Origin of the sequence: Streptomyces triticagri, assembly GCF_003429565.1 — a bacterium.
Lineage (GTDB): Bacteria > Actinomycetota > Actinomycetes > Streptomycetales > Streptomycetaceae > Streptomyces > Streptomyces triticagri.
Genome location: NZ_QUAK01000066.1, coordinates 1 through 57,671, shown reverse-complemented (window position 1 = coordinate 57,671; position 57,671 = coordinate 1). Strand labels below are relative to the sequence as shown.

52 protein-coding genes and 3 tRNA genes (1 of these 55 running past the window's edge) are annotated in these 57,671 nt (G+C 69.2%); 26 read left to right on the top strand and 29 right to left on the bottom strand.

Annotated elements, in window-relative coordinates:
* Nucleotides 1-180, top strand: the 3' end of a protein-coding gene (locus DY218_RS12205) for an LppU/SCO3897 family protein (RefSeq protein WP_128555992.1). 336 nt of this gene lie to the left of the window's left edge; only the last 180 of its 516 coding nucleotides appear in the window; the start codon falls outside the window, past its left edge; it ends in the stop codon at nt 178-180.
* A 116-nt stretch (nt 181-296) separates the two neighbouring features.
* On the opposite strand, the gene DY218_RS12200 is transcribed toward DY218_RS12205, so the two are convergent.
* Complete coding sequence (locus DY218_RS12200; protein ID WP_128555991.1) at nt 297-1,763, bottom strand: CCA tRNA nucleotidyltransferase; 1,467 nt, start codon at nt 1,761-1,763, stop codon at nt 297-299.
* 210 nt (nt 1,764-1,973) lie between these two features.
* On the opposite strand from DY218_RS12200, the gene DY218_RS12195 reads away from it, so the two are divergent.
* From DY218_RS12195 to trxA, 7 genes are all read left to right on the top strand, one after another.
* The gene (locus tag DY218_RS12195; protein ID WP_128555990.1) at nt 1,974-4,415 is read left to right on the top strand and encodes a DUF6049 family protein; all 2,442 of its coding nucleotides are present in this window, start codon (nt 1,974-1,976) and stop codon (nt 4,413-4,415) included.
* Between the two features lie 47 nt (nt 4,416-4,462).
* Nucleotides 4,463-6,613 carry a murein biosynthesis integral membrane protein MurJ gene (gene murJ, locus DY218_RS12190; RefSeq protein WP_128555989.1) on the top strand — a complete coding sequence of 717 codons (2,151 nt, stop codon included), beginning with the start codon at nt 4,463-4,465 and terminating at the stop codon, nt 6,611-6,613.
* 128 nt (nt 6,614-6,741) lie between these two features.
* Nucleotides 6,742-8,466: a protein kinase family protein gene (locus DY218_RS12185; protein WP_128555988.1), complete on the top strand. Its 1,725-nt coding sequence runs from the start codon at nt 6,742-6,744 to the stop codon at nt 8,464-8,466.
* Between the two features lie 28 nt (nt 8,467-8,494).
* Nucleotides 8,495-9,229, top strand: a complete 735-nt coding sequence (gene sigM, locus DY218_RS12180) for an RNA polymerase sigma factor SigM (RefSeq protein ID WP_128555987.1) — start codon at nt 8,495-8,497, stop codon at nt 9,227-9,229.
* Entirely contained in the window at nt 9,226-10,197 is a 972-nt protein-coding gene (locus DY218_RS12175) for an anti-sigma factor (RefSeq protein ID WP_128555986.1), read from the top strand. The genes sigM and DY218_RS12175 overlap by 4 nt, the downstream gene beginning before the upstream one ends.
* A 201-nt stretch (nt 10,198-10,398) precedes the next feature.
* Nucleotides 10,399-11,358, top strand: a complete 960-nt coding sequence (trxB, locus tag DY218_RS12170; RefSeq protein ID WP_128555985.1) for a thioredoxin-disulfide reductase — start codon at nt 10,399-10,401, stop codon at nt 11,356-11,358.
* Nucleotides 11,359-11,407: 49 nt separating this feature from the next.
* Nucleotides 11,408-11,740 carry a thioredoxin gene (gene trxA / locus DY218_RS12165; RefSeq protein ID WP_128555984.1) on the top strand — a complete coding sequence of 111 codons (333 nt, stop codon included), beginning with the start codon at nt 11,408-11,410 and terminating at the stop codon, nt 11,738-11,740.
* Between the two features lie 129 nt (nt 11,741-11,869).
* Here the strand turns inward: trxA and DY218_RS12160 are convergent, their stop codons facing one another.
* From DY218_RS12160 to rpmH, 9 genes are all read right to left on the bottom strand, one after another.
* The gene (locus tag DY218_RS12160) at nt 11,870-12,487 is read right to left on the bottom strand and encodes a GNAT family N-acetyltransferase (protein ID WP_128555983.1); all 618 of its coding nucleotides are present in this window, start codon (nt 12,485-12,487) and stop codon (nt 11,870-11,872) included.
* Nucleotides 12,488-12,812: 325 nt separating this feature from the next.
* The gene (locus tag DY218_RS12155) at nt 12,813-13,898 is read right to left on the bottom strand and encodes a ParB/RepB/Spo0J family partition protein (RefSeq protein WP_128555982.1); all 1,086 of its coding nucleotides are present in this window, start codon (nt 13,896-13,898) and stop codon (nt 12,813-12,815) included.
* Nucleotides 13,895-14,971, bottom strand: a complete 1,077-nt coding sequence (locus DY218_RS12150) for a ParA family protein (RefSeq protein ID WP_128555998.1) — start codon at nt 14,969-14,971, stop codon at nt 13,895-13,897. The genes DY218_RS12155 and DY218_RS12150 overlap by 4 nt, the downstream gene beginning before the upstream one ends.
* Nucleotides 14,972-15,216: 245 nt before the next feature.
* Nucleotides 15,217-15,933: a 16S rRNA (guanine(527)-N(7))-methyltransferase RsmG gene (gene rsmG, locus DY218_RS12145; RefSeq protein ID WP_128555981.1), complete on the bottom strand. Its 717-nt coding sequence runs from the start codon at nt 15,931-15,933 to the stop codon at nt 15,217-15,219.
* Nucleotides 15,934-16,091: 158 nt separating this feature from the next.
* Nucleotides 16,092-16,607 (bottom strand): Jag family protein, encoded by a 516-nt coding sequence (locus DY218_RS12140; protein ID WP_128555980.1) that lies wholly within the window; start codon nt 16,605-16,607, stop codon nt 16,092-16,094.
* 15 nt (nt 16,608-16,622) lie between these two features.
* The gene (gene yidC, locus DY218_RS12135; protein ID WP_128555979.1) at nt 16,623-17,918 is read right to left on the bottom strand and encodes a membrane protein insertase YidC; all 1,296 of its coding nucleotides are present in this window, start codon (nt 17,916-17,918) and stop codon (nt 16,623-16,625) included.
* Between the two features lie 3 nt (nt 17,919-17,921).
* A complete protein-coding gene (gene yidD, locus DY218_RS12130) occupies nt 17,922-18,230 on the bottom strand; it encodes a membrane protein insertion efficiency factor YidD (RefSeq protein WP_128555978.1) in 309 nt (102 codons plus the stop codon).
* On the bottom strand, nt 18,227-18,598 hold the full coding sequence (rnpA, locus tag DY218_RS12125) for a ribonuclease P protein component (protein ID WP_128555977.1): 372 nt from the start codon (nt 18,596-18,598) through the stop codon (nt 18,227-18,229). Before rnpA ends, yidD begins: the two co-directional genes overlap by 4 nt.
* Nucleotides 18,599-18,621: 23 nt before the next feature.
* A complete protein-coding gene (gene rpmH / locus DY218_RS12120) occupies nt 18,622-18,759 on the bottom strand; it encodes a 50S ribosomal protein L34 (RefSeq protein WP_119296106.1) in 138 nt (45 codons plus the stop codon).
* Nucleotides 18,760-19,135: 376 nt separating this feature from the next.
* Here rpmH and dnaA point away from each other — a divergent pair, with 376 nt between their 5' ends.
* The 9 genes from dnaA (at nt 19,136) to DY218_RS12070 (ending at nt 32,099) form a co-directional block, all read left to right on the top strand.
* Entirely contained in the window at nt 19,136-21,373 is a 2,238-nt protein-coding gene (dnaA, locus tag DY218_RS12115; RefSeq protein ID WP_128555976.1) for a chromosomal replication initiator protein DnaA, read from the top strand.
* Between the two features lie 915 nt (nt 21,374-22,288).
* Nucleotides 22,289-23,419, top strand: a complete 1,131-nt coding sequence (dnaN, locus tag DY218_RS12105) for a DNA polymerase III subunit beta (RefSeq protein ID WP_128555974.1) — start codon at nt 22,289-22,291, stop codon at nt 23,417-23,419.
* A 149-nt stretch (nt 23,420-23,568) separates the two neighbouring features.
* A complete protein-coding gene (gene gnd, locus DY218_RS12100; protein ID WP_128555973.1) occupies nt 23,569-24,444 on the top strand; it encodes a phosphogluconate dehydrogenase (NAD(+)-dependent, decarboxylating) in 876 nt (291 codons plus the stop codon).
* 43 nt (nt 24,445-24,487) lie between these two features.
* Nucleotides 24,488-25,651, top strand: a complete 1,164-nt coding sequence (recF, locus tag DY218_RS12095; protein WP_128555972.1) for a DNA replication/repair protein RecF — start codon at nt 24,488-24,490, stop codon at nt 25,649-25,651.
* Nucleotides 25,648-26,205 (top strand): DUF721 domain-containing protein, encoded by a 558-nt coding sequence (locus tag DY218_RS12090; protein WP_128555971.1) that lies wholly within the window; start codon nt 25,648-25,650, stop codon nt 26,203-26,205. Before recF ends, DY218_RS12090 begins: the two co-directional genes overlap by 4 nt.
* Before the next feature lie 344 nt (nt 26,206-26,549).
* Nucleotides 26,550-28,628: a DNA topoisomerase (ATP-hydrolyzing) subunit B gene (gyrB, locus tag DY218_RS12085; RefSeq protein ID WP_128555970.1), complete on the top strand. Its 2,079-nt coding sequence runs from the start codon at nt 26,550-26,552 to the stop codon at nt 28,626-28,628.
* Nucleotides 28,629-28,669: 41 nt separating this feature from the next.
* On the top strand, nt 28,670-31,279 hold the full coding sequence (gene gyrA / locus DY218_RS12080; RefSeq protein WP_128555969.1) for a DNA gyrase subunit A: 2,610 nt from the start codon (nt 28,670-28,672) through the stop codon (nt 31,277-31,279).
* A 16-nt stretch (nt 31,280-31,295) separates the two neighbouring features.
* Nucleotides 31,296-31,943, top strand: a complete 648-nt coding sequence (locus tag DY218_RS12075) for a DUF3566 domain-containing protein (RefSeq protein WP_128555968.1) — start codon at nt 31,296-31,298, stop codon at nt 31,941-31,943.
* A gap of 82 nt (nt 31,944-32,025) precedes the next feature.
* A tRNA-Ile gene (locus DY218_RS12070) sits at nt 32,026-32,099 on the top strand.
* A 13-nt stretch (nt 32,100-32,112) separates the two neighbouring features.
* On the opposite strand, the gene DY218_RS12065 is transcribed toward DY218_RS12070, so the two are convergent.
* Nucleotides 32,113-32,511 carry a DUF6344 domain-containing protein gene (locus DY218_RS12065; protein ID WP_128555967.1) on the bottom strand — a complete coding sequence of 133 codons (399 nt, stop codon included), beginning with the start codon at nt 32,509-32,511 and terminating at the stop codon, nt 32,113-32,115.
* Nucleotides 32,512-32,816: 305 nt separating this feature from the next.
* Between DY218_RS12065 and DY218_RS35045 the strand changes: the two genes are divergently transcribed.
* Together DY218_RS35045 and DY218_RS12055 are read left to right on the top strand one after the other, a co-directional pair.
* The gene (locus DY218_RS35045; protein WP_233521550.1) at nt 32,817-32,945 is read left to right on the top strand and encodes a DLW-39 family protein; all 129 of its coding nucleotides are present in this window, start codon (nt 32,817-32,819) and stop codon (nt 32,943-32,945) included.
* Between the two features lie 375 nt (nt 32,946-33,320).
* The gene (locus tag DY218_RS12055; RefSeq protein ID WP_128555966.1) at nt 33,321-34,604 is read left to right on the top strand and encodes a hypothetical protein; all 1,284 of its coding nucleotides are present in this window, start codon (nt 33,321-33,323) and stop codon (nt 34,602-34,604) included.
* Between the two features lie 56 nt (nt 34,605-34,660).
* On the opposite strand, the gene DY218_RS12050 is transcribed toward DY218_RS12055, so the two are convergent.
* A complete protein-coding gene (locus DY218_RS12050; protein ID WP_128555965.1) occupies nt 34,661-36,238 on the bottom strand; it encodes a serine/threonine protein kinase in 1,578 nt (525 codons plus the stop codon).
* Nucleotides 36,239-36,274: 36 nt separating this feature from the next.
* A complete protein-coding gene (locus DY218_RS12045) occupies nt 36,275-36,823 on the bottom strand; it encodes a helix-turn-helix domain-containing protein (protein ID WP_128555964.1) in 549 nt (182 codons plus the stop codon).
* Nucleotides 36,824-36,981: 158 nt separating this feature from the next.
* Here DY218_RS12045 and DY218_RS12040 point away from each other — a divergent pair.
* Nucleotides 36,982-37,054: transfer RNA gene (locus DY218_RS12040), tRNA-Ala, on the top strand.
* A 178-nt stretch (nt 37,055-37,232) separates the two neighbouring features.
* Nucleotides 37,233-37,895, top strand: coding sequence for a hypothetical protein (locus DY218_RS12035; protein ID WP_128555963.1), 663 nt, complete (start codon nt 37,233-37,235; stop codon nt 37,893-37,895).
* 290 nt (nt 37,896-38,185) lie between these two features.
* On the opposite strand, the gene DY218_RS12030 is transcribed toward DY218_RS12035, so the two are convergent.
* Nucleotides 38,186-38,887 (bottom strand): DUF5324 family protein, encoded by a 702-nt coding sequence (locus DY218_RS12030; RefSeq protein WP_128555962.1) that lies wholly within the window; start codon nt 38,885-38,887, stop codon nt 38,186-38,188.
* A 365-nt stretch (nt 38,888-39,252) separates the two neighbouring features.
* Here DY218_RS12030 and DY218_RS12025 point away from each other — a divergent pair, with 365 nt between their 5' ends.
* Nucleotides 39,253-39,780: a peptidylprolyl isomerase gene (locus tag DY218_RS12025; RefSeq protein ID WP_128555961.1), complete on the top strand. Its 528-nt coding sequence runs from the start codon at nt 39,253-39,255 to the stop codon at nt 39,778-39,780.
* A 111-nt stretch (nt 39,781-39,891) separates the two neighbouring features.
* Entirely contained in the window at nt 39,892-40,785 is an 894-nt protein-coding gene (locus DY218_RS12020; protein WP_128555960.1) for a rhomboid family intramembrane serine protease, read from the top strand.
* A 338-nt stretch (nt 40,786-41,123) separates the two neighbouring features.
* On the opposite strand, the gene DY218_RS12015 is transcribed toward DY218_RS12020, so the two are convergent.
* The 6 genes from DY218_RS12015 to DY218_RS11990 form a co-directional block, all read right to left on the bottom strand.
* Nucleotides 41,124-41,864, bottom strand: a complete 741-nt coding sequence (locus DY218_RS12015; RefSeq protein ID WP_233521549.1) for a class E sortase — start codon at nt 41,862-41,864, stop codon at nt 41,124-41,126.
* 105 nt (nt 41,865-41,969) lie between these two features.
* A complete protein-coding gene (locus tag DY218_RS12010; RefSeq protein WP_233521551.1) occupies nt 41,970-43,139 on the bottom strand; it encodes a class E sortase in 1,170 nt (389 codons plus the stop codon).
* A gap of 200 nt (nt 43,140-43,339) precedes the next feature.
* Nucleotides 43,340-43,981, bottom strand: a complete 642-nt coding sequence (locus DY218_RS12005) for an aminodeoxychorismate/anthranilate synthase component II (protein WP_128555957.1) — start codon at nt 43,979-43,981, stop codon at nt 43,340-43,342.
* Nucleotides 43,978-44,184, bottom strand: a complete 207-nt coding sequence (locus DY218_RS12000) for a hypothetical protein (protein WP_128555956.1) — start codon at nt 44,182-44,184, stop codon at nt 43,978-43,980. Before DY218_RS12000 ends, DY218_RS12005 begins: the two co-directional genes overlap by 4 nt.
* A gap of 171 nt (nt 44,185-44,355) precedes the next feature.
* A complete protein-coding gene (locus DY218_RS11995; protein WP_128555996.1) occupies nt 44,356-45,072 on the bottom strand; it encodes a class E sortase in 717 nt (238 codons plus the stop codon).
* Between the two features lie 30 nt (nt 45,073-45,102).
* On the bottom strand, nt 45,103-45,882 hold the full coding sequence (locus DY218_RS11990) for a DUF881 domain-containing protein (protein ID WP_128555955.1): 780 nt from the start codon (nt 45,880-45,882) through the stop codon (nt 45,103-45,105).
* 166 nt (nt 45,883-46,048) lie between these two features.
* Between DY218_RS11990 and crgA the strand changes: the two genes are divergently transcribed.
* Nucleotides 46,049-46,303: a cell division protein CrgA gene (gene crgA, locus DY218_RS11985; protein ID WP_128555954.1), complete on the top strand. Its 255-nt coding sequence runs from the start codon at nt 46,049-46,051 to the stop codon at nt 46,301-46,303.
* Nucleotides 46,304-46,385: 82 nt separating this feature from the next.
* Here crgA and pknB read toward each other — a convergent pair whose 3' ends face one another.
* The 6 genes from pknB to DY218_RS11955 form a co-directional block, all read right to left on the bottom strand.
* The gene (pknB, locus tag DY218_RS11980; RefSeq protein WP_128555953.1) at nt 46,386-48,353 is read right to left on the bottom strand and encodes a Stk1 family PASTA domain-containing Ser/Thr kinase; all 1,968 of its coding nucleotides are present in this window, start codon (nt 48,351-48,353) and stop codon (nt 46,386-46,388) included.
* 147 nt (nt 48,354-48,500) lie between these two features.
* Nucleotides 48,501-49,961, bottom strand: a complete 1,461-nt coding sequence (locus DY218_RS11975) for a peptidoglycan D,D-transpeptidase FtsI family protein (protein WP_128555952.1) — start codon at nt 49,959-49,961, stop codon at nt 48,501-48,503.
* Nucleotides 49,958-51,370, bottom strand: coding sequence for an FtsW/RodA/SpoVE family cell cycle protein (locus DY218_RS11970; protein WP_128555951.1), 1,413 nt, complete (start codon nt 51,368-51,370; stop codon nt 49,958-49,960). The genes DY218_RS11975 and DY218_RS11970 overlap by 4 nt, the downstream gene beginning before the upstream one ends.
* Nucleotides 51,371-51,391: 21 nt before the next feature.
* Nucleotides 51,392-52,909 (bottom strand): Stp1/IreP family PP2C-type Ser/Thr phosphatase, encoded by a 1,518-nt coding sequence (locus DY218_RS11965; RefSeq protein ID WP_233521548.1) that lies wholly within the window; start codon nt 52,907-52,909, stop codon nt 51,392-51,394.
* Between the two features lie 125 nt (nt 52,910-53,034).
* Nucleotides 53,035-53,544, bottom strand: coding sequence for an FHA domain-containing protein FhaB/FipA (locus DY218_RS11960; protein ID WP_128555949.1), 510 nt, complete (start codon nt 53,542-53,544; stop codon nt 53,035-53,037).
* Nucleotides 53,545-53,554: 10 nt separating this feature from the next.
* Nucleotides 53,555-54,418, bottom strand: a complete 864-nt coding sequence (locus DY218_RS11955; RefSeq protein WP_128555948.1) for an FhaA domain-containing protein — start codon at nt 54,416-54,418, stop codon at nt 53,555-53,557.
* 344 nt (nt 54,419-54,762) lie between these two features.
* Here DY218_RS11955 and DY218_RS11950 point away from each other — a divergent pair.
* Nucleotides 54,763-54,846, top strand: a tRNA-Leu gene (locus DY218_RS11950).
* Nucleotides 54,847-55,022: 176 nt separating this feature from the next.
* On the opposite strand, the gene DY218_RS11945 is transcribed toward DY218_RS11950, so the two are convergent.
* The 3 genes from DY218_RS11945 to DY218_RS35040 all read right to left on the bottom strand — a co-directional run.
* Nucleotides 55,023-55,688 carry a response regulator gene (locus DY218_RS11945; RefSeq protein WP_128555947.1) on the bottom strand — a complete coding sequence of 222 codons (666 nt, stop codon included), beginning with the start codon at nt 55,686-55,688 and terminating at the stop codon, nt 55,023-55,025.
* Nucleotides 55,672-56,400 carry a sensor histidine kinase gene (locus tag DY218_RS35820; RefSeq protein WP_407703607.1) on the bottom strand — a complete coding sequence of 243 codons (729 nt, stop codon included), beginning with the start codon at nt 56,398-56,400 and terminating at the stop codon, nt 55,672-55,674. The genes DY218_RS11945 and DY218_RS35820 overlap by 17 nt, the downstream gene beginning before the upstream one ends.
* A gap of 52 nt (nt 56,401-56,452) precedes the next feature.
* On the bottom strand, nt 56,453-56,833 hold a 381-nt coding region (locus tag DY218_RS35040; RefSeq protein WP_233521547.1), incomplete at its 3' end, for a hypothetical protein.
* A gap of 275 nt (nt 56,834-57,108) precedes the next feature.
* On the opposite strand from DY218_RS35040, the gene DY218_RS35035 reads away from it, so the two are divergent.
* The coding region (locus tag DY218_RS35035) for a response regulator transcription factor (RefSeq protein ID WP_233521546.1) at nt 57,109-57,671 on the top strand (563 nt) is incomplete at its 3' end.

Below are 57,671 nucleotides of genomic sequence, written 5' to 3'. Positions count from 1 at the left end.
AGCTCGACCAACCCGGACCTCGAAGTTGTCGACTGCGGCGACTCCAAGGCCAAGTACAAGGTCGTCGAGCGCAAGGACGGCTCGACCGGCAGCTGTGACCTCAGCAAGTACTCGAAGTACACGCAGAGCGGCGGCAAGGGCGACTCGTTCACCCTCTGCCTCGAGGAGTACAAGGGCTGAACCAGCTCAACTGACGGGTCGGGGTGCTGTGTTTCACGTGAAACACAGCACCCCGACCCGTCTGCGAACGAGAACGGGGCCATGTTTCACGTGAAACATGGCCCCGTTTCACGCGTTCAGGACTGCGTCGCCCACCACTCCTTGAGGGCGCCGGCGGCGGCGTCGCGCTCCATCGGGCCGTTCTCCAGACGGAGTTCGAGGAGGAACTGGTAGGCGCGGCCGATCACCGGGCCGGGCCCGACGCCGAGGATCTCCATGATCTCGTTGCCGTTGAGGTCCGGCCGGATGGAGTCCAGCTCCTCCTGCTCCTGGAGCCGGGCGATCCGCTCCTCCAGACCGTCGTACGCCCGCGACAGGGCATTGGCCCGCCGCTTGTTGCGCGTGGTGCAGTCGGAGCGGGTCAGCTTGTGCAGCCGGCTGAGCAGCGGCCCGGCGTCCCTGACGTAGCGGCGGACCGCGGAGTCCGTCCACTCGCCCGTCCCGTAGCCGTGGAAGCGCAGGTGCAGTTCGACGAGCCGGCAGACGTCCTTCACCAGTTCGTTGGAGTACTTGAGGGCCGTCATGCGTTTCTTCGTCAGCTTGGCGCCCACCACTTCGTGGTGGTGGAAGGAGACCCGGCCGTCCTTCTCGAAACGCCGTGTCTTCGGCTTGCCGATGTCGTGCAGCAGAGCCGCCAGACGCAGCGTGAGGTCCGGCCCGTCCTCCTCGAGAGCGATCGCCTGCTCCAGAACCGTCAGCGAGTGCTCGTAGACGTCCTTGTGGCGGTGGTGCTCGTCGCTCTCCAGACGCAGCGCCGGCAGCTCCGGAAGGACACGGGCGGCGAGACCCGTGTCGACGAGCAGGGTGAGGCCCTTGCGGGGGTGCTCGGACAGCAGCAGCTTGTTGAGCTCGTCACGGACGCGCTCGGCCGAGACGATGTCGATGCGCTCCGCCATCTCCTTCATCGCGGCGACGACGTCCTCGGACACCTCGAAGTCCAGCTGCGCCGCGAACCTCGCCGCCCGCATCATCCGCAGCGGGTCGTCCGAGAAGGACTCCTGAGGGGTGCTGGGCGTGCGCAGCACGCGCGCCGCGAGGTCGTCGAGGCCGCCGTGCGGATCGATGAAGTCCTTCTCCGGCAGCGCCACGGCCATCGCGTTGACGGTGAAGTCCCGCCGCACGAGGTCTTCCTCGATCGAGTCGCCGTAGGACACCTCGGGCTTCCGCGAGGTCCTGTCGTACGCCTCGGACCGGTAGGTCGTCACCTCGATCTGGTACGTCAGCTGATCCCCGTCGCCCTGCGCCGCCTTCTGGCAGCCGACCGTGCCGAAGGCGATGCCGACCTCCCACACCGAGTCGGCCCAGGGGCGGACGATCTTCAGTACGTCCTCGGGCCGCGCGTCGGTGGTGAAGTCCAGGTCATTGCCGAGCCGTCCCAGGAGCGCGTCCCGCACCGAGCCGCCGACCAGGGCGAGGGAGAACCCGGCCTCCTGGAAACGGCGGGCGAGATCGTCGGCGACGGGGGACACCCGCAGGAGTTCGCTCACCGCGCGGCGCTGCACCTGGCTGAGGGCACTGAGGTTGTCTTCATTGGCGTTCGGCACAACAGAAAAGGGTACGTGCCCCGCGCCACCGGCTCCGCCCTCTTTTTCGCCCCAGCGGCCCGATCTGTTTCCCTCGTAGCGGCCGTACCGTCGCTGACCTGCTTCGCGATCATGTGGAGCAGTGCGCGGCACTCGGCCACAGCTGGCCTCGTTACCATGCGGGGACGCAAATGCGACGACCACTGACGACGACTAGGGACGGGCGAGCGCGTGGCCGAGGCGGCAGACTTCCAGGGGATGACTCCCTCACCTGCCCGCCGGCGGCTGAGGCGCATCGGAGCGGCCCTCGCGGCGGCCCCGATCCTCGCCGGGCTGCTGCAGGTGACCGCGGCGCCTCCGGCCCAGGCCGATTCGCCCGCCAAGGCGGCCGCCGCTCCCACCGGCTCCCGTACGGTCGATGTGTCGCTCGACTCCCTGACGCCGGCGGCCCCGGTCGACGGGGACACCCTCACCGTCTCCGGCACCGTGACCAATGAGAGTGCGCGGACGGTCACCGATGCCACGGTCGACTTGCGCGTCGGGCCGATGATGAACGCCCGCTCCATGATCGACAGTGCCGGTGAGCGCACCGGCTTCCTGCCCGGCTCCGACGGGACGGCCGTCGACGACGACTCGTACAAGGAGACGTTCAAGAAGCTCGCTCCGGGCGTCCCGCAGGACTTCTCCCTGTCCATCCCGGTCAAGGAGCTGGACCTCGGCGCGGACGGCGTGTACCAGCTGGGCGTGGCCCTCACCGGCCGCACCACGGCCCAGCCGTACGACCAGGTCCTGGGCATCCAGCGGACGTTCCTGCCCTGGCAGTCCGAGACGGCGAGCGAGCCCACCCGGACGACCATGCTGTGGCCGCTGATCTCCTCGACGCATCTGACGGCCGAGACGGGCTCCGACGAGCAGCAGACTCCGGTGTTCTCCGACGACCGTCTCGCCGAGGAGATCACCCCCGGCGGACGACTCGAGCAGATGCTGTCGCTGGGCCGGGACCTCCCGGTCACCTGGGTCATCGATCCCGATCTGCTTGCGTCGGTCGAGGCGATGACCGAGCCGTACAGCATCCGGAACCCCGAGGGCGGCGACCCCATCCCCGGCAAGAACCAGGCCGTCGCCAAGAAGTGGCTGAACGACCTGCAGACCGCCGTCAAGGACAAGAAGGTGGTCGCCCTCCCCTTCGCCGACCCCGATCTCGCCTCGCTCGCCCATCAGGGCAAGGGCGTCTCCGGCTCGCTCAGCCACCTGCAGGACGCGACGGATGTCGCGGCCCGCACCGTGAAGTCGATCCTGCACGTGGAGCCGAGCACCGACTTCGCCTGGCCGGCCGAGGGCGCGATCGACCCCTCGATCGTCGACGTGGCCACCTCCGCCGGGGCCGACACGGTCATCGCCCGCAGCGACAGCCTCCAGGAGCGGGGCGGTCTCCCCTATACCCCGACGGCGGCACGCCCCATCGGCGGTGGGACCACTGCGGTCGTGGCGGACGCGAACCTCTCCGAGCTCTTCCAGGGCGACATGACCGGAGCGGAGTCCTCGACTCTCGCGGTCCAGGAGTTCCTGGCCCAGACCCAGATGATCAATCTGCAGGACCCGGAGCGCGCCCGCAGCATCGTCGTCGCTCCCCAGCGCACCCCCTCCGCCAGCCAGGCGCAGTCCATGGCCCGGGCCGTGCAGGCCCTCGAAGGCGGGCGCTGGTCCCAGTCCGTGGACCTCACAGACGCGGCGAAGGCGAAGCCCGATCCGCAGGCCACCAAGCAGGTGCCGGGGCGTGGCAGCTATCCGGCGTCGGTACGCAAACAGGAGCTGCCCAAGGCGGCCTTCGAGGCGCTCCGGAACACGAAGGCGACACTCGACGGATTCAAGGTGATCCTCAGTGAGCCGGACCGGGTCGTGACGCCCTTCGGACGGGCCATCGACCGGGCGATGTCCAACTCCTGGCGCGGCCGGGCCGCCGAGGGGGAGCAGTACCGGGCCGGAGTGCAGAGCTATCTCGACGGTCTCACCAAGCGGGTCTCGCTGATCCCGAAGACCGAGGCCAAGCTCTCCGGGCGCAGCGCGACGATCCCCGTGACGGTGCAGAACAACCTGGTACAGGGCGTCGAGCACATGAAGCTGCGCCTGACGTCGACCAAGCCGAGGCGCCTGACGATCGGCGACGGGCCCTACGAGGAGCAGCAGGTCAAGATCGCCGGTGGCCACAGCCAGTCGGTGAAGTTCAACACCTCCGCCAACGCCAACGGCCGGGCGGCGGTGTGGGCCCAGCTCTTCACGGAGGACGGTCAGCGCTACGGCAGTCCGATCCGCTTCGAGGTGAACGTCACCGAGATCACCCCGACGGTGATGCTGGTCCTGGCCGGCGGCTTCCTGCTGCTCGTACTCGCCGGTTTCCGCATGTACACCCAGCGCAAGCGAGCGGCGGCGCAGCAGCCCTCGCAGGACGGCGACTCGGGGTCCGAGAGCGGGAACGACGACGGCAATGACGACGGCGGGAACGGAGACGACGGGGAAGGGAGCGACGGTGGCGCGGACACGTCCGACGACGATGACGAGCCCGAGCCGGCCGACGCGGGCGGCGATGCCCCGGACCAGCCGGGTGACCCGTCCCCGGACACCGCCGCGGAAAGCACCGGCCCGTCCGGCACGGGTGAGAGAGTGGACCGTTGATTGACGACCTGGCCGGTGGGCCGTGGGACCGATGAGGTGGGGTAAGCATGAACGCGCCGTACGACGGTGACCGCGGTCAGTCCGCGGGAGGCGGCGACCCCGCGGGCGGTCAGGTCCCCCCGCAGCCACCCGCCTCGGACATGTACGTCCAGGACGCCTACGACCAGGATCCCTACCGGGACCAGGATCTCGCTGCCCAGGACCCGGTGGGTGAGGCGCTGTACGACCGCGCCGCGCACCCTCCGCCGCCCCCGGGTTCCTACCCCGACCCGCAGGCGCTGTACGCCCAGCCGGCGCCCCCGCAGCATGCGCCCGACCCCCGGGTGTGGGCCCAGACGCCCCCGCCCGAGCCGGACGGTCCGACCCGCCACCTCCCGTACGGCGACGATGCCCGCACCACCCAGTTCGTCGGCGTCGACGACCTGGTCACCCGGGCGTCCGACGACCGGCACGAGCCGGACGCCTTCGCCCACCTCTACCGCGACCAGCAGGGCAGCGGAGCTCGCCCGCCGGCCGCCGGGGAGGGAACTCCGGAGCCGCCCGCGGGTCCGGCCCCGACGCCGCCGAAGAAGGGCGGCCGGGCGTCCAGCGTGCTGAAGTCCAGTGCGGTGATGGCCGCCGGCACGATGGTTTCCCGGCTGACGGGGTTTGTGCGGTCGGCGCTGATCGTTTCCGCGCTCGGAGTCGGGCTCCTGGGTGACACCTTCCAGGTGGCCTATCAACTGCCGACGATGATCTACATCCTCACCATCGGCGGCGGTCTGAACTCCGTGTTCGTACCGCAGCTGGTGCGTTCCATGAAGGAGGACAGCGACGGCGGGCAGGCGTACGCCAACCGGTTGTTGACGCTCGTCATGGTGGCGCTGGGGGCACTCACGCTCCTCGGGATGGTGCTGGCCCCGCTGCTGATCCGGCTGCTTTCCGGCTCTGTCGCCTCGGATCCGGCGGCGAACGACGTTGGCGTCACGCTGCTCCGCTATTTCCTGCCGACGATCTTCTTCATGGGCATCCATGTCGTCATGGGGCAGATCCTCAATGCCCGCGGCCGCTTCGGCGCGATGATGTGGACGCCGGTGCTGAACAACGTCGTGATCATCGCGACGCTCGGCATGTTCCTCTGGGTCTACGGCTCGGCCGCGGACTCCCGGATGACCGTCCAGTCGCTGCCACCGGAGGGCGAGCGGCTGCTCGGATTCGGTGTTCTGCTCGGTCTCGTCGTGCAGGCTCTTGCGATGATCCCGTACCTCAAGGAGACGGGCTTCAAGCTGCGCCTGCGCTTCGACTGGCGGGGCCATGGGCTCGGCAAGGCGGCAAGGCTCGCCAAGTGGACCATGCTGTTCGTCCTCGCCAACCAGGCAGGCGCCATCGTCGTCTCCCAGCTGTCCACCGCATCCGGAAAGCAGTCGCCCGTCGACGGCACCGGATTCGCCGCGTACGCCAACGCCCAGCTGATCTGGGGGCTGCCGCAGGCCATCATCACGGTGTCCTTGATGGCCGCGCTGCTCCCACGGCTCTCGCGGTCGGCCAACGAGGGCGACACCGGCGCCGTACGCGACGACATCTCGCAAGGGCTGCGGACCACGGCGGTCGCCATCGTGCCGATCGCCTTCGCCTTCGTCGCGCTCGGCGTCCCGATGTGCACTCTGGTCTTCGGGTCCTCCGGCGGCGCCACGTCCATGGGCTACATGCTCATGGCCTTCGGCCTCGGCCTCATCCCGTACTCCGTGCAGTACGTCGTGCTCCGTGCCTTCTACGCCTACGAAGACACCCGCACGCCGTTCTACAACACGGTCATCGTCGCCATCGTCAACGCTGCCGCCGCAGGCCTCTGCTACGTACTGCTGCCCGACCGCTGGGCCGTGACCGGCATGGCCGCCGCGTACGGCATCGCGTACGCGATCGGCGTGGGCGTCGCCTGGCAGCGGCTGCGCAAGCGGCTCGGCGGCGACCTCGACGGTGCTCACGTCATCCGCACCTATGCCCGCCTGGCGCTGGCCTCGGTACCGGCCGCGGTTCTCGGCGGCGGCGCTGGGTACGCGATCACCCAAGGGCTCGGGCAGGGCGTCATCGGCTCCCTCGCCGCACTGATCGGCGGTGGCGTGGTGCTGCTCGGCATCTTCTTCGTGGCCGCGCGCCGCATGCGGATCGAAGAGCTCAACGCCCTCGTCGGCATGGTCCGCGGCCGTCTCGGCCGCTGATTCCCGCCGAACCCCCGAGGGCCGCACAACCATCGTCGGCGGCTGCGTGTCGTGCATAGCAGCCGACTGTGGGCACAATTGGCTTTGGCGCTGTACGGCGCGCAACGGATGGGGAGGCAGGAACGACGGTGGCGGAACGGAGCACAGCTGCCGTCGATGTGGCAGCAGACGGTGACGAGGAGTCGCCGACCGCCGAGGCGGACCAGGCCACAGCCGACGGAGCGGCCCAGAGCCAGGACACAACGGCGGGCGACGACGACAAGGACCGGCCCGACGAGGCGGCGATCACCGACCCGCCGGATGTCGCGCCACCGGAACTGCACAGCGGCCACAAGCTCGCGAGGCGCTACCGCCTCGAGGAGTGCGTCACCCGTTTGGACGGATTCAGCAGCTGGCGAGCGGTGGACGAGAAGCTGCGCAGGGCGGTCGGCGTCCATGTGCTTCCCGCCGAGCACCCGCGGGCCCGCTCCGTCCTTGCGGCTGCCCGCTCCTCCGCGCTCCTCGGCGACCCCCGCTTCGTCCAGGTCCTCGACGCCGTCGAGGAGGACGATCTCGTCTATGTGGTGCACGAATGGCTGCCCGACGGGGTCGAGCTGAGCGCCCTTCTCGCCACGGGCCCGCTGGAGCCGCACGACGCCTATCAGCTCGTCGCCCAGGTCTCGCAGGCGATGGCGGCCGCGCACCGGGAGGGCCTCGCTCATCTGCGGCTCACACCGAGCGCCGTACTGCGGACCTCCAGCGGCCAGTACCGCATCCGCGGCCTTGCGGTGAATGCGGCCCTGCGCGGCATCAGCTCCGACACCCCGCAGCTCACCGACACCGAAGCCATCGGCGCGCTCCTGTACGCCTCGCTGACCCAGCGCTGGCCGTACGAGGAGGACGCCTACGGGATGACGGGGCTGCCCAAGGGCATCGGCCTGATCCCACCGGATCAGGTACGGGCCGGCGTGCACCGCGGGCTGTCCGAACTGTCGATGCGCGCCCTGGTGCACGAGGGCGCCACGGCCTCCCGTCTCGATCAGCCCTGCACGACTCCCGAGGAACTCGCACAGGCCGTCGGCGAGATGCCGCGCATCCGCCCGCCGGAGCCGTCCTTCACCGCGCCCCCGGAGTACCAGCGCACGACGTACCAGCAGGGCGTGTACGGCAGGCCGTCCGCGACACCAGCGGCCGGCCGGGGTCAGGCCCTGCCGGCCAAGCCCCCGCCGCCGTTGAACGGAAGGACCGGGAAGGCGCTCAAGTGGGCCGTGTCCGCACTCCTGATCGCCGCACTCGGCCTCGGCAGCTGGCAGCTGGCGGACGCGCTGATGGAGCGGGAGAAGCCGTCGGACCCGGGGAACTCCGACACCCGCAGCGGCAACGACGGCGACAAGCAGTCCCAGGCGAAGCCACTGCAGATCAAGGACGCCCAGGAGTACGCGCCGGACGGCTCGCCACAGAGCGCGGCCAGCGTCTCCGGGACGTACGACAACGACAGTGACACCTTCTGGCGTACGAAGAGCTACCGCGACGGCCCGACTCTCGCCCCGTACAAGCAGGGCGTGGGCATCGTCTTCGACCTCGGCGCGAAGCACGACGTGTCCGCCGCGTCCATAGCTCTCCGGTACGGCGGTGACCACACAACGGCCTCGCTGTACGCGGCGGACTCCCTGTCGCCGTCGTCGTCCCTGAGCTCCATGGACAAGATCGGCACAGGCCGGACCAGCGCCACCAAGCTGAGCATCAAGGCCAAGGACGCCACCGCCACCCGCTATGTTCTCCTCTGGATCACCGATGTGCCGATGTCACCCCAGGATCAGTTCAGCGGCAGTGGGTACAAGCAAGCCATCACGGACGTGAAGTTCTCGGGCTGAGCGGATTACCGGGGGGAGGGGCTCGACGGTGGACGACCCGTACGTCGAGGTGAACGACCAGGAGCTCCTGGCACGGCATGTGGACGGCGACGAGCGCGCCTTCGGCGAGCTGGTGCGGCGGCATCGGGACCGGCTGTGGGCTGTGGCTCTGCGTACGCTCGGAGACCGGGAAGAGGCCGCGGACGCCGTCCAGGATGCGCTGATGTCGGCGTATCGGGCCGCGCACACCTTCCGCGGCCAGTCCGCCGTCACCACCTGGCTGCACCGGATCACGGTCAACGCCTGCCTCGACCGCGCTCGCAAGGCGGCCTCCAGGAAGACATCTCCCGTCGACGATGCTGAGCGCCTGGATCAGCTCCTCGAGCCACATGAATCCGCCGAGGCGCCGGCCGAGCGACAGGATCTGTATCGACAGGTGATCGCCGCTCTCGCCACCCTGCCTGCCGACCAGCGCGCTGCGCTCGTCCTCGTGGACATGCAGGGCTACCCGGTCGCCGAGGCGGCCGAGGTCCTCGATGTGCCGACGGGCACGGTGAAGAGCCGCTGCGCGCGGGGACGAGCCCGCCTGTTGCCGCTCGTGCGTCATCTGAGAGCGGGCCAGGCGGACCGGGCGGACACGACCGACAGCGGCGCGCGAGACGTCGACACGGGAGGGAACCGGACTCGTGGGGCATCCGTCCCACCCGCAGCAGGACCCAGAGACCGAGGACCAGGCAACCCGAGCAATCCGACTGTCGTGAAGGGCGGAGGTGGGCGAGCGTGACATCCACGACCGACACGGCCGAGCATCCGGACGTATCAGAGATCTCCGACCTCACCGAGGGATTGCTCGCCCAGCCCCGAGCCGATGAGCTCAAGCAGCATCTGGCCGGCTGTGAACTCTGCGCGGACGTGCACGCGTCCCTGACGGAGATCCGCGGTCTCCTGGGGGAGCTGCCAGGACCCTCGCGTATGCCGGCCGATGTCGCGGAGCGCATCGATGCAGCGCTCGCCGCTGAGGCTCTGTTGAGTGCGACGGCGCCTGATGACCGCGAGCCCACTGCAGAGCACGCGGATGAGGATCCGTCTCCCGTCGATGTTTCACGTGAAACCGGGCCGCGTGTTTCACGTGAAACATCGACTGGCCCTGCCCCGCATGCACCCGGCGGCCGTCCTTCAGGGCGCCCGCGGGGAGCGACCGGTCCAGGGCGATCCGGCGCTCCTCGGCGGCGCCGGCGCAGTGTCGCTTCCCTCGCGATCGGCGCCCTGGCCACCGTCGCCGCCATCGGTCTGGGTGCGCTCATGCTGCAACCGGACGGTCAGTCCTCGGACTCGGCCGCAGAGGCCGCGCAGAAGGACACTGCACAAGCCTTCTCGGACGGGGCGCTCAAGGACCAGGTGGCTGCGCTCGTCGCCCGCAGCACCTCCTCACCGCGCCCCGAGAAGGTGACCCCCAAGGGATCCGTCCAGGCGGAAGGCGACGGCCAGTCCCGAGGAGCGAGTCCGAACAAGCCGCTTCGCCAGCCGGAGCCGGAGGTGCCTGTCTGCATCCAGCGCGGCATCGACCGGGACACCCCGGCCCTGGGCATCCAGCGCGGATCGTACGAGGGGACCGGTGCATACCTCGTGGTGCTGCCCCATGAATCCGACCCCAGCCTGGTTTCCGCGTATGTGGTCGACGCCTCCTGCATCGACGAGGCTTCGTCCACGAAGGGTGAAGTTCTGCTGACGCAGTCCTATCCGCGCAGCTGAGCGGGGAGCGACCGGCGCCTGTCTCTCACTTCGGGGCGGACAGCTCGGACAGCGGACGTACGGGATCGGGCTGACACGCTCGGACGCCCGGAGCCGCCGGGAATGCATGCCCCGTAGGATCCGTTGGGTGGGGTGAGAGTCCCGAGCAGAGGGCTCACCCACCAAGGCAGCAGGTAGTCCGCAGAGACGAGGAATCCACCCGTGAGCGACGTCCGTAACGTGATCATCATCGGCTCCGGGCCCGCCGGCTACACGGCCGCGCTGTACACCGCGCGTGCATCGCTGAAGCCGCTGGTGTTCGAGGGCGCCGTCACCGCCGGCGGCGCGCTGATGAACACCACCGATGTAGAGAACTTCCCTGGCTTCCAGGACGGAATCATGGGCCCCGAGCTCATGGACAACATGCGGGCGCAGTCCGAGCGCTTCGGTGCCGAACTCGTCCCGGACGATGTCGTAGCGGTGGACCTGACGGGCGACATCAAGACCGTGACCGACACCGCGGGCACGGTGCACCAGGCCAAGGCGGTCATCGTCACCACCGGCTCCCAGCACCGCAAGCTGGGCCTGCCCAACGAGGACGCGCTGTCCGGTCGCGGTGTCTCGTGGTGCGCCACCTGTGACGGGTTCTTCTTCAAGGACCAGGACATCGCCGTGGTGGGTGGCGGCGACACCGCGATGGAAGAGGCGACGTTCCTCTCCCGCTTCGCGAAGTCGGTGACGATCGTGCACCGTCGGGACAGCCTGCGCGCGTCCAAGGCCATGCAGGACCGTGCCTTCGCCGACCCGAAGATCAAGTTCGCCTGGGACAGCGAGGTCGCCGCGATCCACGGCGATCCGAAGCTCACCGGTCTCACCCTGCGCAACACCAAGACGGGCGAGACCTCCGAACTGGCCGTGACGGGCCTGTTCATCGCCGTGGGCCACGACCCGCGCACCGAGCTCTTCAAGGGACAGCTCGACTTGGACGACGAGGGCTACCTGAAGGTCGAGGCGCCCTCGACGCGCACCAACCTCACGGGCGTCTTCGCCGCGGGTGACGTCGTCGACCACACCTACCGTCAGGCGATCACGGCAGCCGGCACCGGCTGCTCCGCCGCCCTGGACGCCGAGCGTTACCTCGCGGCCCTCGCCGACAGCGAGACCGCCGCTGTCACCGTCTGATCTCCCTCTGCCCTCTCACTGCCTCACCCCGATTCAAAGGAGCCCCGCCGTGGCCGGCACCCTCAAGAACGTTACCGACGACTCCTTCGACGAGGACGTCCTCAAGAGCGACAAGCCCGTACTGGTCGACTTCTGGGCCGCTTGGTGCGGTCCGTGCCGCCAGATCGCTCCGTCGCTCGAGGCCATCGCCGCGGAGCACGGTGACAAGATCCAGGTCGTCAAGCTCAACATCGATGAGAACCCGGCGACTGCCGCCAAGTACGGCGTGATGTCGATCCCCACGCTGAACGTCTACCAGGGCGGCGAGGTGGCCAAGACGATCGTCGGAGCGAAGCCGAAGGCCGCGATCGTGCGTGACCTCGAGGACTTCATCGCCGAATAAGCAGCCACCCGGCAACAGCGCCGACGCTGTTTCACGTGAAACGGGCCCGGCACCTCACTTCGAGGTGCCGGGCCCGTTCGCATGGCCGCGGCAGCGCTCTGGCGTGATGCCTCGAAGGCCCGGACGCTCCTAGAGGGGTCGCAGCACGGGTTCTTTCTGTACGGCGCCCAGCAGGCGATCCAGCGCCAGCTCGACGTCTTCCTTCCACGACAGAGTCGTCCGCAGCTCCAACCTCAGCCGGGGATAGGTGGGATGCGGGCGTACGGTCTTGAACCCGACGGCCAGCAGATGATCCGCGGGCAGCACACAGGCCGGCTCTTTCCACCGTGCGTCGCCGAACGCCTCGATCGCCTTGAACCCTCTGCGCAGCAGATCCTTGGCCACCGTCTGCACGATCACTCGGCCCAGCCCCTGCCCTTGGTAGCCGGGGGTGATCCAAGCGGTCATCAGCTGGACGGCATCGGGCGATACAGGGCTGGTGGGAAATGCTGTCGCCCGCGGCACATAGGCCGGTGGGGCGTAGAGCACAAAGCCGACCGGAACCTCGTCGACGTACACGACCCTGCCGCACGAACCCCATTCGAGAAGCACGGCCGAGATCCAGGCCTCCTTCTCCAGGTCCGGAGTCCCCGCCTTTACCGCTGCCTGACCGCTGACCGGATCCAGTTCCCAGAAAACGCATGTCCGGCAGCGCTTGGGAAGGTCGGGGAGGTTGTCCAGCGTGAGCGGTGCGAGCCGACGCCCCATGAAGGCAGTTCCTCACTTCCTCCGTCCGCCGCAGAGCGGGCTGCGGCCAACGCGCTCCGTTCCCGAAGGAGGCCGCCGACGAACCCGCCGACAACGCCGAGGCCCAGGCCCACGCTCATCAATCCGGTGCGGCTCACCGTTCGCATGGCACCTGTCTCCCTCTCCTGAGGTCCCGCCGGGTGAATGCGCTCCAACTGCTCGCATCGTATCGACCATGCGATTCCATCGATACCGCCAGAAAGTAAAGAGCGAGCCGTGTTCCGGTACACACCGGACACTGCTCGCTCTTCACCGAGGACTTGACTCACCCTGCTTCGCAGTCGGTTCAGCCCGCCTCGTCCTCGTCATCCACGGCCCCCTGGTCGAGCACAGGTCCCTCGCCCGGAGCCATCGTCGCCAGAATGCGCTCCAGGTCGTCCATCGAGGCGAATTCGACGACGATCTTGCCCTTCTTCTGTCCGAGATCGACCTTCACTCTCGTCTCGAACTTGTCCGACAGACGCGATGCCAGATCCGTGAGCGCGGGGGAGACTCGGCCCCCGGCCCGCGGACCCTTCGGCCGCTGAGCGCTCGTGGGCCGCGATCCCATCAGCGTGACGATCTCTTCGACCGCGCGCACGGACAGCCCCTCCGCGACGATCCGGTGCGCCAGCCTGTCCTGCTCCTCGGAGTCCTCCACCGACAGCAACGCCCGCGCATGGCCCGCCGAAAGGACACCGGCCGCCACTCGACGCTGGACCGCCGGCGAGAGCTTCAACAGCCGCAAGGTGTTGGACACCTGCGGACGGGACCGGCCGATGCGGTCGGCGAGCTGATCATGCGTGCAGTTGAAGTCCTTGAGCAACTGGTCGTAGGCCGCGGCCTCTTCCAGCGGGTTCAGCTGCGCGCGGTGCAGGTTCTCAAGGAGAGCGTCGAGGAGGAGCTTCTCGTCCTCGGTCGCCCGGACAATCGCCGGGATGCGCTCGAGCCCCGCCTCCCGACAGGCCCGCCAGCGGCGCTCACCCATGATGAGCTCATAGCGGTCGTTCTCCAGCTGCCGTACGACCACCGGCTGGAGAAGGCCCACCTCCTTGATGGAGGTGACCAATTCGGCGAGGGCATCCTCGTCGAACACCTCACGAGGCTGCCGTGGGTTCGGAGTGATGCTGTCGAGAGGAACCTCAGCGAAGTGCGCACCGGCAGGAGCGGCCGGGAGCTCCACGGCCTCCTGCTTGGGCTCCGCCGTTTCACGTGAAACAGGCGTCTGCGGCAGTGATGTGACCGCCGCCGCTGCCACACCCCGGTCCTGCGACACCAGAGGCACAGCCGCAGACGTCGACGCCGCGTCCTTCGAGCCGGACTTGTCCGGCGCCGGGGCAGCGGGGATCAGCGCGCCCAGACCGCGCCCCAAACCCCTACGTCGCTCGCTCATTGGATCCCCTCTGCCAGGTTCTGCTGTTCATTCGCCCCACTCGTGTGACCGGGGTGGGGCTCATACCGGATCTGGACTCCGCGGAGTGCCATCTCCCGGGCGGCCTCGAGATAGGAGAGCGCGCCGCTGGAACCGGGATCGTACGTGAGCACGGTCTGGCCATAGCTGGGGGCCTCGGAGATACGAACGGACCGCGGGATGCTGGTCCGCAGCACCTCCTCACCGAAGTGGTTGCGCACCTCGTCCGCCACCTGCGAAGCGAGCCGGGTCCGGCCGTCGTACATGGTGAGCAGGATGGTCGAGACATGGAGCGCGGGGTTGAGGTGTCCTCGTACGAGATCCACGTTCCTCAGCAGTTGGCCCAGGCCCTCCAGGGCGTAGTACTCGCACTGGATCGGGATCAGAACCTCGGCGCCGGCCACGAGAGCGTTGACCGTCAGGAGGCCGAGGGACGGGGGGCAGTCGATGAGGACGTAGTCCAGCGGCTGCTCGTACGCCTGGATGGCGCGCTGCAAGCGGCTCTCCCGCGCAACGAGCGACACCAACTCGATCTCCGCACCGGCGAGATCGATGGTGGCCGGAGCGCAGAACAGTCCCTCGACATCAGGGACCGGCTGGACGACTTCGGAGAGAGGCTTGCTCTCGACCAAGACGTCGTAGATGGAGGGGACCTCGGAGTGGTGGTCGATGCCCAGAGCCGTCGAGGCGTTGCCCTGCGGATCCAGGTCGATCACCAGAACACGCGCACCGTGCAGTGCAAGTGAGGCGGCGAGGTTCACCGTGGTCGTGGTCTTCCCGACCCCGCCCTTCTGATTGGCCACCACCATGACCCGTGTCTGCTCAGGCCGAGGCAGGCCTTCACCGGCACGGCCCAGGGCCTCCACGGCCAGTTGGGCCGCACGACCGATGGGGGTGTCGTCCATCGGGGTCGGTGTTTCACGTGAAACATCCTCCCCCGCCGTTTCGGTACGGGGGCCGGGGACCGGATCGGTCATCGGTCCCGCGATGTTGGCGTCGGACCGCAAGGATTCACTCTCCTCGACTTCAGGCTCGCAATGAACAGAGCCTCCCATGCCATTGGGGTGGCGAACCAGCGAGGCCCGGTCTTCTGTGGATGAATCCGCCTCTGTGGACAACTCCGTCCCCCCTGCGAGGGGTTTCCGATCGCGCGGAGTGGCTGCGCGACCGCGGCTGATGATCCCGTGCAACAGTGAGCGACGTTTCACGTGAAACACGATGCCCAGCCGCGTGCGTCAACGAAGGTCGACACTCCGACACATGCGTGTATCGCACCTTGAGTGGCCTACTGCCGACGGCTTCAGCGGCGTCGCCGCGCCCGCCCAGTTCGCGCGGCCTTGGCACGCTTGGCCGCGAATCGCACACCGCCGGGGCTCTCGCCCACTTCGACACGTACGACCGTGGACCGCGGATCCACCACGCCCTCGCCGACCTGCACGACCGACACATCGACCGCACCCAGCTTGTTCAGAGCGGCACGAGCGGACTTCACTTCCTCGGCCGCGGTATCGCCCTTGAGGGCAAGCATCTCTCCGTACGGCCGCAGCAGGGGGACTCCCCATGTCGCCAGCCGGTCGAGCGGTGCGACTGCTCGCGCAGTCACGACATGAACCGGAGGCAGCTTGTCGAGCATCTCCTCGGCGCGGCCCCGCACCACGGTCACATGCTCGAGCCCGAGGAGTTCGACGACCTCGTTGAGGAAGTTCGTCCGCCGTAGCAGCGGCTCCAGGAGCGTGATCTTCAAATCGGGGCGCACCAGAGCCAAGGGGATGCCAGGAAGGCCGGCCCCTGAACCGACGTCGCACACGGTCACGCCCTCGGGCACGACTTCGGAGAGCACCGCGCAGTTCAGCAGGTGCCGCTCCCACAGGCGGGGCACCTCGCGCGGGCCGATCAGTCCTCGCCGCACCCCTGCATCGGCAAGGAGCTCCGCGTACCGGACGACATCCGGGAATCGCTCCCCGAACACTGCCCGCGCCACCTCAGGTGCCGGGGGGAGCTCCGCTGCCTCTGTCACCGGGATCGTCCTTCCGTATCGCGGCGAGGGATTACCGCCTGGTCGCCGCACTCCCAGGAAGCCTTACAAAGATCGGCCCCGTCTGCGAACAGACGGGGCCGACGGTGCATCGGGCCCGGCCTCCAGCGGCGGCCCGGGCATCAGACAGGGCCGAGAGGTCAGGCCGGGAGCACAACGACGAAGCGCTGCGGCTCCTCGCCCTCGGACTCACTGCGCAGTCCCGCGGTCTTGACCGCGTCGTGCACGACCTTGCGCTCGAAGGGGGTCATCGGCTTCAGCTTGACCGGCTCGCCGGAGTTCTTGGCCTCGGTGGCGGCCTTGGCGCCCAGCTCGGAGAGCTCCGCACGCTTCTTGGCACGGAAGCCGGCGATGTCGAGCATCAACCGGCTGCGCTCACCGGTCTCCCGATGCACGGCCAGCCGCGTCAGCTCCTGGAGCGCCTCCAGGACCTCGCCGTCGCGGCCCACGAGCTTCTGCAGATCGCGGCTGCTCGTATCGCTGATGATGGACACGGCCGCTCGGTCGGCCTCGACGTCCATGTCGATGTCGCCGTCGAGATCGGCGATGTCCAGCAGACCCTCGAGGTAGTCCGCCGCAATGTCCCCCTCCTGCTCGAGGTGGCTGACCAGGTCGCCGGCCTCGGCAGTGGCAGAGGTGGTGGTGCCTTCCGTCACGGGATGGGCTCCTTCTTACTTCTTGGAGGGGTGCTTGGGGCGCTGCTGGCCACCCTTGCGCTGCCCGGACTTGTTCTGCCGTGCGTTGTTTCCGCCGGCGGGCTTGGGCTTCGCCTTGTTCTTGGCCGCGCCCTGGCTGTCATCGGACTTGTCGAGCGAGGTCTTGGCGGCGTCGTTCGGAGTGGCGTCGTTCTTCGAGACGCTCTGCCCGCTGCCCGACTGACGCTGGGACTTGGACTGACGCTTGGGCTGCTTACGCCCCTGCGTACCGCCGGACTGCGGCGCATCGTCCCCGTCGGCCACCGCCACAGCGGTATCGCTCTGAGTGATCGTGCCGTCGGTCTGCGCCGACAGGCCGGCCTTGCTCAGGCCGTTGATGAACTTCCGCTCGTGCTCGTTGCGGTCGCGGCCCTTGGCCACGATGGCCTTGACGATGTTCCGCTCGCCGCGCCGGATCTTGCCGCCGTTGTGCTTGGCCACCTTGGTCTGCAGACGCTCGAGGAACGCGGCCTGCGCCTTGCTGCCCGGTGTCGGGTTCTGGCGGATGACGAACATCTGCTGGCCCATGGTCCAGACGTTGGTGGTCAGCCAGTAGACGAGAACACCGACGGGGAAGTTGATGCCGAAGACGGCGAAGATGACCGGGAAGACGTACATCAGCATCTTCTGCTGCTGCATGAACGGCGTCTTGACCGTCATGTCGACATTCTTCGTCATCAGCTGCCGCTGCGTGTAGAACTGCGAGAACGACATCAGGACGATCATGATCGCGGTGACGATCCGCACGTCGGTCAGGGAGGCGTTGAGCGCCTCGACCTTCTCCGGGCTGTCCATGAACTTCGAGGCCAGCGGCGCACCGAAGATGTGGGCCTGCCGCGCGCTGTCGAGCAGCGGCTGGTCGATGACGTCACCGACCGTCTTGTTCGACGCGATGCTGTTCAGCACGTGGTACAGGGCGAAGAAGAACGGCGACTGCGCCAGGATGGGAAGGCACGAGGAGAGCGGGTTGGTGCCCGTCTCCTTGTACAGCTTCATCATCTCTTCGGACTGACGCTGCTTGTCGTTCTTGTAGCGCTCCTGGATCTTCTTCATCTCGGGCTGCAGTGTCTGCATGCCGCGAGTGGCCTTGATCTGCTTCACAAAGAGCGGGATCAGGCAGATCCGGATCAGGATCACCAGAGACACGATCGACAGACCCCAGGCCCAGCCCGTGTCAGGCCCGAAGATCGCCCCGTACAGCTTGTGGAACTGGACGATGATCCACGCGACAGGTGTGGTGATAAAGCTGAAGAGACTGGCAATCGTGTCCACTAATCAGGCTCCTTGAGCGTGGGACGGGGTCTCAGTGGCGGACTTCCCGCCCTTGTTGCGCCATGCGTCGCGCAGCATTTCGTGCCACCGCGGACGCTTGCGCGGCGGAACATGATCGACACCACCGTGCGACCAGGGGTTGCACCGCAGGATCCGCCAGGCGGTGAGTGCCGTGCCCTTGATCGCGCCGTGCCGGTCGATGGCTTGGTATCCGTAGTGGGAACACGACGGGTAGTACTTGCACACCGGCCCCAGCAGCGGGCTGATGGTCCACTGGTAGAGCTTGATCAGCGCAAGCAGTGGGTACTTCATCGCGCGCCCCCTCCCAGTAGCCGCTCAAGGGCGGCATCCAGGTCTCGGGCCAGCTGTGCATGGTCGGCGTCACCAGCCTTGGGCAACGCTCGTACGACTACCAGGCTACCGGGGGGCAGCTGTGCCAGTCGTTCCCGCATCAAGTGACGAAGCCTGCGCTTCACTCTGTTCCGTACGACCGCGATGCCGACGGCTTTGCTGACGACGAAACCCGCACGCGTCGGGGGAACGCTCTCCCCGGGCGCGTGCGGGTCCGTTGCACCGCTGCGTAGGTGGACGACGAGTAGCGGGCGTCCTGCCCTGCGGCCTCGACGTACTGCGGTCGCGAATTCCTCGCGCCGCCTCAGCCGATTATCGGTGGGCAGCACGACGTCATGACCTGTTTACGAAATCAGGCGGACAGACGGGCGCGACCCTTGGTGCGGCGGGACGCCAGGACGGCGCGGCCGGCACGGGTACGCATACGCAGCCGGAAGCCGTGGGTCTTCGCGCGACGACGGTTGTTCGGCTGGAAGGTGCGCTTGCTCACTCGGGGGCTCCAGAGAATGAATCGGTGACGGCGGGGTGTCGTCTGGCTGTCACCGTGCGCCCACGAGTAGCTCGCGATCACGCCCGTGTGCAACCGCTTCCCGATCACTTATGCGATCTGTGCCCATCGGAGGCAGGCGGCAGCAGCCATCGACAACTCGACCTGGTCACGGTACGCGGCGCTACGCCATCCGGTCAAACCAGCGGAGGACGGGAGACGACGGGAGACACTGTGCACAGCCTGTGGACAACAACTTGAACCGCACGGCTTGCCCTGACTACCGTGGCGGAACTCCTATTCGCGCCGTCCCACCCGATTTCCGTCCCGACCTGTCCCAGAACCACACCTTCGTGGGACCCATGAGAGAGCGTGCCCTGTGGCTGACGTTTCTGCCGATCTTGCCGCAGTGTGGCCCCGGGTGCTGGACCAACTGCTCGGGGAGGGTCGCGGTCAGGGAGTCGACGCCAAGGACGAGCGCTGGATCAGGCGGTGTCAGCCGCTGGCGCTCGTCGCGGACACCTCATTGCTCGCGGTGCCGAACGAATTCGCCAAGAACGTCCTCGAGGGCCGGCTCGCGCAGGTGGTCAGCGAGACCCTGAGCCGCGAGTGCGGTCGCCAGATCCGCATCGCGATCACCGTCGACGAGGCTGCCGGCGAGGCGCCCACTCCTCCGGCGGCGATGCACCATCGCTACGAGGAGCAGCGCTACGACGAGACGCTTCCCCCCGCGGGCGGGCGCGACCGTTATGAGGGGTACGGACGGCCGGACGCGCCGCACCGCGACGAGATCCAGCGTGCGGACGCGCGTCACGCCGGCCCGCAGCACGACGAGCGGTACCGGGACGACCACCGCTCGGACGAACTCTCGCGTGATCCGCACGACGGCGGCCGGCACCGCGGCGAGCCCCGGCCGGACGGCCACCGCTCGGACGCCCACCACCCGGACCCCCACCGAAGCGAGCCCCTCGACTCGGATCCCCGCCACCCCGACGACCGGCACCCCGAGGACCGCCGCCCCGAGGACCGGCACCTCGACGACCGGCACCCGGACACCCGCCGCTCCGACGGCCGCGGCGACGACCGTACCGACGAGCAGCGTCACCACGACCGCACCGGCCGCCCCGGTCAGCCCTCCGACGGACGCCACGAGCAACACCCCGACCAGCACCCCGAGTTGCCCACTGTCCGCCCCGCGTACCCGGACTACCAGCGCTCGGGGCCCGGGTCCTGGCCCCGGCAGCCCCAGGACGACTACGGCTGGCAGCAGCAGCACCTGGGCTTCGACCGCGACCCGTACAGCACTCCCTCGCCGCAGCACGGCTACCGGTCGCAGACCCCGGAGCGCCCGTACGACCAGCAGCCACCGGAGCGCTCACGCTACGAGCAGCAGTCCGAGCGGCTCCCCTACGACCAGCGGGACCGCCAGGATCTGCCCGAGCCTCCCGGCGGGCCGGGCCGCTCGGGCCCGCCCGGTTCGACGGGTTCGGTCGGCGCCCCCGGCCCTTCCTCGCTCCCGGCCTCGAGCGGAGCGCCCGGCCCGCTTGCCGCGCAGCCGGCTCCCGCGACGGGCCCCGGCGAGCCGACGGCACGGCTGAATCCCAAGTACCTCTTCGACACCTTCGTCATCGGCGCCTCGAACCGGTTCGCGCACGCGGCCGCGGTCGCGGTGGCCGAGGCACCGGCCAAGGCGTACAACCCCCTGTTCATCTACGGCGAGTCAGGGCTCGGCAAGACCCACCTGCTGCACGCCATCGGGCACTACGCGCGGAGCCTCTATCCGGGGACACGGGTGCGGTACGTCAGCTCGGAGGAGTTCACCAACGAGTTCATCAACTCGATCCGCGACGGCAAGGGCGACAGCTTCCGCAAGCGGTACCGCGAGATGGACATCCTGCTCGTCGACGACATCCAGTTCCTCGCGGACAAGGAATCGACGCAGGAGGAGTTCTTCCACACCTTCAATACGCTCCACAACGCCAACAAGCAGATCGTGCTGTCCTCGGACCGTCCGCCCAAGCAGCTGGTGACTCTGGAGGACCGGCTGCGCAACCGCTTCGAGTGGGGTCTGATCACCGACGTCCAGCCGCCCGAGCTGGAGACCCGGATCGCGATCCTCCGTAAGAAGGCGGTGCAGGAGCAGCTCAATGCCCCGCCGGAGGTACTGGAGTTCATCGCCTCCCGCATCTCCCGGAACATCCGGGAGCTGGAGGGCGCCCTGATCCGGGTGACGGCCTTCGCGAGCCTGAACCGGCAGCCGGTCGACCTGGGTCTGACCGAGATCGTGCTCAAGGACCTGATCCCCGGCGGCGAGGACGCGGCACCCGAGATCACCGCGACCGCGATCATGGCCGCCACCGCCGACTACTTCGGACTCACAGTGGACGACCTGTGCGGATCGTCCCGCAGCCGGGTGCTCGTGACCGCCCGGCAGATCGCGATGTATCTGTGCCGGGAGCTGACGGATCTGTCGCTGCCCAAGATCGGCGCGCAGTTCGGCGGCCGCGACCACACCACGGTGATGCATGCGGACCGCAAGATCCGCGCACTGATGGCCGAGCGGCGGTCCATCTACAACCAGGTCACGGAGCTCACCAACCGCATCAAGAACGGCTGACGCGTAGCGCACTGCCGGCAAGACCGGCTTCCACAGCACGAGTTGAGCGCTCCTGAAGGGGCGTCCCCGAGCCCGGGGACGCCCCTTCGACATGTTCTCGACCCTTCGACGCCCACACTCGCCGGTAGTCACTGTTCGAATCGAGGGAGCGAGCCGGTCGTTCTCCACAGATTCGGGCCCGTATCGATGTCCACACCCTGGGGACCGCGAAGTTGTCCATACGGTGTCCACAACGGCCCCTGGTGACAGGCCATCAACCGAGGTCATGTGCCTGTGGATTCGTGGACAACCGATCTCCACAGACTGTGGACCGCCGAGTGTCCACAGGAAGCCCCGCGCAGTTGTCCACCGGCTACCCACAGCTTCGACCCGGTTGTCCCCAGGATGAGCCCTCTTCTCCACATCGCTGTCCACTGTTCGGCAACGCAACGCACCTGCTCACCGGGTCGAGTGAAAGGCGTCACACCAAGAGGGCAGGTTGCCCTGTGGGGAACCTGGGTAAAGCTGGGGACAGCGCTGGGGAGAAGTGGCCCTCGCCTGTGTACCGGTTGTGCAGAACTTTCCGGTGTCCACAGCGATCGCTGGTTTTCCACCGCCCCCGCCCACAGGACCCGTGGACAAAATCCGGGCTCTGACCTGCGGATACGGGGTTATCCACGGTTTCCACAGCCCCTACTACTACCCCTACACAGTTAACTCGGGGATTTCGTTTCGAAGAGGGGGCTGTGCACAACTCGGGCTTCGTCGCTCGCTGCCCGTCCGCCGCGACTTGACCCCGACCCGCACCGAGTGTCGGTGCGGTACGTCAGACTGGTCCCCGGCGTTCTCCCCACCCTGGGGAAGCGCCGACCAGACGACGAAGGCTCGACAGGCCAGCAGGGCGAGCAGCCAGGCAACAGCAGGAGGCGGCTTACGGTGAAGATCCGGGTGGAGCGCGATGTACTCGCGGAGGCGGTGGCCTGGGCGGCACGCAGTCTCCCGGCCCGTCCTCCGGCGCCGGTCCTCGCGGGCCTGCTCCTGAAGGCGGAGGACGGGACACTGAGCCTGTCGGGCTTCGACTACGAGGTCTCGGCACGCGTATCGGTGGAAGCGGAGATCGACGAGGACGGCACGGTGCTCGTCTCGGGCCGGCTGCTCGCCGACATCTGCCGCGCCCTGCCGAACAGGCCGGTGGAGATTTCCACAGACGGTGTACGGGCGACGGTGGTCTGTGGATCCTCGCGGTTCACGCTGCACACCCTGCCGGTGGAGGAGTACCCGGCGCTGCCGCAGATGCCCACCGCGACGGGCACCGTCCCCGGCGAGGTCTTCGCCTCGGCGGCCGCCCAGGTCGCCATCGCCGCCGGCCGTGACGACACCCTGCCGGTGCTCACCGGTGTGCGCGTCGAGATCGAGGGCGACACGGTGACCCTGGCCTCCACCGACCGCTACCGCTTCGCGGTCCGCGAGTTCCTGTGGAAGCCGGAGGACCCGGAGGCGTCCGCGGTCGCCCTGGTCCCCGCCAAGACGCTGCTCGACACGGCCAAGGCCCTGACCAGCGGTGACAGCGTGACCATCGCCCTGTCCGGCTCCGGCGCGGGCGAGGGTCTGATCGGCTTCGAGGGCGCGGGCCGTCGGACGACGACCCGCCTCCTCGAGGGCGACCTGCCGAAGTACCGCACGCTGTTCCCCACCGAGTTCAACTCGGTCGCGGTCATCGAGACCGCGCCGTTCGTCGAGGCGGTCAAGCGCGTCGCACTCGTCGCCGAGCGGAACACCCCGGTGCGTCTGAGCTTCGAGCAGGGCGTCCTCATCCTGGAGGCCGGTTCCAGCGACGATGCACAGGCTGTGGAGCGGGTCGACGCCCAGCTGGAGGGCGACGACATCTCGATCGCCTTCAACCCGACCTTCCTGCTCGACGGCCTGAGCGCGATCGACTCGCCCGCGGCCCAGCTGTCGTTCACCACGTCGACCAAGCCGGCACTGCTCAGCGGCAAGCCGGCCGTCGACGCGGAGGCGGACGAGGCGTACAAGTACCTGATCATGCCGGTGCGACTGAGCGGCTGACGCACGCCTGAGCGGCCGAGGCCCACAGGTGAGTGGGCCTCCCGCGGCGTAGTCTCGTACGCGGGTACGAAGGGGCTCCAAGGGGTCCGGCCGTTCCCGTACGACCCCCCAGGCACGCGTCAGCACAGTCTCACTAAGGAACAGCACTGATGGAGCTCGGTCTCGTCGGCCTCGGCAAGATGGGCGGCAACATGCGCGAGCGCATCCGCCGCGCAGGCCACACCGTCATCGGATACGACCGCAATGCGGACCTCGCGGATGTCCACAGCCTGCAGGAGCTTGTGGACGGTCTGAAGGGTCCGCGCGTGGTCTGGGTGATGGTCCCCGCGGGCGCCGCCACCCAGTCCACGATCGACGAGCTCGCCGAGCTCCTCGAGCCCGGGGACGTCGTCGTCGACGGCGGCAACTCCCGCTGGACGGACGACGAGAAGCACGCCGAGGAGCTCGCCGCCAAGGGCATCGGCTTCGTCGACTGCGGAGTCTCCGGCGGCGTCTGGGGCCTGGAGAACGGCTATGCGCTGATGTACGGCGGCGACAAGGAGCACGTCGCCCGGGTGCAGCCGGTCTTCGACGCCCTCAAGCCGGCCGGCGACTTCGGCTCGGTGCACGCCGGCAAGGTCGGCGCGGGCCACTTCGCCAAGATGGTTCACAACGGCATCGAGTACGCCATGATGCAGGCCTACGCCGAGGGCTGGGAGCTGCTCGAGTCGGTGGACTCCGTGACCGATGTGCGCGAGGTGTTCCGCAGCTGGCAGGAGGGCACGGTCATCCGCTCCTGGCTCCTCGACCTCGCGGTCAACGCCCTGGACGAGGACGAGCACCTCAAGGAACTGCGCGGTTACGCACAGGACTCCGGCGAGGGCCGCTGGACCGTCGAGGCCGCGATCGACCATGCGGTTCCACTGCCCGCCATCACCGCGTCCCTGTTCGCCCGCTTCGCCTCCCGGCAGGACGACTCACCGCAGATGAAGATGATCGCTGCGCTGCGCAACCAGTTCGGTGGGCACGCGGTCGAGAAGAAGTAAGCACCACAGGCAGACATCTGCCGGGGGAGGTCGGCGTACATCCATGCACGTCACGCATCTGTCGCTGGCCGACTTCCGGTCGTACGCCCGGGCCGAGGTTCCGCTCGGCCCGGGCGTCACCGCGTTCGTCGGGCCGAACGGCCAGGGGAAGACCAACCTCGTCGAGGCCGTCGGCTATCTCGCCACCCTGGGCAGCCACCGGGTGTCGTCCGATGCGCCGCTGGTGCGTATGGGCGCCGAGCGGGCGATCGTACGAGCCTCGGTCCGGCAGGGCGAGCGGCAGCAGCTGGTCGAGCTCGAGCTCAATCCGGGGCGCGCCAATCGCGCCAGGATCAACAGGTCGTCGCAGGTCAAGCCCCGTGACGTACTGGGGATCGTCCGCACAGTGCTGTTCGCGCCGGAGGATCTGGCGCTGGTCAAGGGCGACCCGGGCGAGCGGCGCCGCTTCCTCGACGAACTGATCACCGCCCGCTCCCCGCGGATGGCCGGAGTGCGGTCCGACTACGAGCGGGTCCTGAAGCAGCGCAACACCCTGCTGAAGTCCGCGGCCATGGCCCGCCGGCACGGCGGCCGCTCCATGGACATGTCCACTCTGGACGTCTGGGACCAGCATCTCGCCCGCGCGGGCGCGGAGTTGCTCGCCCAGCGGCTGCAGCTGATCGAAGCCCTGCAGCCGCTCACGGACAAGGCGTACGAGCAACTCGCCCCGGGCGGCGGCCCGGTGGCCCTGTCGTACCGCCCCTCGGCACCCGGCGCAGGACACACCCGTGACGAGCTCTACGAGCAGCTGCTCGCCGCCCTCGCCGACGCCCGCAAGCAGGAGATCGAGCGGGGCGTCACGCTGGCCGGACCGCACCGCGACGATCTGACCCTGAAGCTCGGCGAGATGCCGGCCAAGGGCTACGCCAGCCACGGCGAGTCCTGGTCGTACGCGCTCGCCTTGCGCCTCGCCTCGTACGACCTGCTGCGCTCCGAGGGCGCGAGCGCCGAGCAGGAGCCCCACGAGGACGGGCACCGGGTCGGCGAGCCGATCCTGGTCCTCGACGACGTCTTCGCCGAGCTGGACGCGCGCCGGCGCGAGCGCCTCGCCGAGCTGGTGGCCCCGGGCGAACAGGTCCTGGTGACCGCCGCGGTGGACGACGACATTCCGGGCGTACTGCGGGGCACCAGGTTCGCGGTGGCCGAAGGCGAGGTGACCCGCGCATGAGCGAGACCGAGCCGACCGGCGACCCCGCAGGCGACGGCGCGCCGAAGCCTCCCGAACCGTCCGGTGTGGACCTCGCCCGCGTCGCCCTGCGCGCGGCCAAGGAGCAGGCACGCGCGCGCGGCGCCGCGGCGCAGCAGAAGAAACAGGCCAAACGCGGCGGCGGACTGCGCTCGGGCGCACGCACCGACGGCCGCGACCCGCTGCCGCTCGGCGCGGCGATCAACCGCCTGATCACCGAGCGCGGCTGGGAGACCCCGGCGGCGGTTGGCGGGGTGATGGGCCGCTGGCCGCAGATCGTCGGCGAGGACGTCGGCAAGCACTGCGTCCCGGAGAAGTACGACGAGGACGAGCGGGTGCTGACCGTGCGCTGCGACTCCACGGCCTGGGCCACGCAGCTGCGGCTGCTCGCTCCGACGCTGGTCGCGCGCCTCAACCAGGACCTCGGCCAGGGCACCGTGAAGCTCATCAGGGTGCAGGGCCCCGGCGGCCCCGCACGCCGCTTCGGCCCCCTCAGAGCCCCCGGAAGCACGGGCCCCGGAGACACCTACGGGTAGTGCCGTGAGGCGGCTGCGACGTGAGGTGTTCCCGTCGGTAGCGCGCGGTTGACGTCCCGAAGCGCTGAGTGCCGCCGTGAGCCTCTTGGATCCCTGGGTCGCATATGGGGAGTCGGACGAGGATCGTTGAGGGCGGCACATGCGGACTCAGGTACCGGCAAACCCCCATCACTGTCGGCGCTACCGGTAGACTGGGAGCCGTTCGCGCCTCACTCGTGGGACGCAGCGAGACACCTCCCCCGGACGAAGTCCGAGGGACCACAACCGTCCGCCTTCCGATCAGTCGACACACACCGACACTCACTGAACGACGCAGCCGCTTCCGTGGCCCGGAAGCGTGGCCTGTGCTGTGCCAGAAAGGGCGCTTCGTGGCCGATTCCGGCAACACCGACGAGAACACCCCGTCCCCTGCCGCCGACGAGCTCGTCGAGTCCGGCGGAGCAGGACCCTCCTACGACGCGAGCGCGATCACCGTCCTCGAGGGGCTGGACGCGGTCCGCAAGCGACCCGGCATGTACATCGGCTCGACCGGCGAGCGTGGTCTGCATCACCTCGTACAGGAGGTCGTCGACAACTCGGTCGACGAGGCGATGGCCGGCCACGCGGACACCATCGACGTGACGATCCTGCCGGACGGCGGCGTCCGCGTCGTCGACAACGGCCGCGGTATCCCGGTGGGCATCCACCCCGTGGAGAAGAAGCCGGCCGTCGAGGTCGTGCTCACCGTGCTGCACGCGGGCGGCAAGTTCGGCGGCGGCGGTTACGCCGTCTCCGGCGGTCTGCACGGCGTCGGCGTCTCCGTGGTGAACGCGCTGTCCACCAAGCTCGCCGTCGACATCAGGACCGACGGCTACCGCTGGACGCAGGAGTACAAGGGCGGCGTACCGACCGCACCGCTCGAGCGCCACGAGGCCACCGAGGAGACCGGCACCTCCGTCACCTTCTGGGCGGACGGCGACATCTTCGAGACCACCGACTACTCCTTCGAGACGCTGTCGCGGCGCTTCCAGGAGATGGCGTTCCTCAACAAGGGCCTGACCATCCGGCTCACCGACGAGCGCGAGTCGGCCAAGGCCACGGTCGGCGCGGACACCGCGGAGCCGGAGGCGGACGAGGAGCCGCAGGCGCGCACGGTCACGTACCACTACGAGGGCGGCATCGTCGACTTCGTGAAGTACCTCAACTCCCGCAAGGGCGATGTCGTGCACCCGTCGGTGATCGACATCGAGGCCGAGGACAAGGAGCGGCTGCTCTCGGTCGAGGTCGCGATGCAGTGGAACACCCAGTACACCGAGGGCGTCTACTCGTTCGCGAACACGATCCACACGCACGAGGGCGGTACGCACGAGGAGGGCTTCCGGGCCGCGCTGACCGGTCTCATCAACCGGTACGCCCGGGACAAGAAGCTGCTTCGCGAGAAGGACGACAACCTCACGGGTGACGACATCCGCGAGGGTCTGACCGCGATCATCTCGATCAAGCTCGGCGAGCCGCAGTTCGAGGGCCAGACCAAGACGAAGCTCGGGAACACCGAGGCGAAGACCTTCGTCCAGAAGGTCGTCCACGAGCACCTCTCGGACTGGCTCGACCGCAATCCCAACGAGGCCGCGGACATCATCCGCAAGTCGATCCAGGCCGCCACGGCCCGGGTCGCGGCCCGCAAGGCGCGGGATCTGACCCGCCGCAAGGGCCTGCTCGAGACGGCCTCGCTGCCCGGCAAGCTGAGTGACTGCCAGTCCAACGACCCGTCCAAGTGCGAGATCTTCATCGTCGAGGGCGACTCCGCAGGCGGCTCGGCCAAGTCCGGCCGGAACCCGCAGTACCAGGCGATCCTCCCGATCCGCGGCAAGATCCTCAATGTCGAGAAGGCCCGCGTCGACAAGATCCTGCAGAACCAGGAGGTCCAGGCCCTCATTTCGGCCTTCGGCACGGGCGTGCACGAGGACTTCGACATCGAGAAGCTCCGCTATCACAAGATCATCCTGATGGCGGACGCCGACGTCGACGGCCAGCACATCAACACCCTGCTGCTGACCTTCCTGTTCCGCTTCATGCGCCCGCTGGTCGAGGCCGGCCACGTCTTCCTCTCCCGGCCGCCGCTGTACAAGATCAAGTGGACGCGCGACGACTTCCAGTACGCGTACTCGGACCGCGAGCGCGACGCGCTGATCGAGCTCGGCCGCCAGAACGGCAAGCGCATCAAGGAGGACTCGGTCCAGCGCTTCAAGGGTCTCGGCGAGATGAACGCCGAGGAGCTGCGGATCACCACCATGGACCTCGACCACCGGGTCCTCGGCCAGGTCACGCTCGACGACGCTGCGCAGGCCGACGACCTGTTCTCGGTCCTCATGGGCGAGGACGTCGAAGCCCGCCGCTCGTTCATCCAGCGCAACGCCAAGGACGTCCGCTTCCTCGACATCTGAGTCGGTCTCAGCTGACCGCACGAAAGGACTGAAGACCAGCAATGGCCGACGAGAACACCCCTGCCTCCGGCGAGGACACCCCCGCGACCGCCGATGACGCCCAGGGCCTCGCCCTGCGCGTCGAGCCCGTCGGGCTCGAGACCGAGATGCAGCGCTCGTATCTCGACTACGCGATGTCCGTCATCGTCTCCCGCGCGCTGCCCGACGTACGGGACGGCCTCAAGCCCGTCCACCGCCGTGTCCTGTACGCCATGTACGACGGCGGCTACCGGCCCGAGAAGGGCTTCTACAAATGCGCCCGCGTCGTCGGCGACGTCATGGGCAACTACCACCCGCACGGCGACTCCTCGATCTACGACGCGCTGGTCCGCCTCGCGCAGCCGTGGTCGATGCGGATGCCGCTCGTGGACTCCAACGGCAACTTCGGCTCCCCGGGCAACGACCCGGCGGCCGCCATGCGGTACACCGAGTGCAAGATGGCGCCGCTGTCCATGGAGATGGTCCGTGACATCGACGAGGAGACCGTCGACTACACGGACAACTACGACGGCCGCTCCCAGGAGCCCACCGTCCTGCCGGCCCGCTTCCCGAACCTGCTGATCAACGGCTCGGCGGGCATCGCGGTCGGCATGGCCACCAACATCCCGCCGCACAACCTCCGCGAGGTCGCGGCCGGCGCCCAGTGGTACCTGGAGCACCCCGAGGCCTCCCACGAGGAGCTCCTCGAGGCGCTGATCGAGCGCATCAAGGGCCCCGACTTCCCGACCGGCGCGCTTGTCGTCGGCCGCAAGGGCATCGAGGAGGCGTACCGCACGGGGCGTGGCTCCATCACGATGCGCGCGGTCGTCGAGGTCGAGGAGATCCAGAACCGCCAGTGCCTGGTGGTCACCGAACTCCCGTACCAGGTCAACCCGGACAATCTCGCGCAGAAGATCGCCGACCTGGTCAAGGACGGCAGGGTCGGCGGCATCGCCGACGTCCGCGACGAGACCAGCTCCCGCACCGGCCAGCGCCTGGTCATCGTGCTCAAGCGGGACGCCGTCGCCAAGGTCGTCCTGAACAACCTCTACAAGCACACCGACCTTCAGTCGAACTTCGGCGCCAACATGCTGGCCCTGGTCGACGGCGTGCCGCGCACCCTCTCCCTCGACGCCTTCATCCGGCACTGGGTGGCTCACCAGGTCGAGGTCATCGTCCGGCGCACCAAGTACCGTCTGCGCAAGGCCGAGGAGCGCGCCCACATCCTGCGCGGCCTGCTCAAGGCCCTGGACGCGATCGACGAGGTCATCGCGCTGATCCGGCGCAGCGAGACGGTCGAGGTGGCGCGCGAGGGCCTGATGGGCCTCCTGGAGATCGACGAGATCCAGGCCAACGCCATCCTCGAGATGCAGCTGCGCCGCCTCGCCGCCCTGGAGCGCCAGAAGATCACCGCCGAGCACGACGAGCTCCAGGCGAAGATCAACGAGTACAACCAGATCCTGGCCTCCCCCGAGAAGCAGCGCTCGATCATCAGCGAGGAACTCGCCGCGATCGTCGACAAGTACGGCGACGACCGGCGCTCCAAGCTGGTGCCCTTCGACGGCGACATGTCCATCGAGGACCTCATCGCCGAGGAGGACATCGTCGTCACGATCACCCGTGGCGGCTACGTCAAGCGCACCAAGACGGACGACTACCGCTCCCAGAAGCGCGGCGGCAAGGGCGTACGCGGCACGAAGCTCAAGGAAGACGACATCGTCAGCCACTTCTTCGTGTCGACCACCCACCACTGGCTGCTGTTCTTCACCAACAAGGGCCGGGTGTACCGGGCGAAGGCGTACGAACTCCCGGACGCCGGCCGGGAGGCCCGCGGCCAGCACGTCGCGAACCTGCTCGCCTTCCAGCCCGACGAACAGATCGCCCGGATCCTCGCGATCCGCGACTACGACGCGGCGCCGTATCTGATCCTGGCCACCAAGGGCGGCCTGGTGAAGAAGACGTCCCTGAAGGACTACGACTCGCCGCGCTCCGGCGGTGTCATCGCCATCAACCTCCGTGAGACACCCGACGGTTCGGACGACGAGCTGATCGGCGCGGAGCTGGTCTCCTCCGAGGACGACCTGCTGCTCATCAGCAGGAAGGCGCAGTCCATCAGGTTCACCGCAACGGACGATGCGCTGCGCCCGATGGGCCGTGCCACCTCGGGAGTGAAGGGCATGAGCTTCCGGGAGGGCGACGAACTGCTCTCGATGAATGTCGTCAGGCCCGGTACGTTCGTGTTCACCGCAACCGATGGTGGGTACGCGAAGCGGACCGCCGTCGACGAGTATCGCGTCCAGGGCCGTGGCGGTCTGGGAATCAAGGCTGCCAAGATCGTCGAGGACCGCGGCTCACTCGTGGGCGCGCTGGTGGTCGAGGAGGCAGACGAAATCCTCGCCATCACTCTGGGCGGCGGTGTGATTCGCACGCGAGTCAGCGAGGTCAGGGAGACAGGCCGTGACACCATGGGCGTCCAACTGATCAACCTGGGCAAGCGCGATGCCGTGGTCGGTATCGCTCGTAACGCCGAGGCCGGTCGCGAGGCGGAGGAAGTCGACGGTGTCGACGCCGACTCCGCCGAGGGCGATACGGCCGCCGGTACGGACGAGGGCAGCCGGCCCGAGGCCGAGTAGCGCGAGGAGTTAGGTCGTGAGTGGAGCCACGGGCGCCGGAGCGAACGGAACCGGAACGGATGGCGGCCGTGGCCCCGCCAACAACCCACAAGGGGCTCAAGGGGGAACCGTGACGGACACCCGAGGTTCTCAAGGACAGCCCTACGGCGGTCAGGCCGAGTACACCGGAGCACTTCCCGGTGAGCGCCAGCCGCAGCAGCAGCCGGCTCAGCCCTATCACCCTCCGCAGGCGTATCCGGAACCGCCTCAGGGCGCGGTGCGCAGGCCTCGTACCGGTGCGCGTACGACACCGCGTACGCGCAAGGCGAGACTGCGGGTGGCGAAGGCCGACCCGTGGTCGGTGATGAAAGTCAGCTTCCTGCTCTCCATCGCTTTGGGGATCTGCACGATCGTGGCGTCCGCCGTCCTGTGGATGGTCATGGACGCGATGGGCGTCTTCTCCACGGTCGGCGGGACGATTTCGGAGGCGACGGGGTCGAACGAATCCAATGGATTCGACCTCCAGTCGTTCCTCTCGCTGCCGCGGGTGCTGATGTTCACATCGATCATCGCGGTGATCGACGTGGTCCTTGCCACGGCACTCGCAACGCTCGGCGCGTTCATCTACAACCTCTCCGCGGGCTTCGTGGGTGGTGTCGAGCTCACGCTCGCCGAGGACGAATGAGTCCGGTACGGCGGGCTCGGATACCGATTTTGGGACTGACCGCGTCGTGCGCTAATCTTCAGAGGTCAGCGCGCGAGCGCAAGGGGCTATAGCTCAGTTGGTTAGAGCGCATCCCTGATAAGGATGAGGCCACAGGTTCAAATCCTGTTAGCCCCACAGGCAGCCTGCTTCAGGCAGCAAGTCCAAGGCCCGGGAGCTCTTCGGAGTTTCCGGGCCTTGAGCGTTCCCGGGCCTCTTCCGTTTCGCTCTCCTCGCTCACTTCGCCGGTGCGTGTCAGAGGTGTGACGAGGCCGCCGAGTCCGCGGGCGTTCGGCGAGGAGCCGTGGGCTTCGGCGCGGATGCGCTGCTTCATCGTGGGTGGCCGCTGGGCGTCGTACGGCCGTGGCGAGTGGGCTGCCGGCGCGACCGAGCGGGTCACCGGCGCCGTTGCCCGGCCGGCGTCCTCCTGCTGCGGTGCGGTGGTCGACGGGGCTGCGGTCGCGGTGGTGGTGAAGCCGAGTGCGGCGAACAGCGCGAGGATCGCCGTGACTGCGGCGGCCCAGATGCGGGTGAACGTGTTGCCTGCCATGATCCCTCCACTTTCGGGTCGGACGATTTGCGTACTTCCTCATCATGTGGACGAGGTCCGCGTGGTGCGGGAGGCGGCAGCGCGATTCGCCGATCTTCTGATGAACACCACCCGGTTGGCGGCAGGAGGGGCGAGGAGTCCGAAATCACGGGGTCGGGGCTCCGTGTACGGGTCGGTCGCCGGGGAGGTCGACTGCTGTGGTGGGGGCCGTAGTTGGCCCGGATCCAGGTCACCGAACGGTATCGATCGGTGTGTATAGTCGGGCGCCAAAGGTCCCCTACGTCAAGGAAAGACGAGGTAGCGCGGTGAAGAAGCTTCTCCTGGTCGCACTGGCCGCCGTCGGCGGGCTCCTCGTGTACCGCCAGATCCAGGCGGATCGCGCCGAGCAGGATCTGTGGACGGAGGCGACCGACTCCGTGCCCACGGGTTCGTGAGCATCCACAGCTTCAGATTCTTTCGGTGCAGGGCCCCGGCCGCAGTGGCGACCGGGGTCTTGTGCTGTTAGGCCCTGGACGGGGCGCGGACAAGGTCCGAACAGGAGGGTGTCTCCCCGGACGCTGTGCCGGCCGTGTTGCCGTGATCACTCTTGGTGGCCGCCGTTCGCCTGAGTGAAGCATCCTCGTACCGGAGCAAAGTGCGGTTGCGCGGAGTGGGAGCTTCTGCTTCCGGTACGAGACAGCGCGGGGACGGCCGGGGCAGGATGGGGCGGGCCGGACCGTGGCACGGCCGGCCGGATGTCGGGGGCGAGGACAGCGCGGACGGCACGGACGGCGAGGACGGCGAGGACGGCGAGGACAAGGAGCGCGTTGATGGTGCGCGGCAGGGGGCGGACCCTGGCGGTGTGGGCGATGGCCGTGGGTGTGGCGCTGGCGGTGCCCGCGGCGGCGTACGCGGCGGCCGACCCGGCACCGTACGCCTTCGAGGACGGGGCGCGGACCGTGCAGGGCGGTGCCACTCCCAGCCAGGCCGAGGAGCTCGAGGCGGGGACGCCGTACCGGAGCTCTGTCGGGCCCGAGGAGCGGTTGGTGTACAGCGTCGAGCTCGATGCGCGCTCCGGGGCCTATGTGTCCGTCGTGGCCGTGCCCGAGCTGGGCTCCGATGTGACCTACGCGGACGGGATCGAGGTGACCCTGCAGAGCGGTGACGGGGTGCGGTGCGGGTCCCAGGCGAAGCGTGTCGGTGCCGCTCGCCATGCCAGGCCGCTCGCCGTGACCGCGGACCGCACGCTCGGGGCGGGGGCCGACCGCTGCAGCAGGGCCGGTACGTATGACGTGGTCGTCGAGCGGACGGGCGCGAAGGGGTCGGCGGCGGGTGCCTGGGCGCTCGAGATCAACTTTCACGAGGAGCCGCCGCTCAAGTCCGGCGGTGGCGCCACCGCCGCGCCGGAGGACTGGAACTCGACGCCGCCCGAGGCCCCGTCGGAAGACGCCGGGAGTGTGCGCGGAGGCAGCGGCTTCAGTTCGGCTGCCGCGGTGGGCGCGGGTGCCTGGAAGGATCGCATCGCGCCCGGCGAGACGCGCTTCTACCGGGTTCCGCTGGGCTGGGGGCAACAGCTGTCGGCGCAGGCCGAGTTGAACGGTGTGGCGGACGGTGGGCCCGCCGCGGGCGCACTCGCCCTGTCGCTGGCCGATCCGGCGCGGGCGGAGGTGACCTCCGAGGTGGTGTCGTCGCCCGCTGGGCAGCCGAGGGCGGCGCTGGGGGCGCTGCCGCCGGTGGATTACGCGAACCGGTTCTCGCCGCGCACCGAGGTCAGCACCGTGCGGTTCCCAGGTCAGTACTACCTGCAGGTCACGGCAGGTCCTGAGCTTCGGGCGGCGTCGGGGAGCGACGAGCTCGAGGTGACGCTGCGGATCGGTGTACGGGGTGAGGCCGCTGACACTCCTGAGTACGCCGGTGACGCCGGGATCTTTCAGGTAGTGCCGGAGGACGGCGGGGCCGGGTCCGGCGGTGCGGGCCGGGCGGGTGCGGACGGGGCCGGTGCGGACGACTCGATGAAGATCCTCGCGGCCGCGGGCCTCGGCAGCGGGACGGTCCTTGTACTCGGGCTCGGGGTGTGGACGTTGGTGGCGCGGCGGCGGGGTGCGGCGGTCTAGGCCCTGTCTTCGGGGCGTCTCCCCGAGGGCCCGCACCCGGGCGGTCTGTGGGCGGCTCAGATGCGGGTCAGTGCCCAGATGCCGACGGCGAAGCAGGCTGCGGCCAGCAGCAGTACGGGGATGACGGCCTTGGCGGGCGGGCCCGCGCTGCGGCGGTGGGTGGCGGGGGACTTCGGAAGCAGCGCCGAGGGTGCCGGCGGTACGGGGGCCGGTGTCGGTGATACGGGCGACGGTGCCGGCGGCGGATTCAGGTTCGGGGAGATCGGGGCCGTCCGATGGGGAACCTGGGACGGCTGAGCGGTGTATTCACGAGTAGGAGCGTTCTCGTGGCGGACCGCGGTGGTCGGGGCTTGTGCAGGGTCCTCGCCGGGGTGTGGTGACGGCTGTGGTGTCAGGTGAGGGGAGGCCGGAGGGTGGTGCGGGAAGCGTTGAGACGTGGAGGACTCGGAGTACTGAGGGGTGGGGGACTCCGGGTACTGGGTGTGCTGGGGTTGTTCGTGGGAGTGCTCAGGGTGTTGGGCGCCGGGTGTGCTCGGCTGCGGGATGCCTGGGGCGGGCTCGCCGGCACTGGCACTCGACTTGGGGACGCCGGAGCCGGCGGCGCCGGGCTCGTCGACAGCGGATGCGTAGGCACCGGATGCGTCCGGACCGGATTGATCGGCACTCGATCGATCGGCGCCCGGTTGATCGGCGCCGGGTTCATCGGTGGTCGGGGCGGCGGGGGCCGGGTCCCCGGAGTCCGGCGAGGCGGCCTCGCGGCGTGGGCCGTCCGGGCCGAAACCGAGTGGCATGGGGCCGAGTTGGTCGAAGATCTCGACCAGTTCGTCGTCGGGCCCGGGCTCCGGCAGCAGTTCCGCGGCGGCGGTCAGCGCCTTGCGGGCGCCCGTGGCCGTGCGGAAGCGCGCGTCCGGGTCGGGCTGCAGCAGGGTGGACACCACCTGCCACAGCGGCTCAGGGATGCCCTGCGGCGCACTCGGAGTGCCGTCGGCGAAGTGGGCGACCAGCGCCTTGGCATCCGGCTTGGCGCCTTCGAGGAGATACAGGGCGACCAGGCCGACGGCGAACAGGTCCGCGGGGAAGTCCGGTTCCTCCCCCGCCAGTTGCTCGGGGGCGAAGTAACCGGGCGTGCCCACCACATAGTTGGTCTCGGTGAGCCGCGGCTCGCCCTTGCGCATCGAGATCCCGAAGTCGGACAGGCGCAGATGCGGACGGCCGGTGCCGGTGGCCTCGAGCAGGATGTTCGCCGGCTTGATGTCCCGGTGTACGACGCCCTCCGCGTGCACCGCGGTCAGACCCGCGAGGAGCTGATCGAGCAGCACGCAGACGTAACTCGGCGGCAGCGGCCCGTAGTCCCCGATGACATGGGCGAGCGAGCCACCACGCACCAGGTCCATGGTGAACAGGACCTTGTCGTCGTCGGCGGCCCAGCTGGCAGGCGCGAGCACATGGGGGTGATCGATGCGCAGAGCCTGTTCCCGCACGAAGCGCAGCAGCGTGAAGGCGTCGCTCTGCTGCAGGACCTTGGCGGCCACGTAGCGGCGGCGACGGTGGTCCCAGGCACGCCAGACCGCGCCGACACCGCCGTGCCCGATCGGGTCGACCAGTTCGTACCGGCCGGCGAAGACCTCACCCATGGTCCTGCTGCACTCCACTTCGGCCCGTGCGGCCGCTCAGCTCTGGTGCGCCTCGTAGTGCGCCACCGCGTCGGCGGTGCGCCCGGCGCCGTACACGCGGAGAAACTCTGCCAGTTCCGGATGGGTCGGGGCGAGGGCGTCCGCGGCATCGATGATGTCGCCGGCGGCCGAGACCGATCGGAGCAGCGACTGGATCTCGCGGACCACGCGCTTGACCGTGGGTGCGCCCGAACTGGGCGTGGTCTGGCTGGTGTTGGTCAGCACCGAGCCGCCCTGCGACTTCTTGATCTCCTCCATGCGGCCGGTCGCCTCCGCGGCGCTGACGCTGCCGTCTGCCACCTGGCCGGAGAGTTCCTGGAGCTGCTGGACGCGCTGGACGACCGCCGGGTTTCCGATCTTGGCGCGCTGGCCGCTCATCAGCTGCGACAGCATGGGCGCCGACAGACCGAGGACCGCAGCGAGGCGCGCCTGGTTCAGGCCCAGGTCGTCTATGAGCCGGCGGAAGAGCGCGCCGAGCGGCTCCCCGTACCAGTTCCGCTGCAGCTCTCTGGCTCTGGCGGTCGCTTCCTGCTGTGCTGCGTCCATGGCGTCTCCCCTTCGCTGGTGCGAACCTCGTCGTGCATCCTACGGAGCGTGGTCGGGGACCGGGACCCCCAATCCTTTTGTGAGATCCCGGGGGTGACCCGGTACTCTTGGCTGCGGCGCCGGCCCGGACGACCAGAGCGGACGGGGACAGGTGTCACGGGGCCTTAGCTCAGTTGGTAGAGCGCTGTCTTTGCATGGCAGATGTCAGGGGTTCGACTCCCCTAGGCTCCACCCCAAGAAAGCCCCCCGACCTGCGGAAACGCGGATCGGGGGGCTTTTTGGGCGGTGCCGGTGAGGCTGGGCCCGTACCCTCAACGCCGCCTGCTTCCGGCGCGGTTGGACCGCATCGGGCGCGGGACGCCAGCGGTTTCGAGCCGGCGGGACAGGGACGCGCGTGAGGAGGACCGCTGTGTCACATCCGCTGGTGGTGCCGCTGTCCGGGGCGGATCCGTATACGCGGTGGTTCCCGGTCGGCCGGGGCAGGGCGAGGCGGGCAGGCGCCGGGACGGCAGTGCTCGGCGGCCTGGGCGGCACGGTCACCGTGTCCCTCGGGACCGCGGCGGCCGGTGCGCGGATGGGCGGCGGCGCCCGTCTCGCCCTGGCGGCCGCGGCCGTGCTGGTGGTCGTGCTCGTCACCCTCGGCGTGCGCCGGATGTGGCGCGTGGCCGGCGACCGGCGGGCCTGCCTCGGCGTGGGGCCGCAGGGAGTGTGGTGGTACGAGCAGGGGGTGGCGGTCCTCTTCCCGTGGCAGGCGCTCGCGGGGACCGCCGTGCTCGGCCTGCGCACCCGGACGGCCAGGAGCAGCTACGTCACCGAGTATCTGGAGCTGTTCACGGTCACCGCCGTCGCTCCGGTGCACCGGGTCGTCGACTGTCTGGTGGTTGACGGGCACTACCGCCTGGAGCTGCCGGACGCCTGGCTGCTCGGCGGTCTGCTGCCGCTCACCCGGGGAATCGCCGACCCGCTGAGCGGGACTCTGGCCCAGCTGAGCCCGGGCCGCTGGTGGGGTCGCACGACCCGTGACCGGACCGCGCCCGACCGGATGCGCCGGCCGCACGGGCCGACCGCCTGAACGGGCCGGTGCATACGCCCGCTTCCGGCCCGTGACCCGGTACCCGAACCAGTACTCGGAAGACCGTTCAGGGAGTACTGGATTCGGTACTCGATTCAGTACCCGCGGCAGTACTCGCCCGGCGTATGCAGTACTCGCAGGAACGCCCGACCGCATGCAGCGCTCCGGGAGATTCAGCGCTCCGCGGGAGCGATCGACCCGGACGCCCGCGGCGGCGGCCCGCACAACGAGGTGGTGGCGGGCCCGAAGGCCCGCCACCACAGGTCGATCCCGGTCTTCCGCGCGGGCGTTCAGGCCCGTTCGTCGCGCTCCGCCGCGTCCGTCTCGGCCTGCTTGGCCTGGACCTCGGGGTCGAGCGGGCTCTGACCGCTGCCGTCCACCGACGCCAGCGGGGTGCGGTCGGCGACCTCGGTCGGCTCGGGCGGTTCGACCAGCCAGTCCGGGTTGGCCTGCTTGTCCCACCACTTCCAGGCGGCGAACGCGGCGCCTGCGAGGAGGCCGACGAGTGCCGCGCGCTTGGCGAAGCGACCGGCCGAGGCGCGGCGCTCGTGCTTTCTGACGATCCGCTGGATCTCCTTCGGCGAGACCTGGCCGCGCAGCGCCGCCACGGCCGCGCTGCTGCGGGCCGCGGCCTCCGATGCGGCCGGCTGCGCCGCGGCGACGGCCTGCTCGACCCGCGGACGGGTGGCGGCCGCGGCGTGCGCGGCGGCCTCCCTGGTGCGGACGGCCGCACGGTCCACCGTCGGCGGCACATGCACGCGCGCCTGCTCGACGCGCGGCGCGAGGTAGGTGTCGTAGCTGAGTCGAGCCTGGTCGGCGGCCTGGTGCGCCGCGGTCGAGACCCGGGGTGCGAGCCGGCTGCGTGCCTCATGCGCATACACGGCGGCCCGGTCCCGGGCCGTGTCGGCGTAGGGCGCCACCACTTCCGCGGCGTGGCGCACGCTGTCCTTCGCCGAACTTGCGGCGGCGCGTGCGCTGTCGATGCGGGTCACTGGATCCTCCTCCTCGGTGGCGTACGCGGGGGTCAAGGGGTGCCCCCCAAGCGAACACACTTCACCTTTCCACCCTTTTCCGGATCATGCCCGTCGGAGAATGCCGCTGTGGCCGCTCGTATCGGGCATTCGGAGCAGTGGCCTCCGTAGCGCGAGGGTCTCCGCTCTTCGGGCATTGCGGTACAAGGGGTGTCTGTGGACGACGATGCCACGGATCGGCCCGAGTGGCGCCTGCCGGGCGGGGATTCGTGCCTGTCGTCGTCCCCTTCGCGGCCCCGGGCCGATCCGAAAGACAGGCCATAGCCCGCGCCGGACCCGATCCGTGCGAGGATCGGGGAGTCAGAGAAGACAACGGAAGGCAGATCGTGGCTGAGCAGCTTTACGCCACCCTGAAGACCAATCAAGGCGACATCGAAGTCCGGCTGCTGCCGAACCACGCGCCTAAGACGGTCCAGAACTTCTGCGAACTCGCCAAGGGCGAGCGCGAGTGGGTCCACCCGGAGACCGGCAAGAAGTCCTCGGACAGGCTCTACGACGGCACGGTCTTCCACCGGGTCATCAGCGGCTTCATGATCCAGGGCGGCGACCCGCTGGGGAACGGCACCGGTGGCCCCGGCTACCAGTTCGGGGACGAGTTCCACCCGGAGCTGTCCTTCGACAAGCCGTACCTTCTGGCGATGGCGAACGCCGGCCCGGGCACCAACGGCTCGCAGTTCTTCATCACCGTCTCGCCGACCGCGTGGCTGACCCGCAAGCACACCATCTTCGGTGAGGTCACCGACGGCGCGAGCCAGAAGGTGGTGGACGCCATCGCGACCACGCAGACGAACCCGCGCACGGACCGCCCGGTCAATGACGTCGTCATCGAGTCGGTCGTCATCGAGGAGCGCTGAGGCGCACCGTCGGTCCCCCGCCCGGGGAACCTTTTCGCCCCGCTCATCCGTAGGGATGGGCGGGGCGGTGCGTTGATGTGTGCGCTGTCGTACTTCAGTGAGGGGATCCCCATGGAGCAGTCGCCAGGCAGTGGGCAGGGGCCGCAGGACTCGGGCCTGCCGGGCTGCTACCGGCATCCGGACCGGGAGACCGGGATCCGCTGTACCCGGTGCGAGCGCCCCATCTGCCCGGAGTGCATGATCTCCGCCTCCGTCGGCTTCCAGTGCCCCGGCTGCGTACGCGAGGGTTCGGGCACGGGCCATGCACCGTCTGCGAACCAGCCGCGCACCATCGCCGGCGGCACGGTCGCCGCCGATCCCCGGCTGCTCACCAAGATCCTGATCGGGATCAATGCGGCGGTCTTCATCGCGGTCCTCGCGACCGACGACCGGCTGGTCCGTGACCTCTCGCTGATCGGCCAGTTCTGGGACTACTTCGGGGCGCCGCTGCAGGGCGTCGCCGAGGGCCAGTGGTACCGCCTGGTGACCTCGATGTTCCTGCACCAGGAGATCTGGCACCTGGGGTTCAACATGCTGGGGCTGTGGTGGCTCGGCGGCCCCCTCGAGGCGGCGCTCGGCCGGGCCCGCTATCTGTCGCTGTATCTGATCTCCGGTCTCGCCGGCAGCGCCCTGACCTATCTGATCGCCGCTCCCAATCAGCCCTCGCTCGGTGCGTCCGGCGCGGTCTTCGGTCTGATGGGTGCCACGGCGGTGCTGATGCGCCGGCTCAACTACGACCTGCGCCCGGTGCTGGTGCTCCTCGCGCTGAATCTGCTCTTCACCTTCACCTGGAGCGGTATCGCCTGGGAGGCGCACGTCGGCGGTCTGGTGGCCGGTACGGCGATCGCGTACGCCATGGTGCACGCGCCCCGGGACCGAAGGGCCCTGGTGCAGTACGGCGTCTGCGGGCTCGTGCTGCTCGCGGTGGTCGTGGTGGTCGTGGTGCGTACGTCCCAGCTCGTCTGAGCGCCTGCCGGCTCGGCCTTGGCCATGGTTGTCCACAGCGGGTTGCGGATCTTGTGCATGCGGTACGGGACACCTGTTCCCCTGGTCGCTGGCCCGGGTTTTCCCAGCAGGGGCAAGGGCCTTGGGGTTTTCCGCATGGCGGATGCGCAGTCACACCGGCGTCAACGTCGCAGGGGTTATCCACAGATCTTCGTAGTTTTCCGCAGCTGTGGAAAGGGCTGTGGATAACTGCCTGGATAGCTTGGGGCAACGCCTGCCGGAACGGCCTCGGCGGGCGGCCTGGAGCGCCTGGTGCGCAGCCGGCTCAGCCCTGCGGGGCTCCGGCGCGGGGAGCGATCCTACCGCAGCTCGGCGGGCGGTGTCCGCTTGTTGTCCACCTTCTCGACCCGCTCCAGTTCCCCCCACACGATGTAGCGGTACTTGGAGGTGTAGACGGGCGTACAGGTGGTCAGCGTGATGTACCGGCCGGCCTTCTTCGCGCCCGACTCCTTGGGGATCGGGTCGAGCACGTCGACGTTGAACTTCGAGGTCTCCGGCAGGGTCTTGAAGACCTTGTAGACGTACCACTTGTCCTTGGACTCGAAGACGACCGCGTCACCGTTGCGGATCTTGTCGATCTTGTGGAACTTGGCGCCGTGGCCGTCGCGGTGTGCGGCGAGTGAGAAGTTGCCCTTCTCGTCCTGCGGCAGCGCGGACTTGACCGGCTTCGTGTAGTAGCCGGCCAGGCCGTTGTTCAGGCTCTTGGTCTCGGTGCCCTTCTTGACCAGGATCTCGCCGCCGCCCATGGCCGGTACGTGCAGGAAGCCGATGCCGTTCTTGGTGTCCAGGGCGCCGGGGCCGCCGGCCCAGCGGTCGCGCACCGCATCGCCCTGCTTGGCCGATTCGCGGTCGGCCATCACATTCGTCCACCACAGCGAGTAGACGACGAACAGGCCGAGCACCAGGCCCGCGGTGATCAGCAGCTCGCCGAACACGCTGACCGCCGTGGCGAGCGGTCCGCGGCCGCGCGGGCGCGGCGTGGCCGCCGGCTCCTCGGCGCGCGCCTCGGCCTGCTCATCCGGGTCCGTCTTCGCTTCCACTGCCTTCTCGCCCCGATCTCGCACTGTCCCCGCCATCCGCACAACTGCTGTGGCCGGTCCCGGGTCACCCGGGATCTCGTCCGTCCGTCGCCCGCCCGCCGCCGCTCAGCTGATGAGGGCGTCCGGCTTCCCCTTGCTGCGTGGCCGTTCCTCGGCCATCTTGCCCCAGACGATCATCCGGTAGGTACTGGTGAATTCCGGGGTGCAGGTGGTCAGTGTGAGGTACCGGCCGGGCTCGGTGAACCCCGACCCCTTCGGCACCGGGTCGATGACCGCCGTATTGCCCGGACTTGTCTGCGGAAGGATGCTCGCCATTTTGTAGACGTAGTACGTGTCGCGGGTCTCCACGACGATCGGGTCGCCCGCCTCGAGCCGGTTGACGTAGCGGAACGGCTCGCCGTGGGTGTTGCGGTGGCCCGCCACGGCGAAGTTGCCCCGCTCGGCCTCGGGCATCGCCGTCTTCAGGGAGCCCTGTGCGTAGTGCCCGACCATGCCGCGGTCGAGGACCTTCTTCTTGTCGATGCCCTCGGCGATCGGCACGACCACGTCCAGCTTGGGGATGTGCATGATGGCGAAGCCCTCGCCGGGCTTGAAGGCACCCGGCTTGCGCTTCCCGTCCGCCCAGTCCTGCTGGATCCGGTCGGCCTCATTGCCCGCCTGCTGTCCGGCCCGGATGTTGGTCCACCACAGCTGGTACGTGACGAACAGCAGCATCACCACGCCGACGGTGATGAACACCTCGCCGAGCGCCCGGCTCGCGACGACACCCGGTCCCGGCCTCCTGGCCCGTTCCGCCCGGCGTGCCTCGACCCGGCTGAGCGGCCTGCCTTCGCGGGGCGTCTCCTCGCCGGTGGTGTCCTGGCGCCCGGCCGCTCGGCGGCGCTCGGCCCGGCCACCGGTACGCACCGTCTGGCCACCGGTACGCACCGTCTGGGCGCCGAGCGGGAGTTCGGGGCCGAGCGTGGGTGCCGGCGCCGGGGCCCGGCGGGTGTCCGCCGTGCGCAGTCCCACCGTCTCTTCGTCGAGCAGCGGCCCGGGTCCGGCAGGCCCCGGGGCAGCGGCGTACATCGCCTCGTACGCGTTCGCATCGACGGGCGGGCGCTGGTCGGCCGCCTCGGAGACCGGGTCCGCGGGGCCGCTGTGCCACGCCTCCCGGTATCCCTGCGGGTCGTACCACTCCTGGTCCTGCCCCGGCTCGGGCGCGGCCGCCCGGAACCACGGCGAGGGATGACCACCGGGCAGCGGATCGGTCAGCGGATCCGCGAGCCCGTCCACGGCCGCGGCGAACGACCCTGCGGGCTCCGCACCGAACGACCCGGGCTCCGCCGCGTACGCCGTCCGTCCGCCGTACCCCTGCCCGTACGCGTACTCGTCGTGTCCCGCGTAGGGATCCGTCCCCGCACCCTGGGTGCCCTGATCCCCGTACGCATACCGTCCGTACGGGAAGTCGGGGTCCTGCCCGGGGTGGGGTCCGGTCACGCCGTGATCCTGCCGACCACCGGCGCCAGACCGGTGGATCGCTCCACCGCCCCCGGATCGCCGCACTCCGCAAGCCAGTTGGCGAGCATCAGGTGCCCGTGCTCGGTGAGGACCGACTCGGGGTGGAACTGGACGCCCTCGACCGCATGGGCCCGATGGCGCAGGCCCATGATCGTGCCGTCCTCGGTGCGCGCCGTCACCACCAGCTCGTCGGGCACGGTCTCCGGCTCGGCAGCAAGGGAGTGGTAGCGCGTCGCGGTGAACGGCGAGGGCAGCCCGGCGAACACCCCGGCGCCCTCGTGCGTGACGAGCGAGGTCTTGCCGTGCAGCAGCTCGGGCGCCCGGCCGACCACACCGCCGTACGCGACCACCATCGACTGCATGCCCAGGCACACGCCGAACACCGGCAGTCCGGTCGCGGCGCAGTGCCGCACCATCTCGATGCAGACACCGGCCTGCTCGGGAGCGCCGGGGCCGGGTGAGAGCAGCACACCGTCGAAGGCGTCGGGGGAGGCGTGTGCGGTCGACACCTCGTCGTTGCGCACCACCTCGCATTCGGCGCCCAGCTGGTACAGGTACTGCACAAGGTTGAAGACGAAGCTGTCGTAGTTGTCGACGACCAGGATGCGGGCGCTCATCGGGCCGCCCCCGCGTCCGCGACGGCCACCGGGCCGCCCACCATGCCCTGGTCCACCGTCACGTCGTTGAACGGCAACAGCGGCTCCGCCCATGGGAAGACGTACTCGAAGAGGAGATAGACCACACCGAGCACAAGGACCAGCGAAACGAGCGCCTTGAGCCACACATTGCCCGGCAAGTGCCGCCAGATCCAGCCGTACATGCTGTCCGCTGTCCCTTCCCATGCACCGGTGGCCACTCGGCCCCCTGTCGTCAGACGCCACCAGAGTACGGGGCGGCGGCAACAGCACGGGGCTCCCCCGGAGAAAGCCACCCGCACCCGTGAACGCCGCACCCGTGAACGCCGCCCCGGTGAACGCCGCCCCGCGCCGCGTCACTCCCGCAGCGCGGCGGGCTTCCCCTTCTCCACCGGCTGGGTCGCATCCAGGTGCGCCCAGACGATCAGCCGGTGGCTGTGGCCCCACTCCGGCTCGCAGGTCGTCAGCGTGAGGTACCGGCCGGGGCTGTCGTACTTGGACTTCGGCGGCACCGGGTCGATCACCGCCACATCACCGGGCAGCGTCTTGTACGGCTCATTGCCGATCCGGTACGTGAACCAGGTCGTGCCGTCCGTGAGCACCACCGCGTCCCCGGGCCGCAGCTTCGGGAAGTCCTTGAACGGGTCGCCGTAGGTGCGCCGGTGCCCCGCGACCGCGAAGTTCCCCTTCTGCCCGAGCTGCGCGGTCCTGCCGTAGTGACCGAGCCCTTTCTTCAGGGTGCCGGTGGCGGTCCCCTCGAGCACCGGCTTGTTCCACGTGAAACCGAACCGTGGGATGTACATCACGGCGAACGGCTTGCCGTCCTGGTACGCCTCGGGCGCCGGAGGGTTCAGCGGATCGGCACCGGAGTCCGCGTCGGCGCCGTCCCCGCCGGCGTCCGCACCGGCCGACACCGAGCCGTGCGCCCACTGGTCCTGCAGCCGGTCGATCTCGCCGTCCATCGCGCTGTCGGCCTTCACCCCGGTCCAGAACAAGACGTAGACGACGAACAGCACGATCAGGGTGCCGACGGTGATGCACAGCTCGCTGAACGTCCTGACGACCACTCGCACCGACACCCGGCGGCCCTCCCCACGGGCTTGCTACTCCACAGGCTTTGCGTGGTGGAGATCCACTGTGCCCGAGTAGCCGGGAAGAGTCATCGTCTCGTGCTCGTCGACTTTCCAGCCCAGGCCGTACGCCTCCACGTACGCCATGTAGTTCTGGATCGCCGGGGACGCCCCGATCGCCTTGCGGAGCTTCTCCGGGTCGCCGACCGCCGTCACCTTGTACGGCGGCGAGTAGACCCTGCCCTGCAGGATCAGGGTGTTGCCGACGCAGCGCACCGCACTGGTGGAGATGAGGCGCTGGTCCATGACCCGGATGCCCTCGGCGCCGCCCTGCCACAGGGCGTTCACCACGGCCTGCAGGTCCTGCTGGTGGATGACCAGGTCGTCGGGCTGCGGCTCGGGATAGCCGGGGGCGCTCGCGGTGGCGTTCGGGGGTGCGTCGTCGAGGGTGACCGTCAGGGCCCTGCCCTTCAGCTTCCTGGTGCCTGCGGCCTTCTGCAGCGCCCTGAGCTCGGCCTCGTCGGCCTTCGAGGTGCCGCCGTCGTGCTCGGCGAGGGCGTCGACGTCGGAGCGCAGCGAACCGTTCGACTCCTCGAGCGCCTTGTTGGCGTGGCTGCGCTGCTCGATCAGGTCGGAGAGCTTGAGCATCGAGGCATCCGTACGGATATTGGTGCCCTTGGCGGTGTTGAAGCTGGTGAAGAAGATCAGCCCGGCGAGCGCGAAGACGGCAGCCGTGAGCAGCCTCACCGGCCTCGGCCAGCGCCGTCGGCCCTGCCCGGAGGCATCTCGGGGGGAGTCGGCAGAATTGCTCAACGTACCCTTACTCCTTACGGCGCCACGGAAGCACTACGCTAACGGACGCCTGGGGGAGGCCCACGGCCCGGGGACACGGGTCGGGGCCGCCGTCGTGCCCCTCCCGGGGCTGAAGTCCAGACCGTTTCCTGCGCGGCCACGCAGCGCATCGACAGGAGAGACCCTCGTGCCGAAGTCACGTATCCGCAAGAAGGCCGACTACACGCCCCCGCCGTCGAAGAAGGCGACGAACATCAAGCTGACCAGTCGCAGCTGGGTGGCGCCGGTGATGCTGGCGATGTTCCTGATCGGCCTCGCCTGGATCGTCGTCTTCTATGTCACGGACACCCGCCTCCCGGTCGAGGCCTTCGGCAACTGGAACATCGTCGTCGGCTTCGGCTTCATCGCCGCAGGCTTCGGCGTCTCCACGCAGTGGAAGTAGTCGCACTCCGCGCATACGAAGAGCTCCGGCTCCCCCTCGGGGGGACCGGAGCTCTGTCGTTCGTCACGTCACGGGAGTGCGGCTAGGGACCCACGCCCCCGATGAAGCCGCCGCCGTCGTCTCCCCCACCGTTGTCGCCGCCGGCGCCGGCCGTGTTGAGGTTCACCGCGCTGCCGGACTTGACCTGGGTGCCGCCGGGCGGATCGCTGGTGACGACGATCGCGTCGTCCTCCTGCGGACCGTTGACGTTGCCGACGGTCAGGCCGGCCTCCTCGATGGCCTTCCTGGCGTCCGAGAGCTTCTGGCCGTTGACGGTCGGGACCGCCACTTCCTCGCTCTTCTTGGCCACGCTCAGATTGACCGTGGAACCCGGGTCGACCTTCGCCGATCCCTTCGGGGTCTGGTCGACGACCTGGCCCTCTTCGACATCGTCCCGCGGCACTTCCTGGGTGGTGACCTTCAGGCCGTTGTCCGTGAGCTGCTTCTGGGCATCCGCGAGCTTCTGGCCGGTCACGTCCGGGACGGTGACCTGCTCCTTCTCCTTGGCCACGGTGAGGGTGACCTCGGAGCCGCGCTCGACCTCGTTGCTGGGGCCCGGATCCTGGTCGAGTACCTCGCCGGGCGTCTCCGACGACTCCTTGTTCTCGACCTTGACGCTGAGCTTCCGCTTCACCAGCGTCTCCCTGGCGTCGTCGACGTCCTCGCCGATGACGTTCGGCACGGCGACCTTGGGGGCGCCGGTGGAGACCACCACGTTGATGGTGTCGCCCTTGTCGACCTTGCCCGATGCCGGATCCTGCGAGCAGATCCGGTTCTTCGGCTGGTCGTCGCAGGGCTTCTTGGTCTCGCTCAGCTTCAGATCGCTGTTCTCCGCCTGCTTCTGGGCCGTCTTCAGGGGCTGGCCGACCAGGCTCGGCACCGCGACCTGGCCGTCGTCACCGCCCCCGCTCAGGAACACGTTCCCGATCAGAATGGCGCCGACCAGGAGACAGAGACCCGCGATGACGAGCAGTACCGTCGACAGACGGCCCTTCTTCTGCTGGCGCCGCCGGTCGGGCCGATCGTCGTAGCCGTAGCCGCCGTCGTCCGGATTGACCGGCGGCAGCATCGACGTCTGCTGGCCGTTCTGCGGGTTCAGCATCGCCGTCTGCTGATCGTCAGGGTGCCCGCCGTAGCCGACCGCGCCCATCGCGGCGGTCGCCGCGACCGGCTGCCCGTCGAGGCAGGCCTCGATGTCGATCCGCATCTCGTCGGCGGACTGATAGCGGTAGTCCGGGTCCTTGACCAGCGCCCGCAGCACGATCGCGTCCATCTCGGGCGTGATCTCGGAGTCGAAGACGCTGGGCGGCTGAGCCTCCTCGCGGACGTGCTGATACGCGACCGCGACCGGGGAGTCCCCGACGAACGGGGGCCGCACGGTGAGGAGTTCGTACAGCAGGCAGCCGGTCGAGTAGAGGTCGCTGCGCGCGTCGACCTGCTCGCCCTTGGCCTGCTCGGGTGAGAGGTACTGGGCGGTGCCGATCACCGCGGACGTCTGCGTCATCGTCATGCCGGAGTCGCCCATGGCGCGGGCGATGCCGAAGTCCATGACCTTGACCTGGCCGTCGCGCGTCAGCATGACGTTCGCCGGCTTGATGTCGCGGTGCACGATGCCGTTGCGGTGCGAGTACTCGAGGGCCTGCAGGATGCCGATGGTCATTTCCATCGCGCGCTCGGGCAGCAGCTTGCGACCGGAGTGCAGCAGCTCACGAAGCGTGGAGCCGTCCACGTACTCCATCACGATGTACGGGATGGAGATGTTGTCGACGTAGTCCTCGCCGGTGTCGTAGACCGCGACGATCGCCGGATGGTTGAGCGAGGCGGCGGACTGGGCCTCACGGCGGAACCGGGCCTGGAACGACGGGTCACGGGCCAGGTCGACCCGCAGCGTCTTCACAGCGACGGTGCGGCCGAGCCGGGTGTCATGGGCGAGGTAGACCTCCGCCATGCCGCCGCGGCCGAGCACCTGGCCCAGCTCGTACCGGCCGCCTAGGCGACGCGGCTCTTCCATAGCTACCTACCAGCCCTCTCCGTCAGTCCCGACCGCACCCGTGTGCGGTCCGGCGGTGTGCTGTCCCGGGACACCGTACCGGCCCCCCTCGGCAAGATCTGGCCGCAACCGAGACCTGATACAGGACCGGTACCGCCGTGACCGGCGTCACTTCTTGCTGTCGATCACGGCCTTCATGACGTTCTTCGCGATCGGAGCGGCCAGGCCACCACCGGAGATGTCCCCGCGGTCCGCGTCACTGTCCTCGACGACCACGGCGACCGCGACCGGCGAACCGTCGTCGGTCTTCGCGTACGAGATGAACCAGGCGTACGGGTCCTCGCTGTTGTCGACACCGTGCTGTGCGGTACCGGTCTTGCCGCCCACGGTGACGCCCGGGATCTGGGCGTTGGTTCCCGTGCCGTCCTGGACGACCGTCTCCATCATTTCCTGCAGCTTCTGGGCGTTCGGCTCGGAGAGCGGCCGGCTCAGTTCCTTCGGGCTGGTCTTCTCGATGGTGTCGAGGTTCGGCGCCCTCAACTCGTCGATCATGTACGGCTGCATCAGCTTGCCGTCGTTGGCGATCGCCGAGGTGACCATCGCCATCTGCAGCGGGGTCGTCGCCGTCTCGAACTGGCCGATGGAGGAGAGAGCGGTCGACGGCCGGTTCATGTCCTTCGGCCAGACCGAGGCATTGGCACGGACCGGGACGAACTGCTCCTGGTTGAAGCCGAACTTCTCCGCCGTCTCCTGCATCTTGTCCTTGCCGAGGTCGGCGCCGACCTTGCCGAAGACCGTGTTGCACGACACCCGCAGCGCCTCGCGCAGGGTGGCGTTCTTGCAGGGCAGATCGCCCTCGTTCTTCAGCTCGGTCTGGGTGTCCGGCAGCGTCCACGGCAGCGGCGAATCGGTCTTGTCGTCCGGGCCGTCGTACAGGTCGTGCTCGAGCGCGGCCGCGGCCGTGACGACCTTGAAGGTGGAGCCCGGCGGGTAGGTCTCACGCAGTGCCCGGTTGACGTTCGGCTTGTTCGGGTCCTTGGAGAGGTCCGTCCAGGCCTTCTCGTCGTTCTTCGAGTTCCCCGCGATCTTCGACGGGTCGTACGAGGGGGTCGAGGCGAGCGCCAGGATCTTGCCGGTCGACGGGTCGAGGGCGGCGACCGCGCCCTTCTTGTTCCCCAGGCCCTCGAAGGCGGCGCGCTGGGCGGAGCCGTTCAGGGTCGTCACGACGTCCCCGCCGGCCTGCTTCTTGCCGGTGATCATGTCGAGGGTGCGGCGGAAGAACAGCCGGTCGTCGTTGCCGGTGAGGATGCCGTCCTCGAGGTTCTCGATCTGGGTGGCGCCGTACGCCTGCGAGGCGAAGCCGGTGACCGGCGCCCACATCGGGCCGTCCTTGTACGTCCGCTTGTACGCGAAGTCGCTGCCCGTGGTCCGCTTCGAACCGGTGACCGGCTTGCCGTCGACGATGATGTTGCCGCGCTCCTGGGCGTACCGCTCGATCAGCACGCGGCGGTTCTTCTCGTGCGTACGCAGCTCGTCGGCCTGCACGTACTGCAGCCAGTTGTCCCGGATCAGGAGCGCGAGGACGAGCAGTCCACAGAAGATCGCGATCCGGCGCAGGGGCTTGTTCACGGCCGTACCACCTGGGTCATCTCGGCGTCGGGGTTCGGGGCGGGGGCCGGGGCGGGGCGGCGGGCGGTGTCGCTGATTCTGATCAGGATGCCGATCAGCGCCCAGTTGGCGATGACGGAGGAACCGCCGTACGCCACGAACGGCATCGTCATACCGGTCAGCGGGATCAGCCCCATCACACCACCGGCCACCACGAACACCTGGATGGCGAAGGCCGCCGACAGACCGACCGCGAGGAGCTTGCCGAACGGGTCGCGGGCGGCGAGCGCGGTGCGCACACCTCGCTCCACGATCAGGCCGTACAGCAGCAGGAACGCCATCATCCCGGCGAGGCCGAACTCCTCGCCCACCGTGGCGAGGATGAAGTCGGAGTTCGCGGCGAAGCCGATCAGGTCCGAATTGCCCTGGCCGAGACCGGTGCCGAGCACGCCACCGGAGCCGAAGGCCATCAGCGAGTTGGCGATCTGGTCGCTCTGCGCCATCACCGTGTCGGAGAACGGATGCAGCCAGGCGTCCACCCGCTGCTGCACATGCGGCTCGAAGGTGGCCACACCGACCGCTCCGGCCCCCGACATCAGCAGACCGAACACGATCCAGCTGGTCCGCTCCGTCGCGACGTAGAGCATCACCACGAACAGGCCGAAGAACAGCAGCGACGTACCGAGGTCCGTCTCGAAGATCAGGATGAGCAGGCTCATCGCCCAGACCGTGATGATCGGCCCGAGGTCACGCCCGCGCGGCAGGTAGATGCCCATGAACCGGCGGCTGGCCAGCGCAAGGGCGTCCCGCTTCACCATCAGGTACCCGGAGAAGAATACCGCGATGATGATCTTCGCGAACTCGCCGGGCTGGATGGTGAACGGGCCGATGCTGACCCAGATCTTCGCGCCGTTCACCGCCGGGAAGAACACCGGCAGGATCAGCAGGACCAGCGCCACCGCCATCGAGATGTAGGTGTACCGCTGGAGAATGCGGTGGTCCTTGAGGATCAGCAGCACGGCGACGAACAGCGCGATGCCGATCGCCGAGTACATCAGCTGGTTCGGCGCATCCGGCGTGAACCCGCCGAACAAATCCTCCGCGCGCTGCTGCAGCCGCTCCGACTGGTCGAGCCGCCAGATCAGCACCAGACCAAGGCCGTTGAGCAAGGTCGCAAGCGGCAGCAGCAGCGGATCCGCGTACGGGGCGAAGCGGCGGACCACGAGGTGGCCGACCGCGGCGAGCAGGCCCAGGCCGATGCCGTAGCCGAGCATGCCCGTCGGCACCTCGTCGTTGATGGCGAGGCCCACGTTGGCGTAGGCGAAGACCGGGATGACGACGGCGAACACCAGGAGACCGAGCTCCGTGTTACGCCGGCTCGGTGCCCCGATCGCGCCGATCGTGGACGTGTGTGACGTACTGCTGCTCATGGCGTGGAAATCCCCCTGCGCCTACTGCTTGCCGCACAGCGAGACCAGTTTCTTCTCGTCGTCCGAGAAGCTGGGCAGCGGTGTGGGAGTCGGCGCCTTCTTGTCGGACTTCCCGTCGCCCGAGGGCGATGCGGGGTCCGTGGGCTTCGCGGTCTGCGGGGCCGTGCCGGTCGTGCCGCCGGCCTCGCCCTCGCCCTTGCCCGCGTTGTTCTCGCGCTCGGCAGCGACCCGCTCCGCTTCCTTCTTGCAAGCGCTGGCCTGCACATCGAGCTCACGGATCTTGGTGCGCGCGTCGTCCAGGCTGCTCTCGGTGATGGTGCCCTCGACCTGCTTGCGCTGGTACGGCGGCAGGTACTTGAGTTCGATACCGGGGTGATCCTGCTCGACCTTGGACAGTTCCACCCAGCCGAGGTCCTGGCTGATGCCGCGGTACAGCGCCACGTGGTCCTCGTTCGAGCCGACGTAGTACTGGGTCTGCGTCCAGCGGTAGCCCGCGTAGAGGCCGCCGCCGAGCACCGCGAGGGCGAGGACGATGAAGAACGACCGCTTCAGCCACCGGCGTCTGCCGCGCGGCTTGACGAAGTCCTCGTCGTCGTACAGGCCGTAGCCGCCCTCCGGGACGTACGCGTCGGGCTCACCGCTGCCGGGCGGGCCGAAGCCCCCGGCCGGCTGCGGAGGGACCGGACGGCCGAGGCCCGCCGCACGTCCCGCCGGGGTCTGCATCGCGCCGCCGTCGCCCGACTGGTGCTGGTTCTCCGCGACCGCGCCCACCACGACCGGGGTGTCCACCAGCTGGCCGGCCAGGGTGTCACCGCCGTCGATGTCCAGGACGTCGGCGACGATCACCGTCACGTTGTCCGGGCCGCCGCCGCGCAGGGCGAGCTGGATCAGCTCCTGCACGGTCTCCTGCGGGCCCTGGTAGCTGGCGAGGGTCTCCTCCATCGTCTGGTCCGAGACGACCCCGGAGAGGCCGTCGGAGCAGATCAAGTACCGGTCGCCGGCGCGGACTTCACGGATCGACAGATCCGGCTCGACATGGTCACCGCTGCCGAGCGCACGCATCAGGAGCGAGCGCTGCGGGTGCGTGGTGGCCTCCTCCTCGGTGATCCGCCCCTCGTCGACGAGCCGCTGCACCCAGGTGTGGTCCTGGGTGATCTGGGTCAGCACACCGTCCCGAAGGAGATACGCCCGGGAGTCGCCGACGTGCACCAGACCGAGCCGCTGGCCGGTCCACAGGAGCGCGGTCAGGGTCGTCCCCATGCCCTCGAGCTGGGGGTCCTCCTCGACCATCACGCGCAGCTGGTCGTTCGCCCGCTGCACGGCCTGCCCGAGCGACGTCAGGATGTCCGAACCGGGCACGTCGTCGTCGAGCTGTACGAGGGTGGAGATGACCTCCGAGCTCGCCACCTCACCGGCGGCCTGGCCCCCCATGCCGTCGGCGATGGCGAGCAACCGCGGACCGGCGTACCCCGAGTCCTCGTTGCCCTCGCGGATCATGCCTTTGTGCGATCCGGCGGCGAAGCGCAGTGACAGACTCATGCGCACCTCGCCCGTCGGCTCCGGGTACATCCGCACGGTGCCCACCCTCCGGTCGGGAACGAGCTCCGGTCCTTCTCGACCGTGTCGGCTCGCTCACTCCGCTCGCGCCTATTCATGTCGTAGCACTACTTCCGCAGCTCGATCACGGTCTTGCCGATGCGAATCGGCGCGCCGAGCGGGATCGGGGACGGCGTCGTCAGCCGGGCCCGGTCGAGATACGTGCCATTGGTGGACCCGAGGTCCTCGACGATCCACTGACCGTCGCGGTCCGGGTAAATCCTGGCATGCCTGCTGGACGCGTAGTCGTCGTCCAGCACAATCGTCGAATCGTGCGCCCGGCCGAGCGAGATCGTCTGGCCCTGGAGCGCCACCGTCGTGCCGGTGAGCGTGCCCTCCGACACGACCAGCTTCGTCGGCGCCCCGCGGCGCTGACGTCCCCCCTGCTGCTGCCGGGGTGCAGGCGGCGCCGAGGCCGGTGCCCCCTGCTGGCGCGACGCCGCATTGCGGCGTGCGCCGCGCTGTGTGACACGTGTGCCGAACAGGTCGCTGCGGATGACCTGGACGGCCACGATCACGAACAGCCACAGGACGGCCAGGAAACCCAGCCGCATGACCGTCAGGGTCAGCTCTGACATTGCCCCCGCTTCACCCTTCGGCTTGCCGGTAAATGATGGTGGTGCTGCCCACGACGATCCGCGAGCCGTCGCGGAGCGTAGCGCGGGTGGTGTGCTGCCCGTCCACCACGATGCCGTTGGTAGACCCGAGATCCTGGATCGTCGAGGGCGTTCCGGTCCGGATCTCACAGTGCCGGCGCGAGACGCCGGGGTCGTCGATCCGCACGTCGGCGTCGGTGCTGCGGCCCAGCACCATCGTCGGGCGGGAGATCTGATGGCGGGTGCCGTTGATCTCGATCCAGCGCCGTGTCTGGGCGCCGGGCATGGGGCCCGCACCCGGCTGTCCGGGCCGCGGACGCATCGGGGGCTGACCGGGACCGCCACCGTGCGGCGCCGGGCCGCCGGGCGGCGGGGCGGGCGGCATGGGGGGTGCGGCCGACGGCGGGTAGCCGTAGCCGCCACCGCCGCCGCCCGTGGGCGGAGCGGGCGCCGGACCGGGGCCGGCGCCGGCCTGCGAGGTGCTCGACGCGAGGGTCCGGCTCCGCACCCGGTACAGGCCCGTGTCGAGGTCGTCCGCCTTCTCCAGGTGGACCTTGATCGGGCCCATGAAGGTGTAGCGCTGCTGCTTCGCGTAGTCCCGCACCATGGCCGACAGTTCGTCGCCGAGCTGGCCCGAGTACGGGCTCAGGCGCTCGAAGTCGGGGGTGCTGAGCTCCACGATGAAATCGTTCGGTACGACGGTCCGCTCGCGGTTCCAGATCGTGGCGTTGTTGTCGCACTCGCGCTGGAGGGCGCCCGCGATCTCGACCGGCTGGACCTCGGACTTGAACACCTTGGCGAAGGTGCCGTTGACCAGACCTTCGAGCCGCTGCTCGAACTTCTTCAGGACTCCCATGGGGCACCTCCTCCGGTCGTAGTCATCCTGGTACTGCTTACTGATCGTATCCACGCGCCGGGAAAACGGCTGGTTCCCCTTCTGCGGCCTGCGGATGGGTGTTGCCCCTCACACGGGATCGTAGAGGGGGGCCGGATCCAGTGTCCCGCACCCGCGATGCTCCCCTCCACGGGACGGTGCATGCACGCCACCGCAGTCCGCTTCCCGGCCGCCGCCCGCCAGGGTCCACGGCTCAGGAGCCCTGCCGGAACGGATGTGAATCCGACCTGTGCAGCGTGCTAATCTTCTGGATGTCGCCAGGCGCTCGCCGCACACTTGTGGACGAGCAGGCGGCAGCACCCAATGCGCGGGTGGCGGAATAGGCAGACGCGCTGGATTCAGGTTCCAGTGCCCGAAAGGGCGTGGGGGTTCAACTCCCCCCTCGCGCACAGAGCAGTACACCGATCAAGGGTCGGCGTCATCACGACGCCGGCCCTTCTTCGTCGTCCGGTGGTGGTTGTTGTCCGGTGCCTTCGGCTCGGACGAGTGCTCGGGCCGTGTGTGGCGCTCCTCACGGTCGGTGCTCTCGGCTCTCGGCTCTCGGGCTCGGCTCTCGGGGCTCATCTCAGTTCTCGTTGCCCTGTGGGGGTGGGATCAGGGAGGCGGCGATCGCCTTGTTCACCGCGTCCAGGCGGGAGACGGCGCCCAGCTTCGCGTAGATGTTGCGCAGGTGGCGCTTGACGGTGCCGTCGGCGATGGAGAGCCGGCGGGCGATCTGCGAGTTGCTCAGGGCCTCCGCGGTCAATGCCAGGACCTCGCGCTCGCGCTCCGACAGCACCTCGTCGGGCGGCTGTCCGGCGCGGTCCAGGCCCTGCTTGGAGACGGAGAGGATGACGTGCCCGGGGCCGCGGTCGGCCGTCACGCCGTGCACCGCCGCGATCAGCTCATGACGCGTGGAGCCCTTCACCATGTACGCGCCCGCGCCGGAGCCGAGCAGCTCGCGGGCGAGCGCGACGTCGTCGTGCATGGTGAGCACCACGATCCGGGAGCGCGGCGCGACCCGGCGCAGCCGCGCCAGGGTCTCCCGTACGCCGGGGCCCGGCATCTCGACGTCCAGGAGGATGACGTCGGGCGCCAGGGAGGCGGCCTTGTCGCACACGTCGTCGCCGTCGTGCGCCTCGCCGATCACCTCGATGCCGCCGACCGCGGTGAGGATCTCGCCGATCCCGTCCCGGAACAGCGTGTGGTCGTCGGCTATCAGCAGTCTTATGGGCTTAGCCCGGCCAGCCATCGTCTTCCCCCTTCAACGGCACGAACGCCCGGATGCGGCTCCCGCACCCGGGTCGGGACTCCACGGTCAGGCTGCCGCCGAGCAGCTCCGCCCGCTCCCGCATGGACTGGATCCCGCTGTGGCCGGCCGGCGCCGCGGCCCGCGGGTCGAAGCCGACGCCGTCGTCCTCGACGGTGGCGCGCACCTCCTGCGGTGTGACGTGCACCGCCACCGCGACCTGCCGTGCGTGTGCGTGCCGTACGGCGTTGCGCAGTGCCTCCCGGACGACGAGGTAGAGCTCCTCGGCGACGCCCGCCCGCAGCCAGCTCTCGTCGCCGGTCACCGTGACGCGGACGTCCGCGGGGTGCTCGCCGAGCGCGGTCACGTCCCTCAGGAGTGCGCCGCGCAGCGGCTCGCTGTCGATGCGGCGGCGCAGGCCGGTCATCACCTCGCGGAGGCTCGTCAGCGAGGCCTGCACCTGGTCGCGGGCGGTGCCTGCCTTCTCCTCGGCGTCGGCGGGGCGGTCGGCGCGGTAGAGGTCGGCGAGTTCGAGCGAGTTGAGGGCCGCGCCGAGCTGGCCCGCGACCTCGTCGTGCAGTTCGCGGGAGATGCGCAGCCGTTCGTCGTTGTGTGCGCTGTGGATACGGTCGAGGAGGTGGCCGATGTGTGCCACCGAGCGGTCGGTGTGCCGGCCGGTGATGGACCGGTGGAGCAGGGACAGCAGTACGGCCATCTCGGCGCCGTCGAGGCGGTCCTGGGCCGGGCCGCCGAGGAGGGTGACCACNTACGGCCATCTCGGCGCCGTCGAGGCGGTCCTGGGCCGGGCCGCCGAGGAGGGTGACCACCACGGCGTCGAAGAGCGCCGCGGCGGCCCGGCGGGAGTCGGCGGGGTGCGTACGGGCTCCGCCCGGTCCGGCCGCGGGTCCCAGCTCGAGGGCGTAGTCGTCAGTACCGGTCGGCAGGTATGTCCCGCGGCGCAACTCGGCAGTGACGTGGGCGAGTGTGCGCCGGGCCTCGTCGAGGTGCGGAGCGGTGCCGTGCTCGGTGTCGGCGATCGCGGTGCCGGCGCTGAGCAGTGCCGCCTCGAACGCCGCCAGTACGTCCTCCGTGCGTCGTTCGAGCACGGCGGCCGCCGACGCATGGGCGCCTTCGTCCCGTTCCGCCACGCCGATTCACCCCCAGGTCGGCCGTGCTGCGCAGGCAGAGCTTACCTCCACCTTGCGAACGGAGTATGTCAATCAGTCGTCAACTTCCGGCCGGTACCCGGGGGTTGGTCCGGATGTCCCGAAGGGGGTACGGCCCTCTGCGCCCTCGGGTCCGCGGTGCCCGACGATGCTTGAGAACCGGTCGACCGGCTTGCTAAGAAGGTCACCAGAAACCATTCGGCCAGTATTTTTCTGCTTGCGGCTCCGTGCCACGTCGACCGGGAGGCATCAGGCTCATGAATGTGCTGATCGTCGAGGACGACGACGGGGTTGCCGAGGCGCTGCGGCAGGCGCTGGGCGTGCACGGCTACCGCACCCACCGGGTCGACACCGGCGGTGCGGCGCTGGAGCGGTTGTCCGAGGCGGAACTCGTGCTCCTCGACCTGGCGCTCCCCGATCTTGACGGGCACGAGGTGTGCCGCCGGATCAGGGCGGTGTCCTGTGTGCCGGTGATCGCGCTGAGCGGCCGCAGCGAGGAGCTCGACCGGGTGATGGCGCTCCACCTGGGGGCCGACGACTTCGTCGCCAAGCCGTTCAGCCGGTACGAACTGGTGGCCCGTATCCAGGCCGTCTCGCGGCGAGCCGCCGGCTGCCCGCATCACACCACCCCGCGCGAGCCGGCCGCGGCCTCCCCGATGCCACCGCAGAACCTCGCGGAGGGCGCGAGCGCCGCCGGCCCCATGGCGGGGTCGCCCCTCGCGGCCGCGGCGGCGTATCAGGCGGCCCGGCCCGCGCCCGACCCGCTGCGCCGCGGTGAGGCACCGATGCTGGGCTCCGGCCACGGGCCCGAGTCGCCGCT

What these genes read in the sequence shown, in the direction of transcription:
- DY218_RS12155 (WP_128555982.1), bottom strand. Translation starts at nt 13,898, where the DNA reads ATGAGCGAGCGACGTAGGGGTTTGGGGCGCGGTCTGGGCGCGCTGATC.
- DY218_RS12045 (WP_128555964.1), bottom strand. Translation starts at nt 36,823, where the DNA reads ATGGACGCAGCACAGCAGGAAGCGACCGCCAGAGCCAGAGAGCTGCAG.
- yidD (WP_128555978.1), bottom strand. Translation starts at nt 18,230, where the DNA reads ATGAAGTACCCACTGCTTGCGCTGATCAAGCTCTACCAGTGGACCATC.
- DY218_RS12005 (WP_128555957.1), bottom strand. Translation starts at nt 43,981, where the DNA reads ATGAGCGCCCGCATCCTGGTCGTCGACAACTACGACAGCTTCGTCTTC.
- DY218_RS11965 (WP_233521548.1), bottom strand. Translation starts at nt 52,909, where the DNA reads ATGAGTCTGTCACTGCGCTTCGCCGCCGGATCGCACAAAGGCATGATC.
- DY218_RS11970 (WP_128555951.1), bottom strand. Translation starts at nt 51,370, where the DNA reads ATGAGCAGCAGTACGTCACACACGTCCACGATCGGCGCGATCGGGGCA.
- gnd (WP_128555973.1), top strand. Translation starts at nt 23,569, where the DNA reads ATGGAGCTCGGTCTCGTCGGCCTCGGCAAGATGGGCGGCAACATGCGC.
- DY218_RS12055 (WP_128555966.1), top strand. Translation starts at nt 33,321, where the DNA reads ATGGTGCGCGGCAGGGGGCGGACCCTGGCGGTGTGGGCGATGGCCGTG.
- DY218_RS12000 (WP_128555956.1), bottom strand. Translation starts at nt 44,184, where the DNA reads ATGTACGGCTGGATCTGGCGGCACTTGCCGGGCAATGTGTGGCTCAAG.
- DY218_RS11955 (WP_128555948.1), bottom strand. Translation starts at nt 54,418, where the DNA reads ATGGGAGTCCTGAAGAAGTTCGAGCAGCGGCTCGAAGGTCTGGTCAAC.
- DY218_RS12065 (WP_128555967.1), bottom strand. Translation starts at nt 32,511, where the DNA reads ATGGCAGGCAACACGTTCACCCGCATCTGGGCCGCCGCAGTCACGGCG.
- DY218_RS12090 (WP_128555971.1), top strand. Translation starts at nt 25,648, where the DNA reads ATGAGCGAGACCGAGCCGACCGGCGACCCCGCAGGCGACGGCGCGCCG.
- gyrA (WP_128555969.1), top strand. Translation starts at nt 28,670, where the DNA reads ATGGCCGACGAGAACACCCCTGCCTCCGGCGAGGACACCCCCGCGACC.
- DY218_RS11945 (WP_128555947.1), bottom strand. Translation starts at nt 55,688, where the DNA reads ATGGCTGGCCGGGCTAAGCCCATAAGACTGCTGATAGCCGACGACCAC.
- recF (WP_128555972.1), top strand. Translation starts at nt 24,488, where the DNA reads ATGCACGTCACGCATCTGTCGCTGGCCGACTTCCGGTCGTACGCCCGG.
- DY218_RS12050 (WP_128555965.1), bottom strand. Translation starts at nt 36,238, where the DNA reads ATGGGTGAGGTCTTCGCCGGCCGGTACGAACTGGTCGACCCGATCGGG.
- DY218_RS12160 (WP_128555983.1), bottom strand. Translation starts at nt 12,487, where the DNA reads ATGGGGCGTCGGCTCGCACCGCTCACGCTGGACAACCTCCCCGACCTT.
- murJ (WP_128555989.1), top strand. Translation starts at nt 4,463, where the DNA reads ATGAACGCGCCGTACGACGGTGACCGCGGTCAGTCCGCGGGAGGCGGC.
- DY218_RS11960 (WP_128555949.1), bottom strand. Translation starts at nt 53,544, where the DNA reads ATGTCAGAGCTGACCCTGACGGTCATGCGGCTGGGTTTCCTGGCCGTC.
- DY218_RS12020 (WP_128555960.1), top strand. Translation starts at nt 39,892, where the DNA reads ATGGAGCAGTCGCCAGGCAGTGGGCAGGGGCCGCAGGACTCGGGCCTG.
- DY218_RS12150 (WP_128555998.1), bottom strand. Translation starts at nt 14,971, where the DNA reads ATGGGAGGCTCTGTTCATTGCGAGCCTGAAGTCGAGGAGAGTGAATCC.
- pknB (WP_128555953.1), bottom strand. Translation starts at nt 48,353, where the DNA reads ATGGAAGAGCCGCGTCGCCTAGGCGGCCGGTACGAGCTGGGCCAGGTG.
- DY218_RS35820 (WP_407703607.1), bottom strand. Translation starts at nt 56,400, where the DNA reads ATGGCCGTACTGCTGTCCCTGCTCCACCGGTCCATCACCGGCCGGCAC.